Source organism: Mesorhizobium sp. B2-8-9 (assembly GCF_006439475.1).
Classification (GTDB): domain Bacteria; phylum Pseudomonadota; class Alphaproteobacteria; order Rhizobiales; family Rhizobiaceae; genus Mesorhizobium.
Genome location: NZ_VFTQ01000002.1, coordinates 170,198 through 227,121, shown reverse-complemented (window position 1 = coordinate 227,121; position 56,924 = coordinate 170,198). Strand labels below are relative to the sequence as shown.

Genomic DNA, 56,924 nt, shown 5'->3' with positions numbered 1-56,924 from the left:
TCTTGAGGTCGACGTGCTGGACCTGGTGCAGCTTCATTGTCCGATGACAGAAGTCTTCTATCAGCCCGAGACCTTCGATGCGCTGGAGAAGCTGGTCGAGGAAGGCAAGATCCGTCACTACGGCGTCAGCGTCGAGAAGGTCGAGGAAGGCATCAAGGCGCTGCAATATCCCGGCGTCGTCAGCGTCCAGATCATCTACAACATTTTCCGGCAGCGGCCCGCGGAACTGTTCTTCGACATGGCGCGCCAGAAGGACGTTGCCATCATCGTCAGGGTGCCGCTGGCCAGCGGGCTCCTGTCCGGCAAGTTCAAGAGCGATTCCAGCTTCAGCGCCAAGGACCACCGCAGCTACAACCGGCAGGGCGAGGCCTTCGACGTCGGCGAGACATTCGCCGGCGTGAATTACGAGGAAGGCCTGCAAGCGGTCGAGGAATTGCGGGCGCTGCTGCCGCCAGGCGCCACCATGGCGCAATGGGCGCTGCGCTGGATCCTGATGAACCCGGCGGTGACGGTCACCATTCCGGGCGCCAAGTCGGTCAGGCAGGCGCAAGAGAACGCCGCCGCGTCCGACCTGCCGGCGTTGTCGCCGCAATTGATGGAGCGCATCGCCGACATCTATGAGCGGCGCATCAAGGCCTCCGTCCACCAGCGCTGGTGAGCGCCATGACAGCCGGTCGGCCCCTGGTTGCTGGTAAGCAACTGATCATCGATGGGCATCAGCATTTCTGGGATCCGGCGGATGGATCCTGCGGCTGGATGACGGAGGACTACGCCGCCATACGTCGCGTGTTTGAGCCCGACGACCTCAGACCGGCGCTTGCCGCAGCCGGCGTGGACAGGACCATCCTGGTCCAGACATGGCATTCGCTCGACGAGACACGCGCATTCCTTGAGACGGCCAGCCGGACCGATTTCGTCGCTGGCGTCGTGGGATGGGTGGACCTCGCCGATCCCGAGGTGGCGGCCACGCTGTCCGAGCTGAAGGCGCGGCCAGATGGCCGTTACCTGGTCGGCATCCGTCACCTCGTGCACAACGAGGCGGATCCGAACTGGCTCTTGCGCGCCGATGTCCAGCGCGGGCTGGCGGCTGTCGCCGAAGCAGGGCTCGCCTATGACCTGCTGTTGAAGGAGCCGCAGATTCCGGCTGCCCTGGAGACGGTGGCGCGGCATCGCAATTTACGTTTCGTGGTCGACCACGTCGCAAAACCGCGCATTGCGCAGCACGCGATGGAGCCGTGGGCCGGATTGATGCAGGGCTTCAGGGCGCATCGCGACCATGTCTGGTGCAAGCTGTCCGGGATGGTCACGGAAGCCGACTGGCGGCACTGGAAGCAACAGGATCTGCAGCCCTATGTGGACGAGGTCCTTTCCATTTTCGGCCCGTCGCGATGCCTGTTCGGCTCGGATTGGCCGGTCTGCCTGGTCGCAGCCGACTATCAGACGGTCAAACGCACCCTTGGCGAGTGTCTTGCCGGGCTGGCCGAAGAGGAACGTTCGCAGATTTTCGGCGCTTCCGCCGTCGAGGCCTACCGCTTGTCGCTGTGACGGTGGCAAGGCTCTGAGCCCTCCCGCCTTGCGCGTTGCCGGGCCACATTCATCATCACATGATCGCTGCGCATGTCTCTGCGTTGGGCATCTTTGTCCAGCGCCTCGCACCGACTGCAATGAACTTCCTCGCCCAAGCTGAGATCAGATAGGGAAGAACCAAAGGCGCGACACGCAACTTGGCCGCTCGCTTCGAGGCCGAGGTCGTGTTGACACCAGTGTTACATGGTAATAGGGTTGTATGACAAGTTGGCCATGTAACGGGAGGAACATGCATGAGACAGCTAGGACTTGGATTGACCATGGCGGCCGCGGGGCTCGCCATGGCTTTGCAGACGGCCCGCGCCGACGAGGAGCTGCCCATCGGCGTCATCGCCGCGCAGTCGGGCTCGTTCGTTTCGGCCGGCAACACCATCGTCGGCGCCGCGAACCTGGCGGCGCAGCAGATCAACGACGCCGGCGGCATCAAGGTCGGCGACAAGACCTACAAGATCAAGCTCTATATCCGCGACAACCGCACGGATGTGAACGTCACCATCGCGGCCGCGCGCGAGCTGGTCAACGACATCGGCGTCAAGGCGATCTGGGGCACCGAGACGCATGACTTCTCGGTATCCATGGCCAAGATCACCGGCCCGGCCAAGGTCCTGCAGTTTTCCGGCAACAGCTCGCTCGGCGCCGTGCTCGACGACAAGGCCGTCGCCGAGGATGGCTGGCTCCACTACACGTTCCAGAGCGAGCCGCAGGAATGGCAGCGCAGCGGCAGCACCGCCAAGGGCGTGCTCTCGCTTCTGACGCTGCAGCTGAAGTCGCCGCCGAAGCATTCGGTGGTGTTCGTCGGCAATGACGCGACCGGGCAGTATCTGTCGTCGCACTATGTCAAGGCGCTCGAGGCGGAAGGCCAGAAAGTCGACCTGGTGCAGTATCCGCCGGACACGACCGACTTCTCGCCGCTGCTTACCCGCATCAAGGGCATGAAGCCCGACATCGTGCATTTCTGGTACAATGGCGATTCAACGCTCACCGCTTTCCCGCAGGCCCTCAAGCTCGGCGTGGCGCCGTCCTATTTCCTGTTCGGCGTCGATCCGGGCATCTATCAGGAGCGCAGCCTGAAGGCTGATGTGCCGGTGACGCTGAGCTGCGTGCCGGTCTGCTGGGGTTCATCGCCATACCCCGAAGTGAAGCAGTATTTCGACAAGTATTTCGGCCTCGGCGCCGCCAAGGGCCCGCAGTCCTCGGTCTCGCTGCTCTATTACGATTACTTCTTCTGGTACGCCAAGGCGCTGGAGAAGGTCGGCAAGATCGACGATCCGGACGCGGTGGTCGCGGAGCTCCTGAAGTCGGACTACAAGGGCGTCGTGTCGCCGGTGCCTCTTGTGTTCAACAAGCACCACCAGGTCACCTTCGCGACCGAGGTTTGCATGGTCGAGCCCAACACATCCGACCAGTTCAAATGCGCGGTCGAGCAGCCGCCGGCCGCTCCGCCGCCCGGCGACAACGGCGGCTGAGCCGGCCCGCGACAAAATCCGACATCGGGATGGGCGGCGAGGTTCCGTCCATCCTCCCCTTGCAGGCTCGCCACCCGGATTTGACGATGGACATTTTTGTGCAGCAACTGGTGAACAGCCTCTCGGTTGCCAGCGTCACCATTCTCATCGGCATCGGCATCACGCTGATCTTCGGTCTCGCCGGCATCGTCAATTTCGCACATGGCGAGTTCCTGATGGTCGGCGGCATGGCGACCTGGTTTATGGTCGGCGCCGGCATGAACTTCTTCGTGGCCCTTGTGCTCGCCGGGCTGCTGGTCGGCGCGCTCGGCTTTGCCGCCGAAAGATGCCTGTTCCGCTTCACGCTCAACCGGCCGATGAACGGCTTCATCATGTCGATCGGCCTCAGCGTCATCCTGCAGCATGCGGTCATCCGCGTGTTCAACGAATTCCAGAAAAGCATCACCGACCCGGTCGGCCTGGTCTGGACGATCGGCGGCGTCGACATCATCGCCATGCGCGCGATCGTCGTCGCGATAACGGCCATCATCGTGGCGATCACCTATTTCGGCATCTCGCGCAGCCGCTATGGGATGGCGTTGCGGGCGAGCGTTGCGGACCGCGACACCGCCGAGCTGATGGGCATTCCGGTGCGCCGCTACGTCACCGGCGTCTTCATTTATGGCAGCCTGCTTGCCGGAATAGGCGGCGCCTTGATGATCTCGCTGTTTCCGATCACACCGTTTACCGGCAGCGTCATCATCATCCGTGGTTTCGCCGTCTCGCTGATCGGCGGCCTCGGCAATGTCGGCGGCGCGGTCGTCGGCGGCCTGGTGCTCGGCTTGGTCGACGGTCTCAGCGCCGGCTACGGCTATCCGGAATGGACCGACGCCTATTCGCTGGTCGTGATGATCCTGATCCTGGTGCTGCGGCCGCAGGGCCTGCTCGGCGGCACGCTCGGCCCCAAGGCATCGTGAGATGTCGATGCCAGTGACCGACAACAGCGCCGGCAAGACAGGCGCCGCGCCAGAAGGCGCCAGAGCACGGGATCGCCTGGCGCTTCTGACGGCGGACAACGCCGCCGTTCCCCTGCCGGCCGGCGTCCAGGCGATCACGGCCATCCTTTTGGCAGTGCTGCTCATCGCCTTGCCCTGGCTCGGCCTCGGCTACCGCTTCCTGTCGATCGCCATCACCACGCTCTATACGGCGATCGGGCTCTACGGCCTCGGCCTGCAGTTCGGCCAGGCCGGCATCATGTCGGTCGGCCATGCGGCGCTGATGGGCGTCGGCGCCTATGCCTCGGCGATCCTGTCGGTGCAGCTCGGCCTGGGTTTGTGGGCATCGCTGCCCTTCGCCATGGCGCTGTCGGCGATCGTCGGCGGCGTCATCGGCCTGCCGACGCTGAGGGTCGGCGGCCAGCATTACATCATCATCACCTTCTGCTTCTGCGCGCTGTTCGTCATCGTGCTGACCAATGGCGGCACCTTCACCGGATCGGCGACCGGCCTCGACGTCGGCTTGGTGACACCCTTGCCTGGCATCAATTTCGACAAGCTCTCCAACAATTACTACCTGGTCCTGGCGGCGCTGTTCCTGGCGGTTGTGGCAACCTATCTCATCGGCAATTCGCGCTACGGGCGGACGTTGCGGGCCATCCGCGAGAACGAGCAACTGGCGCGTTCGGTCGGCATCAATGTCGACCTGCACAAGCTCGGCGTGCTGATGGTCTCGGGCCTGTTCGCGGGCCTCGCCGGGGTGCTGCAGCTCTACTATCTGCGCCACATCTCGCCGACCCTGTTCGGCGCCTTTCCCAGCCTCTACCTCGCGCTGATGGTCATGCTGGGCGGCGCCCGCTATCTCTACGGGCCGCTGATCGGCGCGCTCGTCGTCAATTTCCTGCCCGAGGTGCTGAACCTCGATCCGGTCGATTCCCGCATCGCCTACGGCGTCAGTCTGCTCCTGGTGATCCTGCTGCTGCCGGGCGGCGTCGGCGCCGGCATCAAGAACATCTACTGCGCGATTACCGGCGGCTTCGAGACGCAAAAGCAAAGAGGTTCGAATGGCCGCGCTTGAGGTGAGGGGCCTGCGCAAGCAGTTCGGCGGCGTCGTCGCGCTCAACGGCATCGATCTCGACATCGACACCGACCGTGTCGTCGGTATCGTTGGCCCTAACGGCTCCGGCAAGACAACTTTGTTCAACGTCGTCACCGGCGTCCATCCGGCGACCGGCGGCACGGTGTTCTGGCATGGGCAGGACATCACCAATATCGGCGCGCATCGCATCGCGCGAAAGCGGCTGGTGCGGACGTTCCAGCAGGCGATGTCGTTTCCGGGCCTGACCGTCGACGAGAACGTCCGGATCGCCTGGGAGCAGGGCAGGAGGGGAGACGGCCGCTGGGCGTCACCGGGCATGATCCTCGAGTTTGTCGGCCTGGCGCCGCTTAGCAAGGCGATTGCGGGATCGCTGCCCTTCGGCAGCCTGAGACGCCTTGGGCTGGCCGTCGCGCTCGGTGTGTCGCCCGAACTCCTGCTCCTGGATGAGCCCGGCGCCGGGCTGAACGACAGCGAAGCCCAGGCCTTCGCGGCGGTCATCGCGCAGCTGCCGCCGCAAGGCATCGGCGTGTGCCTGATCGACCATGACATGGACATGATGGCCGACCTCTGCGACCGGCTTGTCGTGCTCGACTTCGGCACCAAGATCGCCGAAGGTCCGCCGGGCGAGGTGCTCGCCGACCCCAAGGTCCGCGAGGTCTATCTCGGTCCCGACAAGAAGGCGGCCGCGTCATGAGCCTGCTTGCCGTCGAGCATGTCGACACCGGCTACGGGCCCGTCGCCGTCAATCGCGACGTCTCGCTCGCGGTCGGCCAAAACGGGATCGTCACCATTTTGGGACCCAACGGCGCCGGCAAGACGACGCTGCTGCGTTGCATCGCCGGCCTGGTGAAGCCGCGGCGCGGCACGGTGACCTTCGAGAGCCGCGACGTCACCAAGCTTCACGCCGACGAAAAAGCAACGCTCGGCATCGTGATGGTGCCGGAAGGCCGCCGCGTGTTCGCCGACATGAGTGTGCGCGAGAACCTTTTGCTCGGCGCCTACTGCCGCAAGGACCGGGATGCTATCGAAGCCGACATCGCCTTGATGGAAAGCTATTTCACCATCCTTGCCAAGAAGCGCGGCGCCAAGGCCGGGACGCTCAGCGGAGGCCAGCAGCAGATGCTGGCCATCGCGCGCGGCCTTATGGCCAGGCCACGCATCCTGTTGCTCGACGAGCCGTCGCTCGGGCTATCGCCATTGCTGGTCTCGGAGCTGCAGGGCATCATCATCGACGTGCGCGAGAAGTTCCGCGCCGCGGTGCTGCTCGTCGAGCAGAACGCCGGACTGGCACTCTCGGTGGCCGAGCAAGGCTATCTCATGAATTCCGGGCGCATCGTAGCTTCAGGCGGCATCGAAGAGTTGCAACAGTCTTCGGTCATGCAGGAGCTCTATCTCGGCAAGAGGGCGCGGCAGAACCAAAGTTCCTCGCAGGCTTAATATTCGCAGTGTCTAACGGCGACAGCCCGAAGTGGGCGCGTGAAATAAAAGCAAATCACAATCCGGCAGCGACCTCTTGGATGAAGTCCAGAAACGCTCTGACCTTTGCAGGGGGTAGATGGCGCGAGGGATGGTAGGCATAGAGTGGATAAAGCTCCTCCGACCAATCCGGCAAAATCCGCACCAATTCGCCGCGTGCCATGAAGGGCGCGAGACCCACGGCAAGGCTCTGGAACACCCCTTGACCCGCCACGCAGGCGGAGACCGCGACGGAAGGATCGTCGAGCACCAGGCGGCTTGTGACCTTGACCTCAACGATCTCGCCGCCGCGATAGAATTCCCACGGAAACGGCAGTCCCGTCTGAGGATCGCGGAAGAGCAAAGCCTCGTGATGGACGAGGTCATGAGGCGAGCGCGGCTCGCCATGACGATCGAGATATACCGGCGCGGCGACCGTCAGGATCGGCGTTTCGAGGAGTTTTTGTACGATGAGCGTTGAATCGTCCGGGGGGCCGAAGCGTACCGCGACGTCTATCCCCGCCATCATCTCCTCGCGATAGTTGCTTGTGGATAGGTCGAGTTGCAGCATTGGATAGCGTGCCAGGAACTGCCTAAGCGTCGGCGCGAGCACCATGCGCGCGAACCAGGGATCGACTGATACGCGCAGCCTGCCGCGCACGACCGCAGCGGCACCTGCCACCTCGGCTGCCGCCTCGTCGAGGCCGGCAAGCAATGGCATTACCTGCGCATGGAAGCGCCGCCCTTCTTCGGTGAGGCTTACCTCGCGCGGATTGCGGTCGAAGAGGCGGACGCCGACCCTCGCTTCCAGGCGCGCCACCGCCCGGCTCACGCCCGAGGGCGTTACGCCGAGCATTTCGGCCGCCCGGGCGAAATTCCCGGCCTCCGTCACCGCCGCAAGGACGCCGACGCCGGTGAGGAGCCGCGTGTCGAAAACCATTCCTTCTCCTTACCGTCCACTAACGGACGCCACCTCGAAAACGCAATGATTTTGAGTCACCGTAGCACTGATCTTAATGCGCGTGAATCACGTTATATCTCGGCATACACACGGCTCCATTGTCGGGTGAGCAGCCATCGGCCGCCCTCCTGAGAACCTTCAAAGGAGCCAGTCATGAACCAGTTGACACGCAGAACCATTCTCCAGCGCGGAGGCCTGCTCGGTGCCATTCTGGCGCTCGACACCGTGAGCCCCGCTCTGGCTGCAACGAAGCCCGTCGCATCCCTTCTGAGCGCGAGCGCAATCGACGCCGCCTTGCGCGCCGGCGTCTCCCGTGACGACGTCTCCGGCGTCGTCGCCATGGCAGCCACCCGCAATGGCCTCGTTTACGAAGGCAGCTTCGGCAGGTCGAACGTTGCGACCGGCGCGCCGATGACGGCCGACACGGTGTTCTGGCTGCTCTCCATGACCAAGGCCTTCACGGCCACCGCCTGCATGCAGTTGATCGAACAGGGCCGCATCGACCTCGATGACGACGCGGCCAAGTATCTGCCCGAACTTACCGCGCCCCAGGTCCTTGAAGGCTTCGCCGCCGACGGTGCGCCGCGCCTGCGCCCCGCCAAACGCGCCATCAAGGTGCGGCATCTGCTTACCCACACCTCCGGCTTCACCTATTCGATCTGGAGCGAGGCGCTGAGCCGCTACGAGCAGGTCACCGGCATGCCCGACATCGCCACCTGCAAGAATGCCGCCTTCACGGCGCCGCTCGAATTCGATCCCGGCGAACGCTGGGAATACGGCATCAGCATGGATTGGGTCGGCAAGCTGGTGGAAGCCGTCTCGGACCAGTCGCTGGAAGTCTATTTCCGCGAAAACATCTTCGCGCCGCTCGGCATGCGGAACTCCGGTTTCCTGATCGGGAGCGAACAGAAGAAGCATGTCGCCACCTTCCAGAACCGGCGCGCAGATGGCGGGTTGGAGCCGGCGCCGTTTGAGATGCCGCAGCGGCCGGAATTCTTCATGGGCGGCGGCGGCGCCTTCTCGACCCCGCGCGACTACATGACGTTCCTGCAGGCCCTGTTGAACGGCGGCACGCTAAATGGCGCGCGTATCCTCCGTCCGGAGACGGTCTCGCTGATGATGCAGAACCAGATCAGCGAACTGAACGTCCACGAGATGCGCTCGGCGCATCCGTCCTATTCGCGCAGCTTCGACCAATTCCCCGGCCAGCCGCACAAATGGGGCCTCTCCTTCGACATCAACACGCAGCCTGGGCCGAACGGCCGCTCTGCGGGCAGCATCTCATGGGCGGGCCTGCTCAACTGCTATTTCTGGCTCGATCCGGTCAAGCATGTCACCGGCGCGCTCTTCACACAGATCCTGCCCTTTTACGACGAGCGGGTCGTCGCCCTCTACGGTGCCTTCGAGCGCGAGCTCTATGCCGGACTCGGCTGAGTCGGCGCGATCCCAACCAAAGGAGAACCGATATGTTTGCAATCACCGGAATCACCGGCAAAGTCGGCGGCGCCTTGGCGCGCACTTTGCTTGCCGACGGGCTTTCCGTCCGCGCCGTCTTGCGCGACGAGGCTAAGTCTGGGCCATGGATCAGACAGGGCTGTGAGGTCGCCCTTGCCGAGATGAATGATGCGGAGGGCCTCGCAGCCGCCTTCCGCAGTGTCGAGGGCGTCTTCATCCTGCCGCCGTCGGAATTCGATCCCGAGCCAGGCTTTCCCGAGGCGCGGCGCGTGATCGCGGCGCTGGTGGCGGCCCTCATCGCGGCCCGTCCCGGCAAGGTGGTGTGCCTGTCGACCATCGGCGCCGACGCTGCGCACGAGAACCTGCTGACCCAGCGCACCCTGCTTGAGGAAGCGCTCGGCGAGCTCGACTTGCCGGTAACCTTCCTTCGGCCCGCCTGGTTCATGGAGAATGCGCTGTGGGACGTTGCCGCCGCGCGTTATGAAAGCGTGCTGCGCAGCTGCCTGCAGCCAGCCGACAAGGCCTTCCCGATGGTCGCGACGCAGGATGTCGGGCGCACCGCAGCTGCGCTCTTGCGCGAGGACTGGACCGGAACGCAGATCGTCGAGCTGGAAGGGCCTCAGCGCGTGTCGCCAAACGACCTCGCCCATGCCTTCGCCAAGGCGCTGGACCATCCGGTGCGGGTCGAGATCGTGACGCGCGACAGTTGGGAAGCGCTCTTCCGCGGGCAAGGCACGCGCAATCCGCTGCCCCGAATTCGCATGATCGACGGCTTCAACGAGGGTTGGATCGCGTTCCGCGACGACGGCAGGTCGGCGATGAAAGGTACCGTGACACTCGAAGACGTGGTCACGGACCTCGTCGGCCAGAACTGCTCCGAGGCGGCTGGCTGAGGTCGATAGCCTGCGGGCACGAAACACCGGCGGGGCAGCGTCCCCCCGAAGCATCAACTCAGAAAAGCGAGTTCATGGACACCATCATCACAAGGGGCGTCGCAATCCCTCGGCTCGGCTTCGGTACTTTCCGCGTGCCGGGGCAGACGCCCAGCCGGTCGTCGAGAGCGTCTCCTTCTCGGGCGGCCCGTCGGTGACAATCAAGTCGCACCACAATGTCGGCGGCCTGCATGGACGTCGGCCCCCGATCGTTGAAGCCGACGAGGGCGCCAACGTCGAGCTTGGGCGAAGCAGACACCCGACTTGCGTTGTCGGGTGCAAAGCCGTAAGACCTGCACGTCGCGAAAAACGACGCCCGCATCACTGGGCTTCGCGCATACGCCGACCGTTTCGCGGTCGGCCAGCGGCTCCAACAGCACGAGCCTGACGACAGATTGGGCTCCCGATTTCGTGCTCCGTCGGCACGGATCGCAAGACATGGAGCGCGCTATGCGGTATCCCATCACGATTGTGGGCGCAGGTTTGGGTGGCCTCACCCTGGCCCGCATTCTCAATCTCAATGGCATCGCCGCCGTGATCTACGAGGCAGAGGCATCGCCCAGCGCCCGCGTGCAGGGCGGGCTGCTCGACATGCATGAAGCTACCGGCCAGCATGCTCTGAGGGTGGCCGGTCTGTTCGAGCAGTTCGAGCGGCTGGTGCGTCCCAGCGAGGACGCGAAGCGTGTCGTTGATCGAGATGGCACAGTGCTGCTCGACAAGCCCGGTAATCCCTTCAGCAAGCGCCCGGAGGTGGACCGCGGTGAGCTGCGGAAGATGCTGATCGATGCCCTGCCGCAGGGCACGATCCATTGGGGACACAAGGTCGCGTCCGTGTCGTCGAGAGGCGACGGCCGAAACGAGCTCCGATTCGTCGACGGCACTGGCACGACGACGTCGCTGCTCGTAGGCGCCGATGGCGCATGGTCGAGGGTGCGGCCGCTCTTGTCCCAGACGAAGCCTGAATATTCCGGGACCTGCTTCATCGAGACGCATCTGTCGGCGGACGATCCGCGCAGCGTCGCAAACGCTGAGATCATCGGCACAGGCACGCTGATGGCAGTGGCGCCGGGTAAGGGCATTCTTGCCCATCGCAACGCGGACGGCAGTGTTCACGTCTATGTTGCGATCAACAAGCCGGAAAGCTGGGCATCAAGCATCGACTTCACGGAGGCGCGCGCCGGTCTCGCTCGGGTCGCCGAGCAGTTCGACGGTTGGGCCGCACCGCTGGTCGCGCTGATCACAAACACCGATATCTCGCCCGTGATACGGCCGATCTACGCGCTGCCGGTCGACCATCGCTGGCGCCACGTGCCAGGCGCGACGCTGCTCGGCGATGCCGCGCACCTAATGTCTCCCTTCGCTGGTGAAGGCGCCAACTTGGCGATGTATGACGCCGCTGAGCTGGCTGTTGCGATCGCCGTCAAAAACGACTACGAAGCCGCCATCGCCGAATACGAACAGCGTCTGTTCCCTCGCAGCACCAGCGTTGCGCAAACCAGCGCGCAGAACCTCACTCGGTTCTTCGGACCCGAGGCTCCTCAGAGCGTCGCCGACCTCTTCAGCGCCTTGGGCTGAGAGATACGGCCCAAAACGAGGGCTCGACCCCCCTTGATCGCCGCTTCGGAAGTTTGGTCGGCACAGCACCTTCGAGACAAATAGGCTGTTTCGGTCTTTCCAGCGAATTTCGAGGAGCTGATGTTGGAGCGCGACCTGTCACGAGCGTCTTGATGGTCAATTGGTCTTCAATTGACCGACACGGTTCTCCGCAATCCAGCGGGCAGCCAGCACCAGCGCGCCCATGCTGAAATCCTTACCGTGCTTGGCGACCATTTCTTCCGACAGTTTGGCGAGCCGTTCGAAGAATTCATCCTTGCTCTTGTCCTCAGGGGTAAGTTCGGTCTGCATCCTTCTTCTCCTGTCGCTTGCGGCCCGTATTGGCCTATTTGAACATCTGGGCGGGAAAGGTGATGATCGCGGCGGTACCGTCGACGGCGCCTAACGCCAGGTGCCGTCCGTCGCCGGACCAAGCAAGCGCGGTCACCGCGCTGCCCAGTGGTCTGACGAGGAGTTCGTCCCGCGTTCCGATCTGGGCGATGGTGATCCGACCGTTGGCATAGCCGGCCGCAATCAGTTTCTTCTGCGGATGGGCGGCCACGGCCTCGACCGGAACCAACCCGGCGCGGCCAGTCTCCAGAGCGCCGGAGGTTTCGCCGTCAAGTGGCGGCGCGGTCATCGACCAGCCGGCAATCCGGAATGCGCCCGACGCAAACAGCGCGTCCCCCGGCGCGCTCCAGCATACCGTCCGGACTGACGATGGAAATCCCGCCACGATTGCAGTTCGGTCATCACTTGCGCTGACCAGAGCAAGGCCTCCGGTTTCGAGCCCACAGGCCAGCCAGGCGCCGTCGCCACTCCAGCAAATTGACATCGGGTGCGCTGAAAAGGCGAAATCGCGCATCGGGGTGGGCTCGCCTTCGACTATCCAGGTCGACAACCCGTGCTCCTGACCACAGGCAAGCCTCCTCCCGGCTGGTGAGAAGGCAAGCGCGTCCGTGGATGGTGGCGCGTCGCGTTGCAGCCTCACTGGCTCGATCCCGCCGCGCGCCAAAAAGATGTCCTGCCCGCTGCTGACGGCCACCATGCCCGTCCGAGGACTATAGTCGATTGCGACGGCAGGTCCGGCGATCTTGACCAGCGTCTCCATCACAGAGCCGTCCGCGTTCAGCCGGGCCACATCGCCGGCCGCCGTCCCGACGAGAAAGTCGGACCCAAGGTAGCTTGCGAGCGGAACATCGCCATCAGCCAGAACGGCGGTCGCTACCAGTGGCACCGGCGGCTTTTCCCTTGGGCGGATCGTCGTTTGGCCGAGATCGCCGCTCACCCTGATCCGCTGCTCCGGCGGTTCCTGGTCCGCGACTGCCGCTATGGCAACCGTTCCGTCGATGCACGTGAAGGCGACGGTCGAGCCATCGGCGCTGAAGCGCAGATCGGCGATCGCCGATGGACGGCACCAGCTTCTCGCCAGCAGGTCGAACAAGGTGAGGTTCTGTATCGCGTGCTGGTTCATGGCCACTCCCTTCGTCAGTTCACGGTCTTCGCCAGGCGACGGTCGACATCGTCAATGTCACCTTCGGCGGCCGCGATACGTTCCTCGCACGCCGTGCATGCGTTCCTGAATGCCGCGGCACTCTCCTCGGCTTCATGCAAGTCCTGCACCAGTTGCGCGTTCGTGCCGCGTCTGCCGATCTCGAGTTCCAGGCGCAGCACATCCATCTCGACGCCGGCAAGTTTCTGGTTGAGACGCTGCGCCTCGGCGGTGAGCGCGCAGACGCTCGCGACGAGATCGAGGCGGCGGGCGAGCAGCGCGTCACGGCTTTCGGTTTGCCCCATCGGACCCTCCTGTCACTTTTCGTTTCCAGGCACCGGACCTGGCGGTTGCTCGAATGCCGCCAGCAGCCCGGGCAGTGTGCCGGCCTGTGACTGGAACTGCTTTTCGGCCGTCTCGATGTGGCTCTTGAGTTGGTCCCAGATGTCGACGCGCATCATCGCAGTCGTGTCCCCGGTGAGGCGCTCGATTTCTTCGACGCGGAACTGGCGCGACAGCGAAACGCCGGAAAATACGAAGTCGCGCAGCAGGATGGCGTGGCTCTCGATGAACAGATGGATCATCGGATGCGTTTCGGCGGTGACGCCGCCGGCCGCAAGTTCGGCCCGGATGAAGCTCTGGAAGTGGCTCTGCAGGCGCAATTGGCTCTCGCCCATGAAACGCATGACAAACACCAGATCACGGGGCATCAGCCTTACCAGATCGCCGGCAACGACGTCGGACAGATCGGATGTTGGCGGCGGACGGCTCCGGTTGTCCCTGTCGTTCGGCATAGCCTCTCTCCTGCTGAGCCGCATGGGCCGTCACGTTGAAATAATAGAGAGACCAGAAGAATTGAATAGATGGCGTGTATTTTTCTGCATGCTGCAGGTGCTAAGTAAATATATTGCGATTGCGAATAGAAGAAAATCATTACAGCCGTAAGTTACAATTGTAAAATAACGTTACAGTTGATGGCGATCTCTGCCGTCGAAATGCGCGTGGGTTGTTTCCAGCGGCCGGATGCGCCCTTATTTCCAAACTGGCACGGTGCTTGCTTTGTCTATTTCCATAAGAAGCCCATCGCGCTCTCGTCGCGGTGCTAAAAGAACGAAGGAACGGAGGAAGCAGGTCCGCTTCGATACGCCATCGCAAGTGCGGTTGGCGTAGCGAGCCGCGCCAGACCCCTCACAAACCTTTGCCGCGATCCACTTGAACAGCCGGCCGTTGGTCGCGCCTGAATGCGCAACCCTTTGTCGTGCCGTTCGCACTCTCACTGGCGGCGCTGTTTGCCGTCTCACGCCCGGATCAAGGGATCCGCGGCTCAAACCTGGTGGAGGCTTATGACGATGTCGTCTTTGACGCTCAACAAGATTACCTCGCAACGCGGCATTTCCGTAGGCGAGGCGACGAAGAAGATTTCCGACCTCGGTTGGAACCCGACCTATGTCCAGGAAGCGATGACGTTTCCGACCGACTACAAGATCGCCAAGGCGCCGCGCGATCCGATGAAGCAGGTGCTGCGCTCTTACTTCCCCATGCAGGAGGAGAAGGACAATCGCGTCTATGGCGCGCTCGATGCCGCTCTTCGCGGCGACATGTTCCGCAATGTCGAGCCGCGCTGGGTGGAATGGATGAAGCTCTTCCTCGCCATCATTCCCTTCCCGGAAATCTCCGCCGCCCGTTCGATGGCGATGGTGGCGCGGCTGGCACCGGGCGAGGATCTCAGGACCGGCTTCACCATGCAGATGGTCGACGAGTTCCGCCACTCCACGATCCAGATGAACCTGAAGAAGTGGTACATGGAGAACTACATCGATCCGGCGGGCTTCGACATCACCGAGGAAGCCTTCGGCAAGTGCTATGCGACGACCATCGGCCGCCAGTTCGGCGAAGGCTTCATCACCGGCGACACGATGACGGCCGCGTGCATGTACCTGACCGTCGTGGCCGAGACGGCGTTCACCAACACGCTCTTCGTCGCCATGCCCTCGGAGGCCGCCCGCAACGGCGATTACGCGCTGCCGACCGTGTTCCTTTCGGTGCAGTCCGACGAGAGCCGGCACATCGGCAACGGCCACTCGCTGCTGATGGCCGCGCTGAAAGAGCCTGAGAACCACCTGCTGCTCGAGCGCGACGTGCGCTACGCCTTCTGGCAGAACCACGCCATCGTCGATGCCGCAATCGGCACCTTCATCGAATACGGCACCACCAATCGCGACAAGTCGAAGGAATCCTATGCGGAGATGTGGCACCGCTGGATCTACGAAGACTACTATCGCACCTACATGCTGCCGCTCGAGAAGTACGGCATCAAGATCCACCATGACGATGTCCAGGCAGCCTGGGAGCGCATCACCAAGAAGAACTACGTCCACAAGGTCGGCCAGTTCTTCGCGGTCGGCTGGCCGGTCAACTTCTGGCGCATCGAGGCTCAGACCGACAAGGACTTCGAGTGGTTCGAGCACAAATATCCGGGCTGGTACGCCGAGTTCGGCGACTTCTGGAAATGGTATGCCAAGCTCAGCCACAAGGGCGAGAAGGTGCTCTTGTTCAACAGCGATGTCGGTTACGTCTATCCGCACCGCTGCTGGTCCTGCCTGGTACCTTGCCTGATCCGAGAGGACATCGTGGTCGACGAGATCGACGGGCAGCTGCATACCTTCGCCCACGAGCTCGACCGCTGGACCGCTGTCGAAGCCTTTGCCGACGAGTATCAAGGCCGTCCGACGCCCGCGATGGGCCGCTTCAGCGGGAAGCGCGAGTGGGAGACGCTCTATGACGGCTGGGATCTCGCCGATGCGATCAAGGACCTCAACTTCGTCCGTTCCGACGGCAAGACGCTGATCCCGCAGCCGCATTTGCGCTTCGGCGCCGACGAGCAGTGGACGCTCGACGATGTGCGCGGCAACATCCTCGGATCGCCGCTCAAGGCGCTTCGCGGCATGTCGCCGGCCGATCGTGAAAAGCACCTGGCCGAGTATCGGGCCGGCTTCACGATCACGCCCTTCAACTGACCATACGAGCGCGGGGGCCGGGTTCCGACCCCCGCGACATTCCAGAGGAAGGCCATCTCCTGTCCTGCGGACGGGCCGGAGAGGAATTGGGAGGTTATCGATGACTGGTGCTCACACCGTGCGCCTGGAGCCGGTCGGCGTCGAGTTCGAGGTCGAAAACGGCGAGACGGTCCTGAACGCGGCATTCCGCCAAGGCATTGCGCTGCCGCATGGCTGCAAGGAAGGGCAATGCTCGGCCTGCAAATGCGTGCTGCTCGAAGGCGAGGTCGACATGCTGAAATACTCGACCTTCGCCCTCAACGACACGGAGAAGGATACCGGGCACATCCTGTTGTGCCGGTCCATCGCCTATTCCGACATGCATGTCGAGCTTCTCAACTACGACGAGGAGGTGCTGGCGAAATCAATCGCGGTGAAGACATTCAAAGGCCGGATCTCAAAATTCGAACATCTGACCCACGACATCCGCGGCATCGAGATCGAGCTCGGCTCGCCGATAAAATTCTGGGCTGGGCAATATGTCGACATCACGGTCACCACGCAAAAAGGGGAGACGATTACGCGCTCGTTCTCCATGGCAAATACGCCGGACCAAACCCAAAAGCTTTCCTTCATCATCAAGAAATATCCCGAAGGAAAGTTCTCCGGAGAGCTTGATTCCGGAGGCATCCGCGTCGGAGCCGAAGTCACTGTCGCCGGACCCTATGGAACCTGCTTCCGGCGGGAGGAACGGCAAGGTCCCCTGATCCTGGTCGGCGCCGGCTCCGGCATGTCGCCGGTTTGGTCGATCCTCAACGATCACCTGAAGAGCGGCGAGAAGCGGGACGTGTTCTTCTTCTACGGCGCGCGGACCCCCACCGACCTGTTCTATCTCGACAGGATCGCCGAGCTTGCCGGCCGCCACCCGGAGCTGAACTTCATCCCGGTGCTGTCGCATGTGAATGGCGAGGCGTGGGACGGCGAGCGCGGCTTCGTCCACCAGAGCGTCGATGCCAAGCTCAAGCAACTGGCGGTCGACGGGCAGGGCGACGTCTACGCCTGCGGTCCGCCGCCCATGATCGATGCGCTGCAGCCGGTCCTGTTCATGAACGGCTTCGAGAGCGAACGCATCTTCTTCGACCGGTTCACCACGTCGTCCAGCGCCACCCCGAGCCATTGAGACGGCCCGGAGCCAGCGACACCAAAGCAACTGCAACAAGGGAGTGAAGACAATGGTAGCAACGTCGAGTTCAGTCGGATCGGGAGCCGCGGGAGCCGCGATCTTCGCCGATTCCGACAGCCGCAAATATCGGTATTTCGATCCGAAAGGCCAGCGCGCCACCCATTACGAGGATGTCACGGTCGACGTGCAGCCCGACCCCGAGCGCTACCTGATCCAGGACTGGATCATCTCCTTCTCGAACGGCAAGGGCGCCTACATCAAGGACAATACGGCTGCCAAGAGCTCGAACTGGCATGCCTTCCGGGCTCCCGACCAGGAGTGGGAGCGCACGCATTATCAGCGCCAGTCGAAAATCGAGACGATGGTGCAGAGCGTGATCACCAATGCCCGCCGCGCCGGCGCGCCGAAGACCTTCGACAAGGTTTGGGCCAAGCTCCTGCAGGCGCATCTCGGAGCGTGGAAACATGCCGAGTTCGGCCTAGGCACTTCGCTGATGCAGGCGCAGCGCTACGGCTACACGCAGATGATCAACAACGCCACGCTGACCAATTCGTCCTACAAGCTGAGGCTCGCCCAGGACATCACGCTCTATCTCGCTGAGATCGGCATGGACATCGCCGGCTGGGACGACGAACTCGGCAAGAAGCACTGGCTGGAGGACGGTGTCTGGCAGGGCACCCGCGAGGCGATCGAGACCATCATGGGCACGACCGACTACCTGGAGCAGTACTTCGCCATCAACATCGTGTTCGAACCGCTGGTCGGCGAACTGTTCCGATCCGGCTTCCTGATGCAGGCCGCGGCCGCCAACCACGACTTCATCACACCGCCGGTGATCTCGGCGGCCGAAGCCGACTACGAGCGCAACCTCGCCAACACCATCGACCTGGCCTACCTGCTTGCCAATGACGAGAAGCATGGCGCGGCGAACAGGAAGCTCTTCCAGGGCTGGGTGAACAAGCACGGCGCGCTTGCCGACAAGGCAGCCACCGGCCTTCAGCCGATCTGGTCGATGCCGCATTCCAAGCCGATTTCCTTCACCGACGTTCGCGCCCAATCCGAGGAACGGATCGGCCAGATCCTCGGCGAACTCGGCCTCAAGCGCTGAACAGGGAGAAGACCAACATGTCAGTAGCAGCACGCGACGCCTCGCAGTCCAACATCTTCAAATCGATGAAGGACATCACCTTTGAGCAGACGATTTCGCACCAGTGCGGCGTCACCATGAACGACTCGGTCGAGGCGCGCGCCATCGCCGAATTCATGGGCAAGAAGCCGGGGGTCATCGTCACTTACCAGCCGGCCATGATCCGCATCGACGGCAACGGCAAGCTGATCTTCAAGATGGACGAGATCAGCGAATATCTCGGCCGCGACATGACCGCCGAGATCTTCGAGGTCAACACCTCTACCCACTACGGCCGCATGGTGCGCGTCGACGACAACACCGTGATCCTGTTCGGAAACATGGACGAGGTCTTCGAATACATCTGAGGAAGCCGGGCACCGGCGCGCCGCCCGATCGCGGCGCGCCCACTCTATCAACAGGACGGCATCAACGCGACGATTGCGGAGGCAAGAATGTACAGGACACCTGAAGGCAAAGACATTTTCGTGGTCGATGGCCACACCCATTTCTGGGACGGCAGCCCGGAGAATCAGAGGAACATCCACGGCAAGCAGTTCATCGACTGCTTCTACGCCTATCATACGGGGCTGAGCCCGAAGGAGCAGCTTTGGGAGAAGGGCAAGTTCGAGAAATACAGCGCCGACGATCTCTATCGCGACCTGTTCATAGACGGTCCGGACGACGTGGCGATCGTCCAGTCGACCTATCTGAAGGATTTCTACAAGAACGGGTTCAACACGATCGAGCGCAACGCGGAGGTCGCCAAGCGCTACCCGGAGCGCTTCATCATCAATGGGTCCTTCGATCCGCGCGACGGCGAGAAGGCGCTGGAATACATCCACTTCATGAAGGAGACTTATGACGTCAAGGGCGTGAAGATGTACACGGCCGAGTGGAATGGCGCCTCCAAGGGCTGGAAGCTCACCGATCCCGATGCCTACAGGTGCTTCGAGCTCTGTGAAAAACTCGGCATCAAAAACATTCACGTCCACAAGGGCCCGACAATCATCCCGCTCAGCAAGGACGCGTTCGACGTGCATGACGTCGACCACGCAGCGACGGATTTCCAGGGCTTGAACTGGATCATCGAGCATTGCGGGCTGCCGCGCCTCGACGATTTCTGCTGGATCGCGACGCAGGAAACCAATGTCTATGGCGGCCTTGCCGTGGCGCTGCCCTTCATCCATTCGCGCCCGCGCTATTTCGGCGAGGTCATTGCCGAGCTGCTGTTCTGGATCGGGCCGGAAAAGATCCTGTTCGGCTCCGACTATGCGATCTGGACGCCGCGCTGGCTCGTCGAGAAATTCTGGGCGTATCAGATCCCCGAGGATATCGCCGCGGAACGCGGCGTGCAGCTGACCGACGAGATCAAGGAGAAGATCCTCGGGCTGAATGCCGCGCGCCTCTACGAGATCGACGTCGAAGCGAAGAAGAAGGCGTTCGCAAGTTCGCCCTTCAGCATCGCGGCGGAGTAGGGCCATGGCAACCGCCAGCGTTTCCGACAGCCGCGAGAAGGAACTCTGGCGGCGCCTTGGCGAGGTCAATGACCCGGAACTCGACGAGCCGATCACCGAGATGGGTTTCGTCGAGCGCGCCGAGATGACGGGCGACGGCAGCGTGGAGGTCGATTTCCGCCTGCCGACCTACTGGTGCTCGCCCAACTTCGCTTTCCTCATGCTCGACGGCGTCCGCAAGGCGCTCGACCAGCTTTCCTGGTCGCCCGCCTATCGCGTGAAACTGCACGATCATATGTTCGCGGAGGAGGTCAATCGCGGCATCGAAGCCGGCAAGGCATTCGGCGACATATTCGCCGAGTTAGCCGCAGACGCGGATCTCGGCGCCGTGCGCGAAACCTTCAGGATGAAGGCATTCAAGCGCCGCCAGGAATCGGTTCTGCGCGGTCTGCGCCAGCACGGCCTGACGGATGTCGAAATCCTCGGCATGGACCTGCCGGCATACGATGCCGCCAGCTTCGAGCCGGGCGAGGCGGCCATGCAGAAGCCACGTTACCGGGCAGCGCTGCTGCAGCGGTTTCCCGATCGCCGTATGGACGATCCCGTCTTCGTCACCTGGGAAGGGCGGCAAATTCCGCCTGCCGCGCTCAGTGCCCATCTCGCCGAGTTACGCGGCGTGCGTGTCAACATGGAGTTCAACGGTGCGCTTTGCCGTGGGCTCAAGCAGACAAGATACAAGGAACTGAGCGTGGTCGAAGGCGAGCCGACGCTGGTCGACTTCATCATGGATCGCGTGCCGGCGCGAAACGCGCCGGCCGTCTAAGCAGCGTCGAAAGCAACGGCCTCCCTCGCACGAGGCCCCCAACCAACAACCCGCCCGTAAGGCGGAAGGAGGAATCATGCCTAAAATTATGCTTCACAATTCCGAGGCCCGCCGGGCCCTTGCCCGTGGCGTGTTCAGGCTGGCGGCGGCGGTCGAACCGACGCTCGGTCCCAAAGGCATGAACGCCATGATCGACCGACCGATCGGAACGCCGATGGTGACCCGCGACGGCGTCAGCATCGCTTCCGAAATCGAGCTGCATGACCGTTTCGAGAACATGGGCGCTCAGGTCGTCCGCGAGGTGTCGATGCAGACCAACGAGGTCGCCGGCGACGGCACGACGACCGCCATCGTGCTCGCCAACGCGCTGATCCAGGGTGGCATCGAGGCCAATGAGCGCGGCGCCAAATCAGTCGATCTCTGCAAGGGCATCAACCTTGCCGTGGCGGCGGTCGTGACGGCCCTCAAGGCATCGGCCAAGCCCGCCAAGGGCAATGGCGTCCTCGCCTCGGTTGCCAACATCGCCGCAACCGACGCCAAGCTTGGCGCGCTGGTGGCCCAAGCGCATGAGCGCGTCGGCGCGGAAGGTGTCATTACCACCGATTTCAGCGTGACCACCGAGACCACGCTGGACGTGGTCGAGGGCATGTCCTTCGACCGCGGCTACCTCTCGCATCACATGGTGACGGACCAGGAGAAGATGGAGGCCGTGCTCGAGCGGCCCTTCATCCTGATGACCGATCTCAAGATCAAGGAGCCCACGGCGCTCGAGACTGCGCGCCGTATCGCCGACGAGGCGGGGCGCCCGTTGCTGATCGTGTCCGAGGAAGTGTCGCCGGAAGTTGTGGTCACACTGCTGGGCAAGCAGGGGCCAGGCAAATACCTCGTCGTCCATCCGCCGGAATATGGCCATTGGCGAAAGGCCATGATGGAGGACCTGGCGATCATCACCGGCGGTAGGGTGATAGCCCGCGACCTCGGCGGCCGGCTGGAGGACATCACAGTCGACGATCTTGGGACCGCTGACCGGGTCAAAACCAGCTCATCCTACACCTCGATCATTCGCGGCGGCGGCGACCATGACGCGATCGCGGCGCGCCGCGCCCAGGTGCAGCGGCAGTATGAGGCCGCGCCGCCGAACATCGAGCAGGACAAGCTGCGCGAGCGCCTGGCCAAGCTCTCCGGCGGCACCGCGATCCTCTATGCCGGCGGCGTCACGCCGGTCGAGCAGAAGCGGACCATCCAGCTGATCGAGGATTCCCTGAATGCGGTGCGCGCGGCGTCCGAGGAGGGCGTGGTTGCCGGCGGCGGCTCGGCGTTGGCCCAGATCGCGCCGCTGCTCGACAAGGTGGCGACCGGTGTCGACGGCGATGTCGCAGAAGGCGTGCGCCTGGTCCGGTCGGTGCTGACACGGCCGCTCTGGCGCATCGCCGCCAATGCCGGCGCCGATCCCGAAGCCGTGGTAGCCGAGGTGACGCGCATCAACGGCGGCTACGGCTATAACGCATCCGCCGGCAGCTACCAGAACATGTTCGAAGCCGGGATCATCGATCCTGTCCGCGTCACCTACACCGCGCTGGCCAATGCCGCCTCCGTGGCGACGCTGATCCTGACCACCGAGACACTGATCGGCGATCTTGCCGAGGATGAGGACCCGACGGCCGGGCCGGCGCTCGGCGGCGGCGCGGAAAAGCTTGGCCGCGCCTGAAACAATTCCGGACCTGAAAGGACACGACGATGAAAGCCGCAAGACTTTACGAATACGACCCGCACATGAACGTCAAGCTCAAGATCGAGGAGGTCAAGGCGCCGACGATCACGGCCCCGGACGAGGTCATCGTGCGGGTAGGTGCCGCCGGCCTCTGCCGCACCGACCTCCATATCATTGAAGGTGTGTGGAAACCGACCATGGACCCCGACGGCAGCCTTCTGCCTTACATCATGGGTCATGAGAACGCCGGCTGGGTCGAGGAGGTCGGCAGCGGCGTCAGATCGGTCAAGCGCGGCGATGCCGTGATCTGCCATCCGTTCCGCTCTTGCGGCATCTGCCTCAACTGCCGGCACGGCGAGGATATGTACTGCGACAATGGCCAGTTCCCTGGGCTCGGCATGAATGGCGGCTTCGCCGAATATTTCATCACCAGTGAACGTTCGCTGATCAAGCTCAATGCCAATGTCACGCCGATCGAAGTGGCGCCGCTGGCAGATGCTGGCATCACCGCTTATCGCGCCGCCAAACGGGCGGCGAAGCTTTTGCGGCCGGGGAGCTACTGCGTCCTGCTCGGCATCGGCGGGCTCGGACACATCGCGCTGCAGTCGCTGCATGCGATTTCAGGCTGCCGGATAATCGCCGTCGATCGTGAGCCTGCCGCGCGCGTGCTGGCCAAGGATCTCGGTGCCGACTTCGTCCTCGATGGCGGGCCGAACGTCGTCGAAGAAGTAAAGGCGATCACCGGCGGCGGCGCCCATGTGGTCATCGATTTCGTCGGCGAGCTTGGCGTGGAAAACATCTGCTGGAAGATGGTGCGCAAGGGCGGCCAGCTGTTCGTGGTAGGCTATGGCGGCGCCGTCAACGTGCCGACCGCGCATCTGGTCATCGAGGAAATCAACATCGGCGGCAGCCTGGTCGGCAATTTCACCGAGCTCGTCGAGCTGATGGAGCTCAACGCCGACGGCAAGGTCAAGATGCACTACACCGAATACAATCTCGCCAGCATCAACACCGCGCTCGATGACTTCAAGAACCGGCGCTTCACCGGCCGCGGCGTCATCGTTCCCTGAAAGCCTTGGGCCCGGATGGCGCGCGGAAAGCCGCGGTATCCGGTCCAGGCGTCACAATCCGGAGAGGAAAAAATGAACAAATACATCTGTGAATTCGTCGGAACCTTCGCGCTGGTCTTCTTCGGCTGCGCGACGGTTCTGTTCATGCGTTCCGAGGTCGGACTGCTCGGTGTTGCAATGGCCTTCGGCCTGTCGGTGATTGCGATGGCCTATTCGATCGGGCCGATTTCCGGCGCGCATCTCAACCCGGCGGTAAGCCTTGGCGTCTTCATTTCCGGCCGGATGAAGTCCAACGATCTCGCCGGCTACGTGGTCGCGCAATGTCTGGGGGCGATCGCTGCCTCGGCGGTGCTCTACGTGATGGCGCAAGGCAAAGGCGGCGGCTATGACGTCGCGGCGAATGGTTTTGCCCAGAACGGCTGGTCGGCCTATTCGGCGACTTCGGCGTTCTTGTTCGAGGCAGTCGCCACATTCCTCTTTCTGCTCGTCATTTTGCGTGCCACCGCGGAGGACGGCGCGGGTGCTCTGGCCGGCCTGGCGATCGGTTTGACGCTGGTCATGATCCACCTCGCCGGCATTGCCGTGTCAGGGTCTTCGGTCAATCCGGCCCGCTCGCTAGGGCCTGCGTTGTTTGCCGGCGGAAGCGCGCTGTCGCAGCTATGGCTCTATATCGTGGCGCCTTGCCTTGGCGCTGCCGCGGCCGGACTGGTGCTGCGCACCGGGATGATCGGCGCCAGCGAACCGGCACCGCAGCTCGCCTGAACGGCCGCTGCCTTTTTGTCGGTAAGATTCCCAAGCCCATGGCGGAACGCCATGGGTTTCTTTTTTGCTGCGTGTTCAGACGAAGCCGCGCCGGATGCCATATTGCTCGAGCTTGCGGTAGAGCGTTGGCCTGGAAATGCCCAGCCGCTGCGCCACCCGGCTGAGATTTCCGCCCTCCGCGGTCAGCGCATTCTTCAACGCCTGGTGTTCCGCCTCGGCTAGCGTGCCAGCGGGCTCTTCGGGGGAAACGGCCGTGTTGCTGCCCGGCTGCGGCTCGGAACTGCCATCCGTGATTTCCTCGGGAAGGTCGTGCAGTCCGATACCGCGGCCGCGCGCCAGGACGTGCAGCCGTCCGACGAGGTTCTTCAGCTCACGCACATTGCCCGGCCACCGATAGGCGAGCAATGCGGCGACAGCTTCCTGCGAGAATTCCAGCGGCTCGTCGCCTGATGCAGCGGCGATCTTCCGGTTGAAATGTTCGATCAGCAGCAGCACGTCCTCGCCGCGATCGCGCAGCGGCGGCACAGTGATCGAGACGGCGCCGATCCGATAATAGAGGTCGCGGCGGAAACGACCCGCAGCGACTTCCTGCTTGAGGTCTCGATTGGTCGAGGCGACGAGCCGGACGTCGACTGGCCGGCCTCGGTTGTCGCCGATACGGTGGACCACGCGCTCTTCCAGGACACGCAACAGAAACGGCTGGATCTCGAGCGGCATCTCGCCGATCTCGTCGAGGCTGAGCACGCCGCCATTGGCAAGCTCGAAGACACCCGGTTTGCCGTCGCGTGATGCGCCGGTGAAGGCGCCGGCGACATGGCCGAACAGCTCGCTGCCGAACAAGTCCTTTGTGATAGCGCCGCAATTCATCGCGATGAACGGGTCGTTGTCCGTACGCCGGCTGCCGGCATGGACGAGCCGCGCGAACAGCTCCTTGCCGACGCCGGTCTCGCCTTCGACCAGCAGCGAGGCGACGCTTTTCGATCGCGCGACGCGGCAGGCGACATCGACTGCGGCAAGCAGTGCCTCGCTCTCGCCGACTATCATTGCGGCTGCGTCTTGAAGATGCTTGTCCGCCTCCCGCTTGATCACGGTCGAAACTGTCGGCGCCGACGGGAACACCAGCGCAGCGCCGCGCAAGTCGCCATCGAGCTTGAGCGGTGTGATGTGGCAGGAACGCAGATGAGCCGGCAGAGCCCTGGCGATATCGGCCTCCGAACCGGACGACGGAAGGTTCATCAGCCAGCGGCCGCGACCCGCGTCTATCGGGCCGCTGGTCATTTCGGCGGCTTCGCCGTCGGGCAGGTTGTTTCGGTAGATCGCGCGCCCGCGATGATCGACGATCACCAGTCCATCTTTTCGGCGATAGCCGGGAGCCGAGGAAATGAAAGCTTCGAGCAGGCGTGTGCGCTGCTCCTGTTGCTGCTCTGCCAATGCTTTTTCGATCTGGCGGGCCGTGGCGGCGACAAGCGCGGTGTTGTGGGGTCGGAAGATCGGCGAGTAGCCTGACAAGTCGACGACCCCGACTATCTTGCCGTCCAGCGGATCGCGGATCGGCGCCCCGGCGCAGGTCCAGGACTTGATGCCGGCGCAGAAGTGCTCCGCCGCATGGACGAAAGTCGGTTCCCCGGTCCACAGCGCCGTGCCGATGCCGTTGGTCCCGACGGCGCCCTCATTCCATTTGCCGCCGATGGCCAGATGAATATCCATGCCGTCATGCAGGGTCTTCTTGTCGCCGATGGCATCGATCAGCACGCCGTCGCTGTCGGCAAGAACCAGCATCGCGCCGGTGCCCTCCAGCAACTGACCGATGGAAGCGAAGGATCGGCGCGCCGCCGAGAGCAGTTCGGCATTGGCCCGGGTCAGGTACTCGATTTCGTCGCGATCGCTGCTCAGCGGCGCTTCGATCCCCTGAGCGTTGATGCCGCCGGTGGCGCTGCGATACCAGGAGTCGTGAATGAGGGAGCGGACGTGGCTTGGGCGGATCGGATCGCGGACACATTTGGGCTCGTCCGCCAGAAAATCTTCCCAAGCGCGCATGGTGGCGCGCTCGTCATAGTCGATGCTGCCCAGAGCGATTTGATTGCTGGCCAACGACGCACGCGTCGGAAGAGCATCGATCTTCATCTGATTAGGCCCAGGATCGCGTTTCATTCAGTCATTACGGAACCTTCGAGGCATGCCAATGCTGTATGCTGTCTTGGATCGGACGTGCCGAAGCCGGTCCAATCGCTTACCGGTCAATTGATGCCTAGTTTCGCGCCGATGTCGGTGGCGAGCTGTTCTTCGGAGTAGGTGGCGGTGAGGCGACGCCCGTCCATTTCGGCAAGCTTCGCGGCGACGGCTTCGTCGACCGGCGCGAAGTAGCCGTTCTGCTTGGTGGCCAATACGAAAATGTGCTCGCCGCCGCGATCGCGGATATCGCCGATATGATGAAGCTGACGGCCTGTGTTTTGATCCTTCGAGATCACACGCCCATTGATGCTGACATGCACGGACGGGTTGGCCTCGGCCACAGATCCGGTTGCGCCGCCAACATGAAAGATAAGGCCTTGACCCTTCGATTTCTGACGTGGCTGTTTCGAAGCTGAATAACCGCCGGCGCTGAGCTGGTCGGCAAGGCGCACGATGGTTGAGCGGTTCTGCTCAATCAGCCTTTTGACTTGAGCATCCTCGCGCCGCGGGCCATCCCGCTTGGAGATGATTTCGACCATGAATCCTCCCAGATTCGTCGGCAGTGCCGGTATGGCAATTTTTCTTGCTTGCAGCGGACCTTACACTGCCACAGTCGGGTCCGCCATTCATATTAGTTAGTGCCGAAATGGATGTCGTTGGTAGCAGGTGGCTGCTACACCGGGGTATTCGTAGGTTGAGCAATGCCCGTGTCATGCCGCCTTGCTCTTTGATTCCGAGGGCTCGCTGTTGAATGAGTGTGCTGTTGCAGGAGACATTCTATTTCCCGTATCGCTGCTCCAGCGCTTCGGCAATATGCTCGCAAAGCAACTCCCCGGTGACGATGGTGACGTGGAGACGGATGCGTGCGCCCCGCGGATCGACCATCGTGACCACCGCGCCGCGGTCGGAGTATTCGAACGTGTCCAGAACCTTGTGAATGACAAAGTCAGCTACATTGGGTGCCGAGCCGGCGTGATTTTCCACGGCTTTCCTCCATCCCGAAATCAGCGGGTCCCTTTGGCAGCAGTCGCGTGCCTAGGCGGTCTCCTTCGACAGCTGCCCGATCGTTAAATATGTAGCGGATTACCTCAACGTCCAGAAGAGTATTGACCCGCCATCCCTGTTGAGCGGCGAATATCTCTTTGTTCACAAGCGCAAAGGATAAGTGCCCCGGTCGTCATATCGTTGAAGCAGACAACGACGAAGTGCAGATTACGCTAAACGCCATCTTAAGTCAGCCTTAATACATTTCAGCGCGAGATTGGCGAGGCGCTTCCAATCAGTCCCGCTATTGGCGCCTGCGGGCGGGACTGACCTTATCAGGTCAGCGTAACATGAAACGGTTCAAGGACATAAGTGTCGGCAGCAAGCTCACGCTGGGCTTTGGATTGGCACTGCTTTGCACCGTGACGGTCGGGGTATTTGGGGTCGCACAGCTGCGGTCGCTCAATAAGGTCACGAGCGAGATCACCGGAGTTTGGTTGCCCCAGGTGCAGATCGTCGACGAGATGAAGCGCAACCTTGCGGAGCACCGGCTCTACGCGACGCTGCGTATGCGTGCCGAAAACTCTCAGCAAATCGCTGACATCGACAAGGAGATGGCGAGAGAGAGCGAAGAAATGCTCCAAGATCGGCGCGCCTACCGCAGGAGCGCCGGATCACCCGCCGAGCAGGAGCTGTTCGATCAATTCGTCAACCTCTGGACGGCGTATCAAGATTCTCTGTCGTCGATCATTCCACTTCTCGATACCGCGGAGCGAACGAAGGCAGCTAACGAGTTCGAGTCGGTGTCGCTCCCCACGATTGCGGCGGCGGCTCAGCGGCTGGATGGCCTCTTGGCACTCACCAATCAGCGCAGCAAGGCTGCCGCAGCCATCGCGGACCGCACCTACACCATCGCGCAGCGGCTCGTTTGGGCCGCGATCGCCTTTGCTGCCGTGTGCCTTGGCGTGCTTGTCGCCTGGATTCGCCATAATGTCAGCAAGCCGATCCTGGCCGTGAGCGAAGCGATGCACCGGTTGACGCGAGGGGAACACCGCTCGACGCTGGTTGCGCTCAGAAAGGATCGGCGCGACGAGGTCGGAATATTGTTCACGGCCTTTGCCGGTTACCGTGCCAGCCTGGAGCGCAGCATCGCCCTGGCTCGTGATGCCGAGTTGGAGCGGCAGAATCTGGCTGCCGCTGCCGCGAACATGCCTGTGGGCCTGTGTATGTTCGATGCCGGCCGACGGCTGGTTTTCTGCAATCAGGCCTATGCCGACTTCTATCGCCTGCCGGAGGCCCTGACCCACCCTGGTTCCCGGTGGGACGATTTGATGCGTTTCCGGATTGCGGCGGGACTTTATGTAGGCCAGGACCCGGACAGATATCTGGAAGAGCTCTCGGCGACCATCGACCGCGCCGAGCGCGTCGTGAGCCTGGTGGAGCTCAGGGACGGGCGCACCATCGACCTCATTCATCAGCCGCTGCCGGGCGGCGGATGGCTCGCCACGCATCACGACGTGACCGACTTGCGACGCAGCGAGGCTCGCATATCGCACATGGCCCGCCATGACGGGCTTACCGATCTTCCAAACCGGATATTGTTTCGCGAACGCGCCGAGGACGCCTTGGCCGAGATGGCTCGCAGAGATGGCAAGGTCGCCTTCCTTTGCCTCGATCTCGATCATTTCAAGACTGTCAACGACACGCTAGGGCATCCGGTCGGCGACGCCTTGCTCAAGGAGGTCGCCGCAAGGCTGAAGCAGATCGTGCGTGAGGACGACACTGTTGCCAGACTAGGTGGCGACGAGTTCGTGATCATTCAAAATGGGGTCGATCAGCCGGTCGAGGCCACCGCCCTTGCGCAACGCGTCATTGATGCGCTGAGCGCGCCTTATATCGCCGACGGCCATGGCGTCACCGTCAGCGCCAGCGTCGGCATCTCGATTGCGCCTGACGACGGCACAAACGCCGACCAGTTGCTCAAGAACGGCGACATGGCGCTCTATCGGGCAAAGGCGGAGGGTCGCAGAACATACAGGTTCTTCGAGCCGGACATGGATGCCCGCATGCAGGCGCGGCGGGTTCTCGAACTCGATCTGCGCGACGCGTTGGGACGGCAGCAGTTCGAGATCTACTACCAGCCGCTCCTCAATCTCGAAAGCGGCGAGGTCAGCTGTTTCGAGGCGCTGTTGCGCTGGCATCACCCGACGCGGGGTATCGTTTCGCCGTCCGAGTTCATCCCCTTGGCTGAAGAGATCGGCTTGATTGTTCCGATTGGGGAATGGGTGATCAAGCAAGCCTGTCTCGACGCAGCAAGCTGGCCCGAAGGCATCAGGGTTGCCGTCAACCTGTCGCCGACGCAGTTTCGCAATGCCCGCTTGCTCTCGACGATTGTCGCAGCGTTGGATGCCTCGGGCTTGCTCGCGAGCCGTCTCGAGCTTGAAATCACCGAGACCGTGCTGCTGGCGAACACCCAGGCCACTCTCGCGATGCTGCAACAGATCCACTTGCTGGGTGTCCATATCGCGATGGACGACTTCGGGACCGGATATTCGAGTTTGAGCTATCTGCGCTCGTTTCCGTTCGACAAGATCAAGATTGACCAGTCCTTCGTAAAGGACGCCGAGGATATCGACAGCTCCGTCGCCATCATCCGGGCTGTCACCAGCCTTGGCAACAGCCTTGGGATGCAGACCACCGCCGAAGGGATAGAGACGGCCGAGCAACTGGAACGGGTGCGAAGAGAAGGCTGCACGGAAGCGCAAGGCTTCCTGTTCAGTCGGCCACTACCGGCTCGGGAGATCCCCGCGATGCTGGAGCGCACACGTTCCGTCGTGGCCGGCGACATCAGCGAGCTTGCGCCCGAAACGACAGGCGAGCGGAAGAAAGAACGGGTCTCCGCTGGCCGGCTTGGCAGGAGTGCGTCTGCCCGGGGTTGACTGAAGTCGGCAAGATGACCCGCGCAGAGAACAAACCTGCTCGCGGTACTTGCATAGCCAACGCACTGGCTCATATCGGCGGGTCCTAATGAACGCGCCGGCGCGGCCGTGAGGTCGAAGCCGACGGTGTCATCCGGAATAGGCTCTGACGGGCCGCGGTTCGCAGGTCAGAGGGAAACCGATAGTCCGCCGTCAACCGCCAGCACATGTCCATTGACGTAACCGGCAGCGTCAGAGGCGAGAAACACCACGGCTCCGCCGAGTTCCTCAGGCTTGGCCCAGCGGCCTGCAGGGGTTCGTGCCTCGACCCATTTGGTGAAAGCCTCATCGTTGATAAGCGCGGTATTGAGCTCGGTGGCGAAATAGCCGGGGGCGATCGCGTTGATTGTTATGCCGTGACGGCCCATCTCGGCGGCGGCGGAGCGCGTCAGTCCATGCAGGCCCGCCTTTGCCGCCACATAGGCGTGAATGGTGGGACGGCCAAGGATCGCCGCAACCGATCCAGTGTTTATGATGCGGCCGAATTTGTTCGGCAGCATCAGACGCACTGCATCACGCATCATGCGAAAGCAGGCCGACAGATTGACGGCAATCACACGGTCGAAATCCTCGTCCTCCCATTCGACCAAAGGCCTGCGATGCTGGATGCCGGCGTTGTTGATCAGAATATCGAGGCGGCCGTGGCGTTCGACGATTGCTTGGAGCGCCGCCCTTGCGATCGCCGCGTTGGTAACGTCGAACGGCAGGGCTTCGGCCCCGATGCTGTCGGCCGCCGCGGAGAGGGCGTTCATGCCGCGGGCATTGACGATTACCGTCGCACCATTTTCCGCAAGTGCTTTGGCCATGGCGAAGCCGAGGCCGCGCGAAGCACCCGTGACCAATGCGACACGGCCCTTGAGCGAGAACAATTCCGACATTGAAGCCTCTGGAGCGAGATGAGAATGCTTCAATCTAGCCGCATCTCGCTTCAACGAACGGGCGGGAGTTACCTCCCGCCCAAAAACCCTATTTGGCGACGCAGGTATCCGCCGTCTGCGGAGTGCAGACGTCGAGGCCGGTGTAGGTCGGGTCAGCCGGCGGAGCCTTGCCGTCCTTCATGTCCTTCAATGCCATCATCGTCTTGTAGCCCATTTCGAACGGCCGCTGGCCGACCTGGCCAAGGGAGAGACCTTCCTTCATTTGATCGATCTGGACGGGAAGCGTGTCGGCGACGACAAGGGCCAGGGCCTTCGAGGCGATCTTGTCCTTGTACGGGGCTACCGCAGCTCGGTTGGCATCTGGGATGAACTGCGGGAAGCCACCCGTTGGGATGAATGCGTCGAGGTTCGGGTTTTTCCCCATGATGTCCTCGAATTGCTGCACCGAAAGCGGGAAATCATCGTTGGTATAGAGAGGACAGCCTTCGATTTCGGTCCAGCCATTCTGGCCCGTCAGCCGGTCCCCGGGCGAGGCTGCCGACTTGGTGCCCGAAAGCGTATCGCGAATGCCCTGCATGCGCTCATTGTGGTTGGCCGCCGCCGCGCCGCCCGACTGGATACAGATCGTGCCGCCCTTGGGCTTAATCTGCATGGCAAGCTTGGCAAGGTTCACGCCGATCTCATAATTGTGGGTCCCGATATAGGCGGCGCGAAGATCCTTGTTCTCGGGCAGGAGGTCGGAATCCCAGGTGAGGACCGGGATGCCGGCTTCCTTGGCGGCCTGCAGCGCGACTGCCATCGCCGCGGCATTCGATGGCGACACGGCGATGCCGTCCACCTTCTTGGCAACGAGGTCCTGCACGATCTGTACCTGCTCGTCGCCGCCGCCATGCTCTCCGGGGCCAATATACATGCACTCCAGGGCCCCATTCGATTCGGCTTCGGCTTTCTTGCAGCCGTCGCGTGCCTGGTCGAAGAAAGGATTGTTCATATTCTTCGGCACCAGGGCGAAGGTGTATTTCGCCTGGGCGCCGGAAACGGCGAGCACCATTGCGCCAAGCGCCACGGCCGCCGTCAACAGATGTTTTTTCATGGGACGTTCTCCTCCTTGGTGTGATCCCGCAGGCCTCCCGCCGGCGGGTTTCTAACGGCTTCGTTTGGGCATCAAGGCTGCCAGCGACGCTGCGAGCATCGATCTGCCGCCGGTTTGCATGCCCAAAAGAACCGCAAGAACGATGAAGGCGCCCACGAAGGCACCCTGCCAATTTGAATCGATGCCGGCCATCAGCAGTGCATTCCTGATCACCTCGAGGAAGGCCGAACCGATTATCGCGCCGAACGCCGTGCCGGCGCCGCCCATGAGGCTGGCTCCGCCAATGACTGTCGCGGCGATCACGCGCAGCTCATAACCTTGGCCCATGGCGTTGATGGCCGAGCCGTTGTAACCAAGCAGCAGCAGCGAGGCGAGCGAGGCGGTGAAAGCCGAGAAGACATAGGCCTGGAATTTGATCCAGTCGACCGGCACGCCGGTAAGCCGGGCGGCCTCCTCGTTACCACCGATGGCGAAGAGATGTCGGGCCCAGGCGGTGAAATTGAACACGAAGCCGACGATCAGGGCCAGAATCACCATAGTCCAAAACTGCGATGACAGTCCCGGTATCCAGTGGGGTGCCCAGTCCTGCGGCCCATGCAGGGGCCATCTCGCCTGACCGATCGCCTTCACGATCGGAGCATCGGGCCCGAACTGGTAGAGCATCTGGTTGGCCGAGAACACGACCGCCAGCGAACGCGCCACGGACAGCATCCCGAGGGTGACCACGAAGGACGGCATTCCGACATAAGCAACAAAGAACCCGTTGACCGCGCCGCAGGCCAGACCGGAGAAAAGGCCGATGGCGAAGGCGACGTACCAAGGATAGTGCCAGGTCAGGAACAAGCCGGCGACGATGGCCACCAGGCCCATGATCGAGCCGACCGACAGATCGATGCCACCGGTGATGATCACCACCGTCATGCCGAGCGCCATGAGGCCGAAAGGTGCGAAGTTGCGCGTGACGTTGGCGACGTTTTCGGAGGTGCCGAAGCTCGGCTCGATGGCTGTCATCAACATGACGAGAGCAATGAGCGCGATTGTCACCCAGAATGGCTGACTTGAAACCACACGCTGCAGTGCCGTCTTCTCCTTGGTCGGGATGAAGTCCGCCATGGCCGGACGGCTGGTTTCCACGAGCGACTCCCTGACGCTAACCGACTGCCGAGCACTATTCGCCACGGATGGCCCCCGTTATTAGTCCGGTGATTTCCTCGGGCGAGGTGTTGTCGACCTGCTTGTCGGCAACCTTCGAACCTCGCCTCAGCACGATGATACGATCTGCGACGGCGAAAACGTCAGGCATGCGGTGGCTGATCAACATGACCCCGACCCCTTGCGCCTTGAGGCGTCGGATCAGTTCGAGCACTTCCGCCACCTGGCGTACGGAGATTGCGGCGGTCGGCTCGTCCATCAACACCAGCTTGGCGTTCGAAAGCCGGGTTCGTGCGATGGCTACCGCTTGGCGCTGCCCACCCGACATCTTCCTGACCAGGTCGCGCGGTCGGGTTTCCGATTTGAGTTCTTCGAACAGCGCTGCCGAGCGGTCGATCATCGCCTGCTTATTGAGCACCCTGATCGGCCAGAAGCCCTTCTTGATCTCACGGCCAAGAAAGACGTTCTGCGCGGCCGTTAGATTGTCGGCGAGCGCCAGGTCCTGATAGACGACTTCGATTCCTTTGGCACGCGCCTGGACGGGTTTGTGGAATTGACAAACCTCGCCGTCCACTACGATTTCGCCGTCGTTCGGCGGGAAGTTCCCGGCCACTGTCTTGACTATCGTCGACTTGCCGGCGCCATTGTCCCCCATGAGACCCACGACTTCGCCCCGCTCTACCTGGAAGCTAACATCGGTCAGGGCCTGGATGGCTCCAAAGTTCTTGGAAACATGGCGAACTTCAAGCACCGGCATCGCGGTCCTCCCCGGACAACATTGCCAACCTTGTCCCGGACTTATGCAAGACAGCTAATCAGCGAAACGCATTCAACACAATCATTATTAGATCAGGATTTTGGCGGCGTTGGAGCAAAGGTGCGACTTGCGGCGCAATAGGATCTTTGATACCGCCGGCTCGACTCTGCTTTGTCCGCAACGAACGGACTCCGGGCGTGCACCGGCCAGCATGCCGTTGAGAATAGCGCAACCGACGGCAATCCGGCTTTCGGGCGACAAGGCGCGGACTCGTAGACGTCAGCCGATGTCCCTTATAGCGCCGAAGACGAGCACGTCTTCAATCTGCTCGCCTTTTCTTATCTCGAAGGTCGAAGGAGCAGTTTACAACGGCTGCCTGAGTTTGGCGCCCAGCTTTGCGCCTGATGCCGGCCATTCAAGCAGAGCTTTGCCTCCGCCCGGAAGCGGACATCGCAGGGTGACAATGCCGGATGTCGTCGTATTCCAGAGGCAGACGACGCGAAATCGAATCCGCCACCCTCAGTGCGCTTGGTTCGGCGCCTCCCTACTGGTGACGCGGAGACGGACGCGTGCGCTCTGCGGATCGACCCTCAGGACGGCTTGTCGTCAGGGTGGCCAAGCTCGCAGAACCAGCCTCCTAGATACTTCACCGACGGTTTGGTTGGATCGGGAACTGGTGTCTTCGCCTCGACGGCGGCACGAAATGGTTCGGCGCTGTCCTGCGGGATAAATCCCCAGGTGATTGGCGCCGCTGTTGTCGACCATCTTCAGCTTGTTGTCGGAAATGCCATAAGAGATGGTGTGGCCGACGCGCGGCGCGGTGAGCGATGCCTCGACCAGGCGCACGCAATCGGCGAAGGATAGGTACGACCACAGCATACGGCGGTCGGCCGGCTCAGGGAAGGACGAGAAGATGCGCAGGCATACCGTCTCGATGCCGAACTTGTCCCAGTAGAGCCGGCTGAGGCTTTCAACGAAATTCTTCGACACGCCGTAGAGACTATCCGGGCGCACCGGCGCCTCCACGCCGATATGCGCGTCGATCTCGTGATAGCCGATTGCATGCACCGATGAGGCATAGATGACACGCTTCACGCCGTGTTTCCGCGCGCCTTCGTAAATGTGGTACGAGCCCCGGATGCTGGAATCGAGGATCGTCTGCCACTCGCATTCGAGCGGCGCGCCGCCGAAATGCACGATCGCGTCGCAATCCTTGGTGGCCGCGATCGCGGCTTCCATGTCGGCGAGATCGAAAACCGCTTCCTCTTCGTGAGGCGCGAGATCGCCGAACGGGTGGCGCCCCGCCAGGCGAATCGTCTTGGCCAGCGGCACCAGCCCCTTGCGCAGCTCCGATCCAAGCCGGCCGGCGGCGCCGGTGATCAGGATATCTGCGTCGAGATGTTCCATCGGTGTGTCGCGTCAGGTCAGAGGGTACTCTGGGTCGACCTTCAGGCTTAGAAATCGTTCGATCAATCATGCATTCTTCTGTTGGGTCGCACTGTCAAAGTCGAGCCACCCCATCGTGTCCTCTAGCAGTCTCGCTACATGAGAAAAGGTCTTCGCCAGCGCTCGAGCCGGCAGGTCGATGACTACAGCTTTCGAAGCGAAGTTGAGCAACTCATCAGTAGACGAGTTGCCGGAACTGCGCCAACGGACACTGCCGTCCAAGTGAGTGGAACCTTCCGATCGATGCTGCCTTATCTTCATGTTTGAAGAAGCAGCGAGAGGAAGCAATTGAGCAGCATTGCCTGGCGGAGTCTGCTTTTACTACCGGTGCTTGCACTGGAGCTTGCCTCCTGCTCCTCATCTGAAACCGTCGAACAGCAATCGAAGCTTGCCGCCTCGACGGGGGAGGCGGCGGTATTGGTGATCAATGCCTGGCTTTCCGGCGCCGCACCGCCGCACTATGCATCTGCGGCCCTGCAATCCTTTGCTGGCACGCTTGGTGACGCCGACCGGCAAGTTCAATCGGCCCCCTCATCCGATATCGCAAAGCGGGACGCGCTGAAGTCGGCGGTCGGCCGGCTGACGATCGCAGCAGCCGCGGCCGAGCGCGCCGTTAAGGCTGAACAGCAGATCCAGGCCAGACAGGCGCGGCAAGATCTTCGCGCCGCGCAAGCGGATCTCGCCGCGGCCTATCGCCACTATTTTGCGCAGCAGCAATGAAGAAGCTGCTCGAAATTTCACTCGGTGTCGTGACCAGCGTCGGCGGCTTCCTGGAGGTCGGCTCGATGGCGACGGCGGCGCAGGCCGGTGCATTGTTCGGCTACCAGCTCATCTGGGCGATTGTACTTGGCACCGTCTGCATAGCCTTCCTGGTCGAGATGGCTGGCCGGTTTGCCGCCGTGAGCCATCACACCATTGCCGACGGTATTCGCGAACGTTTCGGCTTTCATGCTTTCATTTGGCCGCTGCTTACGGTCTTGCTGGTCAACTTCCTGGTGCTGTCCGCCGAGATAGGCGGCGTTGCCATTGCCGCCGAGCTTGCCACAGGAATCGGTTTCCAGTGGTGGGCCTTGCCGGTCGCTTTCCTTGCCTGGCTGCTGCTGTGGAAAGGCACGTTCGGCCTCATCGAGAAAGGGGTATCGATGCTTGGCCTGGTCACGCTCTGCTTCGTAGTCGGGGCGGTGATGCTCCGCCCCGACTGGAAAGAGGTGGCGGTCGGGGCCGTGCCCAGCCTGCCGCAGCACGACACGGCGACCTACTGGTTCATGGCCGTCAGCATTCTCGGCGCATCGATCTCGCCTTATCTTTTCATGTTCTATTCGTCGGGCGCGATCGAGGACCAATGGGACAAGAGTTACCTCGGCGCCAATCGAGTGATTGCTGGCCTTGGTATGGGCTTCGGAGGGACGATCTCGGTCGCCGTGCTGATCGTGGCCGCGCTTGTGCTCGGCGCCCATGGCGTGAACCAGGTGGATGACTATAACCAGCTTCCGCTGATGCTGATCCCGATCTTCGGCTTCTGGGGCTTCGTCCTTTTCGTTGCTTCGCTAGGCATTGCCTGTTTCGGAGCCGCTCTCGAAGTGGCGCTGCAGCAGGCCTATCTCGTCGCGCAGGGATTCGGCTGGACATGGGGTGAGGATCTGAAGCCGCGCGATGATCCCGGATTCAGCCTCGTCTACACATTGACGCTCTTCCTCGCCGCCGTCCCGATAGCGCTCGGTCTGGACCCGTTGAAGCTCACCATCTTCTCGATGGCGCTGACCGCGGCCAGCCTGCCGCTGACGGTCGTGCCGTTCCTTTTCCTGCTGAACGACGACCGCTATGTCGGCAAGCATCGCAACGGTGTCATTTCGAACGCGGCCGTGATCTTCGTGATCGCGCTCGGCTTCGTGCTGGCGGTGGTGACCATTCCGCTGCAGATATTCGGAGGCACATGATGCAGCTGCTGCGCGATATCCTGGACAAGCAGGTCGTCGATCGCGAGCAGGTCAAGATCGGCAAGGTTGATGGCCTGGTCGCCGAGCTGAGGCAAGGCAAGCCGCCCAGGGTCATTGCGATCGAGCTTGGCTCGATCGCGCTGGCGCGTCGGCTTGGCGCGCAGCCAGGCCGATGGACCGCGCGGCTCGCGGCAAAGCTTGGCGGCAAGCGCCAGGCAAGGCCGCATCGGATCGCATGGAACAAGGTGCGCGACATCGGCGTCGACATCGAATTCGATATCGACGTTCGCAGGACGAAGATCTTCGCCTGGCAGCACTGGTTGCGCGATCACGTCGTCGGCCGGATCCCGGGAGCCTGACGATGACGAATGTGAACCTCGAGCATCTGGCCGGCCGGCGCGTGTGCTCAGAAAGCGGCAAGAGCATCGGCTACATCGAGGAGATCATCGCCGAGCAGGATGGTGACGATCTCGTCGTCACCGAATTCCATATCGGCATCTTCGCGGCGTTCGAACGACTGTCCGCGTCGACCGTCGGCACCGCATTGCTCGATTTCTTCAGGCTGCGTCGCAGGTCGGGCCTCTATCGCATACCTTGGGACAAGCTCGACATTACCGATCCGGCGCACCCGCGGCTGCTCTGCTCGGATGACGAGCTTTCGGGATTCGAAGATATTGGCAATTCTCGCACAAGTCCCGCTCCCCTCCATCAGCGCGACAGTTGAGGCAGCGGTCTTCCGATGTCGTCCGAGACGCTTTGCACCGACCCGCGGCGCGCCGTCTGTCCAGATGAGCCCGGACTTGCCGACGCCAAGGCCGCTACTCTTGCCATATTGCATTTATGCCCAAGGAAACTCCTCCTATGCGGAACGATCGAGTCCAACTGCCGTTACCGTCAAAAAGACAGGAGCGAGCAATGACTGGACGCACCACCCACGATCAGCAGATACGTGTCATCGAGAAGCGTGAGAATACGAAGAACGCGCCCAAGGAATTCGAGGCCAAAGCGGAGCTGAAGCGGTCGGCGGCGGAGCGCGAGGCACGGCGGAAGGGGTCGAGCCTCAGGGGCGATACGCCTGACCTGGTCGATCCAGACGATCGCAATATCCTTCGCGGCAAGAATCAAGAAAGTGCCCATAACAAAAATCGAGGTTCCAAGTAGGACCGCCTTCCGCGGCAACCCAGGGCCTCCCGGCAGCAATCGGTGCCTTCTCGATAATCTGTGGCAGCAGTCTTTTGCGCAACTTGCCCGGATTCTCGACGAATAACTGTGATCGGCTTCGACGTGTTCGACTGGAAAAGGTCTCCAGGCTGAATCACCGCCTTCGCTAGCGGTTGACCACCAAAAGACCGCAGCCCCGGCGCCCGCGGGAATGGAACCTCGCCCATCCTGCAAAGTTAAAGCGCGGGAGCGGTTGTCATGTCAGCAAACGCCGGCCTTCTAGTAGGCTTCGCATTTTGGTTTCTTGCCTATGCCAGCAACTGGGTCGCAGCCGAGGAACTCGGGCATCAACAAGCGAAGGTCGTCAAACCTCCGATCGAGCCCGTGATTCCGGCTGCGCCGCAATTCTCGAACCTAACCGCATCCCAAGACCCGCCGGGCAGCGGGCTGTCGCTGTTCCTGAGCAACGGTTGTGGTGCATGCCATACCATAAGAGGCACCGAGGCCCGCGGGACGATTGGCCCGGACCTTTCCTATGTCGGATCGCGATCAGCGATCGGCGCCGGGGTCCTGCCTAACACCGAGGAAGCCATTGCACGTTTTGTCGCTCGCCCTGATTTGTTCAAGCCAGGCGTGAAAATGCCGGCGTTCGACATGCTGCCGCAAACCGAAATCCAGACGATCGCGCGATATTTGAAAGCCTTGCAATGACGTCTGGTTCTCGTAGCGAATTCGGGACAGCGTCGTCCAATGCTACTGCAGAAGAAGACGCCGTTCGCGTGGCGAACCAGCCGATGATGATGCGCGTGAAGCATGTCGTATTCGGCGCCATCGGTTTGCCTGTCGTTCTGTTGCTTGGGGCATGGATCGGCTTTTTCAACGTCGGCGCCAGCAGCGGCCATTGGAAGGTGACGGCCTGGTTTCTTCAACTCGCCATGCGCTCGGCCGTACGCACTTATGCATTGGCCGTGGACGCACCGAAAACGCTCGACCGGCGGGGGCTCCCGGCGGCAGCCGGACATTTCGCGCGAGGCTGCGCGATCTGCCACGGCGCGCCTGGCGAGCTCCGCTCGCCGGCGGTGCTGCGGATGCTTCCGCAACCGCCGGATCTTGCGCTCACGGTCGGAGATTGGACCGACGCCCAGCTTTTTCGGATCGTCAAGCATGGAATACGGTTCACCGGCATGCCCGCCTGGCCGGCCCGCGACCGCGATGACGAGGTCTGGGCAATGGTTGCTTTCCTGCGGGAACTCCCAAAACTCAATCCCAATGAATATCGGGCGCTTGCCTTCAATGGCAGCGATGCAACCAGCAGCGACCGGCAACCCGCCACCCCGGATGTTCTCTCCGACTGCACGCGCTGCCATGGAGGCGACGGGGAGGGCAGGGGTGACGCCGTGCCCGTGCTGGCCGGGCAGAAAGAAGCTTACCTGCTCGCCAGCCTTCAGGCCTATGCCAAAGGCGACCGCACGAGCGGCTTCATGGCTCTGCCGGTGACTGGCGTCGACCCCGCCGATCTGGCTGCGCTTGCCCGGTATTTCGCGGCGCAGCCACCGGTATCAGCGGACCGCGATCAAGTTTCGGCGGAGGTGATCAACAAGGGACAGCAAATCGCTGAGGCCGGAATTCCGGAGCGGAACGTGCCTGCCTGTTCCGGCTGCCATCTCGGCTCCGACAAAAATCCGGTTTATCCACGCCTTAACGGTCAGCATGCCGCTTACCTGGAGCGGCAGCTGAAGCTGTTCCGGTCCGAGGACCGAGGCGGCACGCCGTTCTGGCATATCATGGCTACCGCAGCCCAACGCCTCACGGACGACGACATACGGGCGGTATCGGCCTATTTTTCCAAACGGGCGGAAGATGCTCAGCAACCACCATAGTACGTCGCCGGAAGCGTTGCAGGGCCGAGAGCGCCTGCCAAGCAAGGCGCCTCGAAATCGGTTCAAGGAACTTTATCCCATCCTGCCAGTTCCAACAGCGCACAGACGGCCTGAGCAGACAGCCGGCTGAAGCATCCTTTGCGGGTGAACCAGGCTGAATGCACTTCCGGCGGCCTCACGAGACATGCAATTTCGGGACTGCAGCCTGTCCCGGCCCCCTGTCGCAGCTATGGCGCGTAGATGCCGCAGAACAGAAGAACGCCGCCGATCAGGCAGAAGGCGAGGAGTGTCGCAACGTAGAACCCGTGTTCGCGGAAAATCCTGATATCGCGTTTCAGACTCACGGCTCAGCCTCTCCGACACCCTACGAAGCCCACAACACGGAACGGGACCGGCGAGTTCCGGATGCTCTGTTTCCTCTGTTTCGAAGAGCCCCCAATTGGCGGGCGTTGGCCCGCCTCACGGCTGCCGCCGGCGGATCCGCTCTCGCCTCTGGCTGCACGGGTGTGCAGTCGGCCCTCGATCCGCACGGCGAGCAGGCCGACGCTCTGGCTGTTCTGTTCTGGATATTCACGGCCGTGCTCGGACTTGTCTGGCTGGTCACCATGGCCGGGTTGTTCTTCGCGCTAACACGCCGGCGAGACAGTCGCGGCGAACCGGCGCAAGCGCGTCCAGCCATCAAACGGCCGGTGCGTATCGCCTTTGCTGCGATGCTGGCATCGACCGTCATCATTCTCTCGGGCCTGACCGTGCTCAGCTCCGACGGACAAAGGATGGTTTTTAGGGATGGGGCCGGGGCGGCCGTAACAATATCCGTCATAGGGCATCAATGGTGGTGGCAGGTCCGCTACGAAGGAAAGAATGGTTTCGAGACGGCAAACGAGATTCGCATTCCGGTAGGCAGCGCGGTCGACATCAAGCTCACCACGGGTGACGTGATCCACTCGTTCTGGATACCGAGCCTTGCCGGCAAGCTCGATCTCATTCCAGGCAAAAGCAATGAACTCCGTATCCAAGCGGATAAGCCCGGCGTGTACCGCGGCCAATGTGCCGAATTCTGCGGTCAGCAGCATGCGCATATGGCGATCTTCGTGGTGGCACTGGAGCCGAGCGAATTCGAACGCTGGCGCGCAAAACAGGCCGCGCCGGCAAGGCCGATGGCTCATCTTACGAAGCAACAAAATGTCTTTGCTTCCGCTGCATCGTCTCCATCCCCCGCCCTTTCGGAGCACTCGCGATGAGCCAGGCGGTCGAAGAACGTCACGAAACCCGTGACACCGATCTGGGTGACGAGGAGCTGCGCGCAAGGCTGAGCAAGACCTGGGGCACGGCGCGTGGTCTGATAGGCATTCTTTCGACAGTCGATCACAAGATCATCGGCATCCGCTATGCCGTCACTGCCTTCGTCTTCCTGTTGGCCGGCGGCATCATGGCGATCATCATGCGGCTGCAGCTCGCACGGCCGGACAGCCACTTCGTCGACGCCGAGCTCTACAACCAGCTTTTCACCATGCATGGCACAACGATGATGTTCCTGTTCGGGGTGCCGGTCGGCGAGGCGTTCGCCGTCTATCTGGTGCCGCTCATGGTCGGCACCCGCAACATCGCCTTTCCGCGTCTCAATGCCTTCTCCTACTACGTCTATCTGTTCGGCGGCCTGATGTTGTGGGGCGGTTTCGCGTTGAGCATCCGCCCTGATGTCGGCTGGTTCTCCTATGTGCCCCTCGCAAATCTGAATTTCACTCCAGGCAAGGGGCCGGACTACTGGGCGCAGATGATCACTTTTACCGAAGTCGCAGCGCTCGCAGTCTCGGTGGAGATCGTCGTCACAGTCCTGAAGCAGCGCGCGCCGGGCATGACGCTTGACCGCATTCCACTCTTCGTGTGGACGATGCTTGTCCATTCCTTCATCATCATCTTCGCCATGCCGGCGATCATGCTCGCCTCGTCTATGCTGATCATGGAGCGGCTGGTCGGCACGCAGTTTTTCAATCCGGACGCGGGCGGCGATCCGCTGCTTTGGCAGCACCTTTTCTGGTTCTTTGGTCACCCCGAAGTCTACATCATCTTCCTGCCTGGAACCGCTTTCGTGTCGGCGATCGTGGCGACATTCTCCCGGCGGCCGGTCTTCGGCTATTTGCCGATGGTGCTGTCGCTGATCGCGATCGGCTTTTTGTCCTTTGGCTTGTGGGTTCACCACATGTTCGTGACGGGCCTGCCTGAAGTCGGCGCCGCATTCTTCACCGCCTCCAGCATGGCTATAGCCATTCCAAACGGGGTCCAGATATTCTGCTGGATCGCGACGCTGTGGGACGGCAAGCCGGTGCTCAAGACGCCGTTGATCTTCGTGCTCGGTTTCTTCTTCATCTTTGTCGCCGGCGGGCTCTCCGGCGTGATGCTGGCGTCGGTGCCAATCGATACGCAGGTGCACGACACCTATTTCGTCGTCGCTCATTTCCATTACGTGCTTATAGGCGGCACCGTCTTTCCGCTTGTCGCGGCCGTCTACTACTGGTTCCCGAAAGTGACGGGCCGGCTCATGGATGAGCGGCTTGGCAGATGGCAGTTCGCCCTCGCCTTCACTGGTTTCAACGTCACGTTTTTTCCGATGCACCTGCTCGGCCTGCATGGCATGCCGCGCAGGGTTTACACTTACCCTGCGGAGATGGGCTGGGGCGGGCTCAACCTGCTCGCCAGCGCCGGCGCGCTGCTGTTCTTCGCAAGCTTTCTACTCATGCTCTATAACATGATTGCCAGCGCCCGCTCGGGCGCCCTTGCCGGCGACAATCCTTGGGGCGCCGACACGTTGGAGTGGGCGACCAGCTCGCCGCCCCAGCCGCAGAACTTCGATCGCATTCCCTGCGTCACAAGCGGCTCGCCGCTATGGGATCAGGGCGACGACAAGGCGGTGGTCGGCGGCCTCAAGGTTGACGAGCGCGAACTGCTCGTGACGAGCGTCACGGAGGCCCGGCCTGACATTCGCGAGGAATCGCCGGCGCCCTCGATCTGGCCCTTTCTGGCGGCGTTTGCCACAGCCGTCGCGTTCATCGGCTCGATCTACACGCCCTGGGCGGTTACTTGGGGTTCGCCCGTCGTCGCCATCGTGCTGGTCGCCTGGTTCTGGCCGAAAACCATCGAGGAGAATGTCTAGATGGCCCGCAGCGTCATCGATGTCTCGGGTTTGCCGACCTATGCCTTCGGTTCGCGTGTCACCCCCTGGTGGGGGACCTTCTCGTTCTGCCTGCTGGAGGGAACTGGCTTCGCCCTCGGCATCGGAGGCTATCTCTACCTGGCCGTTACCAACACGGACTGGGCGAAGGACGCGGTGCCTTTGAGCCTGCTCTGGTCGGCGCTCTTCACGCTCGTCCTTGTCGTCAGCGCACTGCCGAATTTCCTGATCAAGCGAGCAGCGATGTGGGAGAGCTTGCGCTCGGTCCGTCTGCTGCTGCTGATCATGAGCGCGATTGGGCTGGTGCTTATCGGGCTGCGCATCATGGAATTCTCGGCCTTGCCGGTACGCTGGAGCGACAATGCGTATGGCTCCTTTGTCTGGCTCCTTCTCGGCCTGCATGGCGTGCACGTCCTCACTGACGTCGCCGACACGTTGGTCCTGGCCGTGCTGATGTTTACGCGGCACGGAACGGGCAAACGCTTCAGCGATGCCGAGGACAATGCTTTTTACTGGTATTTCGTCGTGCTCTCATGGCTGCCCCTCTACGCCGTGCTCTATTGGCTGCCGAGGTTGTGATACGGCCGGGATCGCGCAGTTCCTCCGACGCCACGCAGGACGCCTGATGACCGTCTACCACCAGCGCTTCGCGCAACAAGTCGAGACCGTCGACATGGAGACGTTTCTCTCGGCCTGGACCTGAAGCTATGCGACGATCCTCACCGGCACCGACTTCGCCGCCGGGACGTGCGCTTTATGAGCCCTGTGCCACAGCGGAATCAAAGGATTGAGTTCGGGATAATAGCCAGCGCAGTTGCCGCTTGGTATGGAGTAAGGCGTGACCCGCAGGCCTCCCACCCGCCGCTCGACGCCATCATCGGCATGCGCCTCGAGAGCGACTTCCTGCCCGGCGCTGAGCCCCATCCGTCGGATGTCTTCCTCGTTCATCAGCAGGACCATTCGCGTTCCGATGATGCCGCGCAACCGATCGCGATAACCATACACGGTCGTGTTGAACTGGTCGTTCGACCGTACTGTGATCAGCGTCAGTACGTCCTCGCCCGACACATCGATGTCGGGGTCGGTTTCCAGCGTGGTGGGCAGCTTGAAATTCGCCTTTTTGTTCGGCGTTTGCCAGACACGCTTCGACGCCTTGATGTCGCGATGGAATCCACCCGGCGTGAGGAAGCGTTTGTTGAAATCCTTGAAATGTGCCGGGAAGCAGCGCTCGATCTCGTCGCGGATGCGGGAATAGTCAGCGACCCAGTCGTCCCAGGGAATCGAACTCATGCCGGCGACGGTCGCCTTGGCGAGTTCCGCCACAATGCTCGGCTCGGACATGAGATGCTCGCTCGGTTTTGGCCGCGACCCGAAGGAACCGTGAATGCAGGCGGTCGAATCCTCCATCGAGACCCATTGCGGCCCGCTGGCCTGAATGTCCTTCTCCAGCCGAGATAGGCATGGCAGCAGATACGTGACTTTCCCGGCGATCAAATGGCTGCGGTTGAGCTTGGTCGCGATCTCGACGTGCAGGTCGAGGTTCCGCCAGGCCTTCTCGACCAGTCCGGTTTCTGGAACGGCCCGCACGAAATTACCGCCGAGTCCGACGAAACCGCGAACCCGCCCGTCGATCACGCCCTCGCACGTCTCGACGGTATCGAGCCCCTTATCCCGCGGCGGCTCGAAGCCGTAGAAGTCGCGAAATTTGTCGAGCGGGACGAGCTCCGGCTTTTCGGAAATGCCGACCGTTCGCTGTCCCTGCACGTTGGAGTGTCCGCGCAACGGCGATATGCCGGCTCCGGGCTTGCCGATATTGCCGCGCATGAGCAGCAGGTTGCACAGCATCTGCACATTCTCGGTGCCGTGGCGATGCTGAGTGAGCCCCATGCCGTAATTGCCGATGACCGCATTGGCCGAACTGTATATTTCAGCGACATGTTCGAGATCAGCCCGCGAGATGCCGGAACGTCGAACGATGTCTTCCCAACCGGTCGCGCGCAGATAGGCTTCGAAGTCGGCAAAGCCGTATGTATGCTCCTCGATGAAAGCGGTATCGAGGACGCGTTTTCCGCCTCGCTCTCGGGCTGCGTCATCGAGCGCCAGTACAGCCTTGGCGATACCAGTCATGGCCGCAATATCCCCGCCCGCCCGGATCTGGAAGAAATCGCTCGACATTTTCGTTCCTGGCCCTGGCGACAGCATCTCGACCGGGTTCTGCGGGTTCTTGAATCTCACCAAGCCCCGCTCCCGCAGAGGGTTGAAGGTGATCACCGGGACACCGCGCTGGCGAGCGTCCTCGATGGGGTGTAACAGGCGCGGCGCGGTGACACCGGTATTGTGGCCGAAGAAGAACATCATGTCGGATTTGGCGAAGTCCTCCAATTGCACCGTGCCGACAGGAGAGCCGATCGATTCCGGTAGGCCGACCGACGTCGACTCGTGACACATGTTCGAGGAATCGGGCAGGTTCGAAGAGCCGTAGATTCGGGCGAAGAGCTGATACATGAACGAGGCCTCGAGCGAGGCGCGTCCGGACGTGTAGAAGACCACGGACTTCGGGTCGAGGCGCCTGAGTTGAGCGCCAATATCGCCGAACGCGTCCGGCCACGCCACCGGCTCGTATTTGTCGGTGGCGCGGTTATAGCGCATCGGCTCCGTCAGGCGTCCCTGTTTCTCAAGATCGTGATCCGGCCAATCCAGGAGTTCGGTCACGCCATGGGTGGCAAAGAAGGACGGCTCGCAGCGCCTGCTGGTCTGCTCCCACATCGTTGCCTTGGCGCCGTTCTCGCAGAACTCGAAAGGCCGCGGCTCGGCCGGCTTCGCCCATGAGCAGGAGACGCACATGTAGCCGTCCGCCTTGTTCTGCTTCAGCAACGTGCTCCATATGTCGGACAGCAGCAGCCCCTGGTCCCGCGCGTTGCGGATCAGAGACTTGAGCGAGCCCCATCCGCCGGTCGGATGATTGTATTTCTTGATCTCGACGCGATCGGTGACAGCAGGTTCCATGTGAGTCGTCCAAAAAAGAGGAAAGCAAAGAGAAAACCAAAGCGGGCCTCAGTTGTTCCAGCTTGCCTCGTCAGTCACTCATCGTAGGCCGCCAGTGCTCAGGCTCGCTAACGGTACCGCACGGTCGTGTCGGATGGCTCAATTGTGTCCAAGGAGGCGCTGCCGATCTCCACCAAGAGGGCCGAAGGGCGATGCCGGACAGCCTTGAACCGAGCGGACGATTGAGGTGGTGCCCGTCTATCATCAGCTTCGCGCTGCCCAGGGCAACCGTGGACGTCCGGCCGCCGCTGCGCTGCGCTCGTTGATAGGAGAGATCGTGCTCACGCCCGGCGACAAGCGCGGCGAGGTCCATGCCGAGCTATGCGGCGAGCTGCTCGGCATTCTCAAACTCGTCAACCCTTCATGCGCCAGGGGTATGGTGCGACCTGAGCTCAGATGTCGGGTTATAGCGCCCGGGCGGCGAGCGACACTATGGTTCGAAAGGCTCTCCCAGCGAAGCCACGCCGTTGAGCTTGAGCAGACGCCGGTTCGAAGAAATGATGCCCAGCACGACGATTGTCACGAGATAAGGTAGGCTCGATAGAAGTTGCGAGGAAACGTCGAGCCCAGTTGTCTGGGCCGCGAGGCTTGCGAGGGACACGGCGCCGAAGAGGCAAGCACCAAGGAAGATACGGCTGGCAAGCCAAGTGCCGAAGACGACGAGCGCGATCGCTATCCAGCCGCGCCCGGCGATCATGCCATCGGCCCAGAGCGGAGTGTAGACCACGGCCGCGTAGGCACCGGCAAAACCCGCCAACGCGCCGCCGAAAGCGACCGCGGCGAAGCGCACGGCGATTACCGGATAGCCGAGCGCACGGGCCGCCTTGGGATTCTCGCCGACGGCGCGGATGACGAGGCCGGTCTTGGTGTAGGCGAACACCGCCCAAATGGCGACGGTCGCAGCGAGCGAAAGCCACACGACAATGTCTTGGCTGAACAGGCCGCCGACGACCGGGATATCTGAAAGCCAGGGCAATGAGAGCTTCGGAAGCCCTTTGACCGTGAGGCTCTCAAAACTCTTGCCGAACAGCGCCGACAGGCCCTGGCCGAGGATGCCTATGGCGAGGCCCGTCGCAACCTGGTTCGCCCGGAATCCCAGCGCCACGACCGCAAAGACAAAGGAAAGAGCGGCGCTGGCGAGACCAGCGGCCAGGAAACCCAGGAGATGCCCGCCGCCTTGATAGACGATGATGAAGGCAATGACTGCGCCGAGGGCCATCAGGCCCTCCACACCGAGATTGAGGACCCCGGCGCGCTCTGCCACCAGTTCGCCGAGCGCCGCCAGAAGGAACGGCGTAGCCGCCGCCAACATCCCGGCGATGATGAACTCCACGGCGTTCATGGCGTGCTTGCGTGGGCGGCATGGCGCCATTCGAGCCGATAGCGGACGAAGGCGATGGCGACAAGATAGGCAAGCAGCAAGCTGCCCTGGAAGACCCTGACCGCAGCGACCGGCAGATTTGCCGAGACCATGGCGTTATCGCCACCGATATAGAGGGCCGCCATGAGCAACGCGGAAAAGACGATACCGACCGGGTGAAGGCCTCCGAGATAGGCAACGATGATGGCGGCATAGCCGTAGCCGGTCGAGATGGAGCGCTGCAACTGTCCGAGCGGCCCGGCGACCTCGGCCGCTCCGGCGAGGCCTGCCGCGAAGCCACCGACGAGGAGCGAAAGCCAGATCGCGCGTCCTTCGTTGAAGCCAGCGTATCCGGCGGCGCGCGGCGCGAGGCCGCCGACCTGCAGCTTGTACCCCGCGAAACTCCTCTGCATGAACACCCAGGCGCCGAGGGAGAAGGCGCAGGCGACAAGCAGCGAGACGTTGACGCGGGTGCCGGGGATCAGGATCGGCACCATCGCGTCGTACTGGAACATCACCGATTGCGGGAAGTTGAAGCCATTCGGATCCTTCCAGGGGCCGAGAAGCAGATAATTGAGCAATTGCGCGGCAACGAGCGCCAGCATGAGCGACACGAGAATCTCGTTTGCGTTGAGCTTCACGCGCCAGAAAGCCGTTAGCGACGCCCACAGCGCGCCGCCCAGCGCGCCGATGACCAGCATCGATGGCCAGATCCACTGGCCCGTTGCCTGCGGGAACCAGACGGGAATGGCGGATGCGAAGATCGCGCCGAGGATGAACTGGCCCTCGGCGCCGATGTTGAAGACCTTCGCGCGAAAGCCGATCGCAAGCCCCTGCGCGATCAGCAGGAGCGGCCCCGTCTTCAGCAGAACTTCCGAGAACGAGGCCCAGGACAGGAAAGGCTCCAGAAGCATCGCGTGGAAAATAGCGGCCGGATCGCGGCCCATCAGGAGGTAGAGGCCGAGATTAAGCAGCGTCGCCAGGGCGAGCGCCATGGGCGGGGCGACCAGCTTCACGGTAAGCGAGGCATGCTCCCGGCGAACCAGACCCGGAAGGAACGGCCTGGAAAGAGCGCTCATGCCGGGACCTTCGTGGCCATCGAATGCGCGCCGATCATGTAGCGGCCGATCTCCTCGGGTCTGGTGTCGCGCGTCACCAGCGGCGGGCTCAGCCGGCCCTGATGGATCACCTGGATCGAATCGCAGAGTTCGAACAGTTCCTCCAACTCCTCCGAGATGACGAGGATGCCCATGCCCTCGTTGCGCAGGGCGACAAGGCGCCGGCGGATGGCGGAGGCCGCGCCGATGTCCACGCCCCAGGTGGGTTGCGCCACGAACAGCAATTTCGGGGACAGCATGATCTCGCGGCCGACGATGAACTTTTGCAGATTGCCCCCCGAAAGCGCGCCGGCCTCCGCTTCGGAACCGGGCGTGCGCACGTCGTATTGCCGGATGCAGTCCTCGGTGAAAGCCTTCGCCCGGGCTGTGTCGACAAGGCCGCGTTTCAGCAGACCGAATGGATGGGCGGTCAGAAGGCTGTTGAGGACGAGCGACATTTCCGGCACCGCGCCGCGGCCGAGCCGTTCCTCCGGAACGAAAGCGAAGCCCAGCCGGCGGCGGGCGGCCGTATCGAGCGCGCCGACATCCTTTCCCATCATGTAGATGCAATCGGACTTTTGGCGCGGCAGCACCGTTTCGCCCGAGATCAGCGCCGCGAGTTCGCTCTGCCCGTTGCCCGATATGCCCGCTATGCCGAGGATCTCACCGGCACGCACCGTCAGATTGACGTCGCAAAGCGGCACGGCGAAGGGATCATCGGGCTGATGGTCCAGGCCCACGATTTCGAGGCGCTTTTCGCCGCCGGAATGCGCCAACGCCGGCATGGGCTGCGGCATGTCGCGGCCGATCATCATGCGGGCGAGGTCGTGCGCGTCATGGTCGCGCGGGTCCACGTGGCCGGTGACGCGCCCGCCGCGCAGGATGGTCGCTAGATCGCAGACCGCCCGGATCTCCTCCAGCTTGTGCGAGATGAACAGGATCGAAACGCCGCCGTCGCGCAGCCGCCGCAAAGTCTCGAACAGCTTGTCCACCGATTGCGGCGGCAGGACGGAGGTCGGTTCGTCGAGGATCAGGAGCTGGGGTTCGGTCATCAGGCAGCGAATGATCTCCACCCGCTGCCGTTCTCCCACCGAGAGCGCGTGCACATGGGCAAGCGGATCGACCTCTAGTCCGAAATCGCGGCCGAGCATGCGAATGCGCTCGGCAAGGTCCGATTTGCCTTTGGGCACGACCAGCCGGATGTTCTCCACCACCGTCAGCGTCTCGAACAGGGAGAAATGCTGGAAGACCATGCCGATCCCCTTGCGCCTCGCATCCGCAGGGGAAGCGAGGGCCAGGGGGTCTCCTTTCCAGGTCGCCATTCCGGCGTCCGGCTGCTCGACGCCGTAGATCAGCTTCATCAGCGTCGACTTGCCCGCTCCGTTTTCCCCGAGGATCGCATGGATCGAGCGTGGAGCCACATCCAGATCGATGTCTCGATTGGCATGGATCTGGCCGTAGCTCTTGGAGATGCCGCGCAGCGACAGGAGCGGGACGGTCACGGTCACTTGGGCAGCGGCGTGGTGACACCCTTGACGTGCCAGTCCATGGCAACGATCTCGGCTCCGGTCATCGTCTTGCCGGCGGGCACGCCCTCGCTGCCGTCGGCCTTGACGATCGGACCGGTAAAGGGCGAGAAGCTGCCGTCGGCGATCTTGGCTTCAACATCCTTTATCCTGGCCATCATGTCGGCCGGGATACCCGGGTTCCAGTCAACGACCTCGACCACCTTGTCGCCGACACCCAGGAAAGCGTTTGCGCCCTTGAAGGTGCCGGCGATGTGGGCATCGACCGAGGCCTTGAAGAAGGGTGACCAGTCGGTCGCCACGCAGCCGAGATAGGTTTTGGGCGCGTATTTCTTCATCGACGAGTTGAGGTTGAAGGCGGGGATGCCGGCTTCCTCGCAGGCCGAGACGACGGAGGGTGTGTCCTGCGCGTTGGAGAAGATCACGTCGCATTTCTGCGCCAGCAGCGCCTTGGCGGCCTCCTGCTCCTTGGCCGGATCGAACCAGGAGTTCACCCATACGACCGAAACCTCTACATCGGGCTTTACCGCCTGCGCTCCCAGCGTGAAAGCGTTGATGGAGGTGATCAGCTCGGGAATGGCGAAGGCAGAGACCGAGCCGAGCTTGCCAGTCTTCGAAAGCGCGGCTGCCGCCATGCCCATAAGGTAGGTACCCTGGGAATATTGGGCCGCGAAGGGCGAGAAGTTCGGCGCCACCTGGAAACCGGAAGCGTGCAGCACGGTTACATCGGGATTGCGGCGCGCGATCTGCAGGGCGCCGTTCTGATAGCCGAAGGAGCCGGCGACCAGGAACTTGTTCCCGTCGGCGACCGCCTTGTTCATGATCCGGTCGGCATCGGGTCCTTCCTGTATGTTCTCGATGATGGTCACCTTCACCTTGTCGCCGTAGGCTGCCTTCACAGGCTCAAGCCCGTCGGCGAGCGCACGGCCCCAGCCCACATCGCCGACCGGCGACGGGACCACGAGCACGATGCCCAGAGGTTCGTCGGCGGCAAGCGCGCGGCCGCCCACCGCCACGACGAGCCCAGAGGCGGCCGCGCCTTTCATCAATGTTCTGCGGGTAAGATTTGTCAGCATGTCGGTTCCCCTTGTTTTGGTTTCTAAAATTCCACCGTCGCAAGCGCCGCCTCGGCTTGCGCGAACAGCCTGGCCTCGTCGAGCCCCGGGAATTCGCCTTTGGCCCAGACGATGCGGCCGTTGATCATGGTCATGTCCGTCGGCGCGCCGATGCCCACCTTGGCCAGCAGGCTCAGCGGATCGTGCCGTGTGCCGACATAGTCCATGCGCCGCGTGTCGATGGCGAAAAGGTCGGCGGCCATGCGGGGCGCCAGCCTGCCGATGTCGCCGCGTCCGAGCAATGCCGCGCCTCCGGTCGTCGCATAACCGAGAAAATCGGCCGGCGGCGGCACCGGATGGTCGCGCGTCGACGCCGACAGGCACTGCAGCATGTAGGCGGAATGGATGCAGTGCATCAGGTTGGAATTGTCGTTTGAGGCGGCCCCGTCGCAGCCCAGACCCACACGGAGGCCGAAGGCCGACATCGCCGGAATGTCGGTGATTTCGGCGCCGACGAGATAGACCGGTTCCGGGCAGTGGGCGACGCCGGTGCCGCTCGCGGCCATCTTGCGCAGCTCGTCGTGGGTCAGTTCCCAGCAATGGGCATAGAAGGTATCCGGCCCGCAGAAGCCGATGTCCGCGCAATAGTCCACCGTGCGCATGCCGTGACGGGCCTCGATTACCGGGCTTTCGCCCTCGCCGACATGGGTATGCATGCGCACCCCGCGGTCGCGCGCCAGCGCCACCGATTCCACGAAGGTGTCGCGATAGCAGTTGACTGGCTGGCAAGGCGCGACGACGACCTGCCGCATGCCGAAGGGACCGGCATCATGGTAGGCGTCGATCAGCCGGGCGCAGTCGGCGATGAATTCGTCGGTCGTTTCCAGCATGGCGTCGGGGATGGTCGAGCCTTCCGATTTGGGCAGCGTGTTGCCGCCACGTCCTGCATGGAAGCGCATGCCGAGCAGTTCGGCTGCTTGGAACTGCCGGTCGATCAGTCGCTTGCCCGCCTGCCGCGGAAAGCAATACTGATGGTCGAATGCCGTCGTGCAGCCGTGCTTTATCAGCTCGGCCATCGCCGTGACCGATGCGTGGTAGAAGCATTCCTCAGTCAGCCGCGAAAAAATGGGATAGATGCGGTCGAGCCATTCGATGACCGACAGCTTCGTCCAGTCCAGATCGGCGCGGTTGCGCACGAAGCATTGAAAGAAGTGGTGGTGGGTGTTGACGAGGCCGGGATAGACGAACCAGCCAGCGGCGTCCTGCGTAATTGTTCCAACCGGCAGCTCTGCCTTGTCGAGGTCTGCGCCGATGGCTCGTATTGCCGGGCCGTCGGTCAAGACATCGACATTGCGTCGGATGTCCGGACCGTTGCCCTCGTCCACGATGACCGCAGCGCAGCCCTTCAGCAAATAGCCCGCCACGTCAGGCCTCGCCGACTTCGAGGACGGGCGCGGATGTCAGTTCGTGCAGCCGGTGGATGCCCGGCATCTCGATAAAACCCTCGAGACTGCGGACCGCCCGTGACCAGAGCCGGATCGCGGGATAGGGGTCGAGCGAAACGCCGCCGTCGGGCGCCAGCGCAACATAGGGAAAGCAGGCAATGTCGGCGATCGTCGGTCGATCCGACGCGAGGAAGCGCTGGCCGCGGATATGCTGTTCGACGAGGCCCGCTTCCAGCTCCCGCAGGGCCGCTATTCCCTGCTCCCGAAGGGCGGCGATATTGCCCGGACGCAGCAGCATCTCGTGCAAGCGCGCCGCCCCAAGGCTCGCGGTCAGCCGGTGCGAGAAGGACAGCCATTGCTGGACGCGCGCCGTCCGCCCGACCGTATCATTGCCCAGCCATTGGGGTGCCGCCTTCGCGGCGAGATAGACCAGCATGGCCGAGGATTCGGTCAGCACGAGGTCGCCATCCTCCAAGATCGGGATCGAACCGGCCGGATTGAGCGCCATGAGCTCAGGACCGCGATGCTCGCGACCGGGATGGAAGTCGACAGGACGGATGTCGAGCGTCACCCCGATCAGCGCAGCCATGAGGCGCACCTTGTAGCAGCTCGGCGACAGCACGTAGTCGTAGAGCTTCATTGCGCCACCAGTTGCGCGCCGTAGGTGTAGCCGTGGCGTTTCAGCCAGCGCCGGTAGGCAACCGAGGTAAGGTCGGCGCGCGTGGGAATCTCCATGCCGGGATCGAGCGGGAGCAGCGTCGGAATTTGGTTTTCGAGGATCGATCGGTCCTGAACGAAGATCGTCTGCTGGAAATGGATCAGGTCGGCCATCGGTGTTTCGTCGTCGAACAGCGCCATCCATGGCCAGACGTCGCATAGGTCTTCGGCAAGTGGCTGCACGAAAAGTGTGATGACGTCCCATTCCGCCGGGCGAGGCGGGCAGGTCTTGTAGAGCACCGAGCAGGTCGGCGCGGGCACGCGGTACATGTATTCCGTGGTGATGCCACCTTCCGCCGACTTGGCGGCCTGCGGCTGGTAGAACTTCACCTGAGTGGCCCAAACCTCGTCTTCGTCCTCTCGGATCTCGACCTTGTAGTTCTGCACCTCCGTATGCGGCTCGGCCCCCAGTATGTCGGTATGCACGAAAGGAAAATGCGCGATGTCCAGGAAATTCTCCACCGCACGCAATGGCGAGCAGCGCACGCGCACCACCCCGACATCGACGAGCCGGCGGCCCGGCTGATCGGCCTCGGGGATCGCAAACAGCGGCTTTTGTGGATCACCGAGCGATGACCAGACATGGCCATAGCGGATGCAGGCCGGCAGGTCACGTCCGTTGCCGCCCGTGACCTTCGCGTTTCCATCTTCGCCGCGCCTCACCGCGATCGGCTCGCCCATCAGGGCCGTCCTGCGCCCATGCGCATCGAGCTGGCTAGCAAGGCCGACAGGGTACCATCCGTCGATCATCGTGTTGCGGGTCATCGGGCGATCCCGGCGCGTGCAATATCCTCGGCCGCCCGCCGCAGCGCCTCGGCGGCCCTCGACGCGGCGATACGCTCGTCCGGATTGCTGTCCTCGTCCACCAAAACATGCATCAACGTGCGCGCCTGCCCATCGGGAGCAAGCAGCAGCCGGACGGTCCGGTCATCATAGGTGTAGTCGAGCAGGTCTCCAGCGGCCGTCGTGCCCGCGGCCGCCTCCAGCGCCACGATGCCCGCTTCCACCACCATGGAGCGGAGCGGCGCAAGGCCCTCGAACCGCGGCGGCCCGGCGGCGGGTTCGCCAACGGAAATCCACATGATGCCGCCTCCATCCTCGACGTGCTGCGTTGCGACACGAATCGTGTCCGGCGGCGTCAATGCCGGATGGGCCGGAATGCGCTGGCAGTTTCCCGCCTTGGCGTAGCTCCAGCCGTGATAGATGCAGGCCAGGGTCTCACCGCGTACGAAGCCGTGGGAAAGGCGCATGCCGCGATGAGGGCATCTGTCGGCGAAGGCCGCCGCACGGCCGGAGCGGGTTCGCCAAAGGGCAACCGGTCCGGCCGGGGATTGCGCCGGCATAACGGTTCCCGCCGGCAAGTCCGCGGAGAGGGCAACAGGCATCCATGAGCCGGTGGGATAAGACGGCATGCATCAACTTTCAAAACGGCACCAGCATCTTCCCGAGCGAAGCTTCGCGGTCAAGGATATGCTAATACGCCGGGTTACGTTTGCACAACATTTCCTCACTGGCAATAATGCCTAAAAAAAGTGCATCACACCTCCGCAGGCAGAGGGCCGCAGGCCCAGAAACTTAGCCCGATTCGCTCTCGATCGGCGCCCGGCGGATGGTCTCGACCCAGACATCGATTGGTCCAAGAGAGCACCCCATCTCCATCATGTCGATGAGTTCGACCGGACCGGCAATGTCGAGTTCAATGCGGTCGGGACCGGCAACGCATATTGCATGCGCGAGCCCCAGCTTGGCGGCATGACGCTCGATCCACGGAAGAAAGGATGCCACCTCGACATCGCCGAGGATCGTCATACGCTCCCGCCAGGAACATCGATTTTGCTCGTTCATAGAAAACCTCGGCAATGAAGCTGATATTCTATCTATCTAGATCGTGCTCAATCGCTGAAACATCTGCTTTGAGAGCGTCGTCAGGCCAGACCTGAAGGCGAAGACTGCTATGTGCGAGTTGATCCTCAAGATCGACAGACAGGTTTCGGTCCAACTAGTCGCGCTCACGACCTGGTTGATATGCCTTCGACGACGCGCTACGGGATTGAGGGATCGTATAGGCCGCTGGCTTCCCAGCGCGACCTATCCTGGCGGATGGAGGGCGCCGACGGTCGCGAAACACTCAAGAAGCTTTTCACGATTTCTCCCTAGGGGTCCAAGGAGCAGCGCGTGCTCAACCGCCTCTGGACCCAGATCAAGACCGGAAGCTAAACGGAATATGGCGGCTCAAACCTTTTTCGAGCGGCGCCGCGGCGTGGAGGCCTGCCGCCGCGTCGTAGCCATGCGACAGAGGAATGGCAGAGGGACATGGCGAAATCTCTGGGGTCGGTAAAGAGCAAATTCACGCTCAGGGCCGACCAGAATGACTCCCGCGATCTCCAGCACGCCGCTGCCAAGGGGCGCTTTCTCGCGCCGGCTGGATATGGTCGGGCGCCCGTGACGGGCGCAAGTCGGTGGCGATCTGGCCAATTGCCAGTTCCGCCGCGTTAACGAACTGGCTGAGTCTGATGCTACCGGCCTCGCGATCGTTTGAGCCTTTCCGACTCGATCGGATCGAGCGTAGCTGCGATCACGTCCGCGTGGCCGCGTTTACAGGGCAGCAATGAATGCTCAAGCCCGCATGGCCTTCCACATTTTTCGGGCGCGCCATGGTATCCGCGCAGGCGGAGTTCATGGTTGCCGCGACCATGAAGACCGCCAGTCCCAATCTCTTCAGCATTTCAGTGCTCCTCATCAGGCTTGATCGCCGGGCGTCGGAGTTGGCCTCCTGCTTTGCAATGCCGAGAGACGGTTGAGCAGGTTGAGGGTGATCCTCCCCACGTCGTTCATTGCTTTGCCGGCAGGCAGCGCGCCGCACCAGGCGACCGAACTTGCTGAAAAGATCAGGCCGCCCGCAGCAAGATTTCGTAAGGTCATTTCGGCGC

General features: G+C 62.5%; 55 protein-coding genes and 2 pseudogenes (2 of these 57 running past the window's edge). 32 read left to right on the top strand and 25 right to left on the bottom strand.

Annotated features, from left to right (window positions below; all coding sequences use genetic code 11):
• The 7 genes from FJ423_RS03340 to FJ423_RS03310 form a co-directional block, all read left to right on the top strand.
• Window positions 1–658, top strand: partial view of an aldo/keto reductase gene (locus tag FJ423_RS03340; protein ID WP_140839181.1) — the 3' portion only. Its footprint begins 329 nt before the window's first position; only the last 658 of its 987 coding nucleotides appear in the window; its start codon lies off the left edge, out of view; its stop codon occupies window positions 656–658.
• A gap of 5 nt (window positions 659–663) precedes the next feature.
• Window positions 664–1,545, top strand: a complete 882-nt coding sequence (locus tag FJ423_RS03335) for an amidohydrolase family protein (RefSeq protein ID WP_095768600.1) — start codon at window positions 664–666, stop codon at window positions 1,543–1,545.
• Between the two features lie 275 nt (window positions 1,546–1,820).
• Window positions 1,821–3,053: an ABC transporter substrate-binding protein gene (locus tag FJ423_RS03330; protein WP_140839178.1), complete on the top strand. Its 1,233-nt coding sequence runs from the start codon at window positions 1,821–1,823 to the stop codon at window positions 3,051–3,053.
• Between the two features lie 86 nt (window positions 3,054–3,139).
• Window positions 3,140–4,009, top strand: coding sequence for a branched-chain amino acid ABC transporter permease (locus FJ423_RS03325; protein ID WP_095768602.1), 870 nt, complete (start codon window positions 3,140–3,142; stop codon window positions 4,007–4,009).
• A gap of 7 nt (window positions 4,010–4,016) precedes the next feature.
• Window positions 4,017–5,105 carry a branched-chain amino acid ABC transporter permease gene (locus FJ423_RS03320; RefSeq protein WP_181174705.1) on the top strand — a complete coding sequence of 363 codons (1,089 nt, stop codon included), beginning with the start codon at window positions 4,017–4,019 and terminating at the stop codon, window positions 5,103–5,105.
• Complete coding sequence (locus FJ423_RS03315; protein WP_140839174.1) at window positions 5,092–5,820, top strand: ABC transporter ATP-binding protein; 729 nt, start codon at window positions 5,092–5,094, stop codon at window positions 5,818–5,820. The genes FJ423_RS03320 and FJ423_RS03315 overlap by 14 nt, the downstream gene beginning before the upstream one ends.
• The gene (locus tag FJ423_RS03310; RefSeq protein WP_140839172.1) at window positions 5,817–6,563 is read left to right on the top strand and encodes an ABC transporter ATP-binding protein; all 747 of its coding nucleotides are present in this window, start codon (window positions 5,817–5,819) and stop codon (window positions 6,561–6,563) included. Before FJ423_RS03315 ends, FJ423_RS03310 begins: the two co-directional genes overlap by 4 nt.
• A 55-nt stretch (window positions 6,564–6,618) precedes the next feature.
• On the opposite strand, the gene FJ423_RS03305 is transcribed toward FJ423_RS03310, so the two are convergent.
• Window positions 6,619–7,521 (bottom strand): LysR family transcriptional regulator, encoded by a 903-nt coding sequence (locus FJ423_RS03305; RefSeq protein ID WP_095768606.1) that lies wholly within the window; start codon window positions 7,519–7,521, stop codon window positions 6,619–6,621.
• A 174-nt stretch (window positions 7,522–7,695) separates the two neighbouring features.
• Between FJ423_RS03305 and FJ423_RS03300 the strand changes: the two genes are divergently transcribed.
• The 3 genes from FJ423_RS03300 (at window position 7,696) to FJ423_RS03290 (ending at window position 11,504) form a co-directional block, all read left to right on the top strand.
• Complete coding sequence (locus FJ423_RS03300) at window positions 7,696–8,976, top strand: serine hydrolase domain-containing protein (RefSeq protein ID WP_140839170.1); 1,281 nt, start codon at window positions 7,696–7,698, stop codon at window positions 8,974–8,976.
• A gap of 32 nt (window positions 8,977–9,008) precedes the next feature.
• The gene (locus FJ423_RS03295; protein WP_140839168.1) at window positions 9,009–9,890 is read left to right on the top strand and encodes an NmrA family NAD(P)-binding protein; all 882 of its coding nucleotides are present in this window, start codon (window positions 9,009–9,011) and stop codon (window positions 9,888–9,890) included.
• Between the two features lie 489 nt (window positions 9,891–10,379).
• Window positions 10,380–11,504 (top strand): NAD(P)/FAD-dependent oxidoreductase, encoded by a 1,125-nt coding sequence (locus FJ423_RS03290; RefSeq protein WP_140839166.1) that lies wholly within the window; start codon window positions 10,380–10,382, stop codon window positions 11,502–11,504.
• Window positions 11,505–11,660: 156 nt separating this feature from the next.
• On the opposite strand, the gene FJ423_RS33460 is transcribed toward FJ423_RS03290, so the two are convergent.
• The 4 genes from FJ423_RS33460 to FJ423_RS03275 are packed head-to-tail and all read right to left on the bottom strand — an operon-like array spanning window position 11,661 to window position 13,808.
• Window positions 11,661–11,834, bottom strand: coding sequence for a hypothetical protein (locus tag FJ423_RS33460; protein ID WP_181174704.1), 174 nt, complete (start codon window positions 11,832–11,834; stop codon window positions 11,661–11,663).
• Between the two features lie 34 nt (window positions 11,835–11,868).
• Entirely contained in the window at window positions 11,869–12,996 is a 1,128-nt protein-coding gene (locus FJ423_RS03285; RefSeq protein WP_140839164.1) for a WD40 repeat domain-containing protein, read from the bottom strand.
• A 14-nt stretch (window positions 12,997–13,010) separates the two neighbouring features.
• Window positions 13,011–13,319, bottom strand: a complete 309-nt coding sequence (locus FJ423_RS03280; protein ID WP_140839161.1) for a hypothetical protein — start codon at window positions 13,317–13,319, stop codon at window positions 13,011–13,013.
• A 12-nt stretch (window positions 13,320–13,331) separates the two neighbouring features.
• On the bottom strand, window positions 13,332–13,808 hold the full coding sequence (locus FJ423_RS03275) for a hypothetical protein (RefSeq protein ID WP_140839159.1): 477 nt from the start codon (window positions 13,806–13,808) through the stop codon (window positions 13,332–13,334).
• A gap of 549 nt (window positions 13,809–14,357) precedes the next feature.
• Between FJ423_RS03275 and FJ423_RS03270 the strand changes: the two genes are divergently transcribed.
• From FJ423_RS03270 to FJ423_RS03230, 9 genes are all read left to right on the top strand, one after another.
• A complete protein-coding gene (locus tag FJ423_RS03270) occupies window positions 14,358–16,031 on the top strand; it encodes an aromatic/alkene/methane monooxygenase hydroxylase/oxygenase subunit alpha (protein WP_210239539.1) in 1,674 nt (557 codons plus the stop codon).
• A gap of 100 nt (window positions 16,032–16,131) precedes the next feature.
• The gene (locus FJ423_RS03265; RefSeq protein ID WP_140839155.1) at window positions 16,132–17,190 is read left to right on the top strand and encodes a 2Fe-2S iron-sulfur cluster binding domain-containing protein; all 1,059 of its coding nucleotides are present in this window, start codon (window positions 16,132–16,134) and stop codon (window positions 17,188–17,190) included.
• Window positions 17,191–17,242: 52 nt separating this feature from the next.
• Window positions 17,243–18,301 (top strand): aromatic/alkene monooxygenase hydroxylase subunit beta, encoded by a 1,059-nt coding sequence (locus FJ423_RS03260; protein ID WP_140839153.1) that lies wholly within the window; start codon window positions 17,243–17,245, stop codon window positions 18,299–18,301.
• A 17-nt stretch (window positions 18,302–18,318) separates the two neighbouring features.
• Window positions 18,319–18,687 carry an MmoB/DmpM family protein gene (locus FJ423_RS03255; protein ID WP_112097527.1) on the top strand — a complete coding sequence of 123 codons (369 nt, stop codon included), beginning with the start codon at window positions 18,319–18,321 and terminating at the stop codon, window positions 18,685–18,687.
• An 87-nt stretch (window positions 18,688–18,774) separates the two neighbouring features.
• Window positions 18,775–19,797: an amidohydrolase family protein gene (locus tag FJ423_RS03250; RefSeq protein ID WP_140839152.1), complete on the top strand. Its 1,023-nt coding sequence runs from the start codon at window positions 18,775–18,777 to the stop codon at window positions 19,795–19,797.
• Window positions 19,798–19,801: 4 nt separating this feature from the next.
• Window positions 19,802–20,599 carry an iron-sulfur cluster assembly protein gene (locus FJ423_RS03245; protein WP_140839150.1) on the top strand — a complete coding sequence of 266 codons (798 nt, stop codon included), beginning with the start codon at window positions 19,802–19,804 and terminating at the stop codon, window positions 20,597–20,599.
• A gap of 76 nt (window positions 20,600–20,675) precedes the next feature.
• Window positions 20,676–22,307, top strand: a complete 1,632-nt coding sequence (locus FJ423_RS03240) for a molecular chaperone GroEL (protein ID WP_140839148.1) — start codon at window positions 20,676–20,678, stop codon at window positions 22,305–22,307.
• A 29-nt stretch (window positions 22,308–22,336) separates the two neighbouring features.
• A complete protein-coding gene (locus FJ423_RS03235; RefSeq protein WP_140535659.1) occupies window positions 22,337–23,380 on the top strand; it encodes an NAD(P)-dependent alcohol dehydrogenase in 1,044 nt (347 codons plus the stop codon).
• 72 nt (window positions 23,381–23,452) lie between these two features.
• On the top strand, window positions 23,453–24,142 hold the full coding sequence (locus tag FJ423_RS03230) for an aquaporin (protein WP_140839146.1): 690 nt from the start codon (window positions 23,453–23,455) through the stop codon (window positions 24,140–24,142).
• 75 nt (window positions 24,143–24,217) lie between these two features.
• On the opposite strand, the gene FJ423_RS03225 is transcribed toward FJ423_RS03230, so the two are convergent.
• The 3 genes from FJ423_RS03225 to FJ423_RS03215 form a co-directional block, all read right to left on the bottom strand.
• Window positions 24,218–26,233, bottom strand: a complete 2,016-nt coding sequence (locus FJ423_RS03225; RefSeq protein ID WP_246680073.1) for a sigma-54-dependent Fis family transcriptional regulator — start codon at window positions 26,231–26,233, stop codon at window positions 24,218–24,220.
• A 146-nt stretch (window positions 26,234–26,379) separates the two neighbouring features.
• Window positions 26,380–26,853, bottom strand: a complete 474-nt coding sequence (locus tag FJ423_RS03220) for a hypothetical protein (protein WP_140839142.1) — start codon at window positions 26,851–26,853, stop codon at window positions 26,380–26,382.
• A gap of 238 nt (window positions 26,854–27,091) precedes the next feature.
• Window positions 27,092–27,298, bottom strand: a complete 207-nt coding sequence (locus FJ423_RS03215; protein WP_140839140.1) for a hypothetical protein — start codon at window positions 27,296–27,298, stop codon at window positions 27,092–27,094.
• Window positions 27,299–27,648: 350 nt separating this feature from the next.
• Here FJ423_RS03215 and FJ423_RS03210 point away from each other — a divergent pair, with 350 nt between their 5' ends.
• On the top strand, window positions 27,649–30,237 hold the full coding sequence (locus FJ423_RS03210) for an EAL domain-containing protein (RefSeq protein WP_140839138.1): 2,589 nt from the start codon (window positions 27,649–27,651) through the stop codon (window positions 30,235–30,237).
• A gap of 167 nt (window positions 30,238–30,404) precedes the next feature.
• On the opposite strand, the gene FJ423_RS03205 is transcribed toward FJ423_RS03210, so the two are convergent.
• From FJ423_RS03205 to FJ423_RS03195, 3 genes are all read right to left on the bottom strand, one after another.
• Entirely contained in the window at window positions 30,405–31,154 is a 750-nt protein-coding gene (locus FJ423_RS03205; RefSeq protein WP_140839136.1) for a glucose 1-dehydrogenase, read from the bottom strand.
• An 88-nt stretch (window positions 31,155–31,242) separates the two neighbouring features.
• The gene (locus tag FJ423_RS03200; protein WP_140839134.1) at window positions 31,243–32,247 is read right to left on the bottom strand and encodes a sugar-binding protein; all 1,005 of its coding nucleotides are present in this window, start codon (window positions 32,245–32,247) and stop codon (window positions 31,243–31,245) included.
• Between the two features lie 51 nt (window positions 32,248–32,298).
• The gene (locus FJ423_RS03195; protein WP_246680072.1) at window positions 32,299–33,168 is read right to left on the bottom strand and encodes an ABC transporter permease; all 870 of its coding nucleotides are present in this window, start codon (window positions 33,166–33,168) and stop codon (window positions 32,299–32,301) included.
• Here FJ423_RS03195 and FJ423_RS34025 point away from each other — a divergent pair.
• Window positions 33,152–33,304 (top strand): hypothetical protein, encoded by a 153-nt coding sequence (locus FJ423_RS34025; protein WP_224600999.1) that lies wholly within the window; start codon window positions 33,152–33,154, stop codon window positions 33,302–33,304. The genes FJ423_RS03195 and FJ423_RS34025 overlap by 17 nt on opposite strands.
• Before the next feature lie 111 nt (window positions 33,305–33,415).
• Here FJ423_RS34025 and FJ423_RS03190 read toward each other — a convergent pair whose 3' ends face one another.
• Complete coding sequence (locus FJ423_RS03190) at window positions 33,416–34,156, bottom strand: ATP-binding cassette domain-containing protein (RefSeq protein WP_140839132.1); 741 nt, start codon at window positions 34,154–34,156, stop codon at window positions 33,416–33,418.
• Between the two features lie 590 nt (window positions 34,157–34,746).
• A pseudogene (locus tag FJ423_RS03185) lies at window positions 34,747–35,563 on the bottom strand (NAD(P)-dependent oxidoreductase).
• A gap of 327 nt (window positions 35,564–35,890) precedes the next feature.
• Between FJ423_RS03185 and FJ423_RS03175 the strand changes: the two are divergent.
• From FJ423_RS03175 to FJ423_RS34020, 11 genes and pseudogenes are all read left to right on the top strand, one after another.
• A complete protein-coding gene (locus FJ423_RS03175; RefSeq protein WP_140839130.1) occupies window positions 35,891–36,322 on the top strand; it encodes a hypothetical protein in 432 nt (143 codons plus the stop codon).
• Window positions 36,319–37,539: a divalent metal cation transporter gene (locus tag FJ423_RS03170; RefSeq protein WP_140839128.1), complete on the top strand. Its 1,221-nt coding sequence runs from the start codon at window positions 36,319–36,321 to the stop codon at window positions 37,537–37,539. Before FJ423_RS03175 ends, FJ423_RS03170 begins: the two co-directional genes overlap by 4 nt.
• A complete protein-coding gene (locus FJ423_RS03165; RefSeq protein ID WP_140839517.1) occupies window positions 37,539–37,898 on the top strand; it encodes a hypothetical protein in 360 nt (119 codons plus the stop codon). Before FJ423_RS03170 ends, FJ423_RS03165 begins: the two co-directional genes overlap by 1 nt.
• A gap of 2 nt (window positions 37,899–37,900) precedes the next feature.
• Window positions 37,901–38,263: a hypothetical protein gene (locus FJ423_RS03160; protein ID WP_140839125.1), complete on the top strand. Its 363-nt coding sequence runs from the start codon at window positions 37,901–37,903 to the stop codon at window positions 38,261–38,263.
• Between the two features lie 191 nt (window positions 38,264–38,454).
• The gene (locus tag FJ423_RS03155; RefSeq protein WP_095768612.1) at window positions 38,455–38,700 is read left to right on the top strand and encodes a hypothetical protein; all 246 of its coding nucleotides are present in this window, start codon (window positions 38,455–38,457) and stop codon (window positions 38,698–38,700) included.
• A 258-nt stretch (window positions 38,701–38,958) separates the two neighbouring features.
• Window positions 38,959–39,411, top strand: a complete 453-nt coding sequence (locus FJ423_RS03150; protein ID WP_140839123.1) for a c-type cytochrome — start codon at window positions 38,959–38,961, stop codon at window positions 39,409–39,411.
• A gap of 68 nt (window positions 39,412–39,479) precedes the next feature.
• Window positions 39,480–40,580: a c-type cytochrome gene (locus FJ423_RS03145; RefSeq protein ID WP_246680071.1), complete on the top strand. Its 1,101-nt coding sequence runs from the start codon at window positions 39,480–39,482 to the stop codon at window positions 40,578–40,580.
• A 449-nt stretch (window positions 40,581–41,029) separates the two neighbouring features.
• On the top strand, window positions 41,030–41,821 hold the full coding sequence (gene coxB, locus FJ423_RS03140) for a cytochrome c oxidase subunit II (RefSeq protein WP_181174703.1): 792 nt from the start codon (window positions 41,030–41,032) through the stop codon (window positions 41,819–41,821).
• The gene (gene ctaD, locus FJ423_RS03135) at window positions 41,818–43,731 is read left to right on the top strand and encodes a cytochrome c oxidase subunit I (protein ID WP_140839117.1); all 1,914 of its coding nucleotides are present in this window, start codon (window positions 41,818–41,820) and stop codon (window positions 43,729–43,731) included. The genes coxB and ctaD overlap by 4 nt, the downstream gene beginning before the upstream one ends.
• The gene (locus FJ423_RS03130) at window positions 43,732–44,328 is read left to right on the top strand and encodes a cytochrome c oxidase subunit 3 (RefSeq protein ID WP_140839115.1); all 597 of its coding nucleotides are present in this window, start codon (window positions 43,732–43,734) and stop codon (window positions 44,326–44,328) included.
• Window positions 44,329–44,345: 17 nt separating this feature from the next.
• Window positions 44,346–44,452, top strand: a pseudogene (locus tag FJ423_RS34020) (cysteine hydrolase); the annotation flags it as partial.
• A 2-nt stretch (window positions 44,453–44,454) separates the two neighbouring features.
• Here the strand turns inward: FJ423_RS34020 and FJ423_RS03120 are convergent.
• The 12 genes from FJ423_RS03120 to FJ423_RS03065 form a co-directional block, all read right to left on the bottom strand.
• Window positions 44,455–46,755, bottom strand: coding sequence for an FdhF/YdeP family oxidoreductase (locus FJ423_RS03120; protein WP_140839113.1), 2,301 nt, complete (start codon window positions 46,753–46,755; stop codon window positions 44,455–44,457).
• A 469-nt stretch (window positions 46,756–47,224) separates the two neighbouring features.
• Entirely contained in the window at window positions 47,225–48,136 is a 912-nt protein-coding gene (locus FJ423_RS03110; protein ID WP_140839111.1) for an ABC transporter permease, read from the bottom strand.
• Window positions 48,133–49,233, bottom strand: coding sequence for an ABC transporter permease (locus FJ423_RS03105; RefSeq protein ID WP_140839109.1), 1,101 nt, complete (start codon window positions 49,231–49,233; stop codon window positions 48,133–48,135). Before FJ423_RS03105 ends, FJ423_RS03110 begins: the two co-directional genes overlap by 4 nt.
• The gene (locus tag FJ423_RS03100; RefSeq protein ID WP_140839515.1) at window positions 49,230–50,753 is read right to left on the bottom strand and encodes an ABC transporter ATP-binding protein; all 1,524 of its coding nucleotides are present in this window, start codon (window positions 50,751–50,753) and stop codon (window positions 49,230–49,232) included. Before FJ423_RS03100 ends, FJ423_RS03105 begins: the two co-directional genes overlap by 4 nt.
• 2 nt (window positions 50,754–50,755) lie before the next feature.
• Entirely contained in the window at window positions 50,756–51,850 is a 1,095-nt protein-coding gene (locus FJ423_RS03095) for a BMP family ABC transporter substrate-binding protein (protein WP_181174715.1), read from the bottom strand.
• A gap of 26 nt (window positions 51,851–51,876) precedes the next feature.
• Window positions 51,877–53,256, bottom strand: coding sequence for an amidohydrolase (locus tag FJ423_RS03090; protein ID WP_140839105.1), 1,380 nt, complete (start codon window positions 53,254–53,256; stop codon window positions 51,877–51,879).
• A 1-nt stretch (window position 53,257) separates the two neighbouring features.
• Entirely contained in the window at window positions 53,258–53,917 is a 660-nt protein-coding gene (locus tag FJ423_RS03085; protein WP_140839103.1) for a glutathione S-transferase family protein, read from the bottom strand.
• Window positions 53,914–54,759, bottom strand: coding sequence for an aromatic ring-hydroxylating dioxygenase subunit alpha (locus FJ423_RS03080; RefSeq protein ID WP_140839101.1), 846 nt, complete (start codon window positions 54,757–54,759; stop codon window positions 53,914–53,916). The genes FJ423_RS03085 and FJ423_RS03080 overlap by 4 nt, the downstream gene beginning before the upstream one ends.
• Complete coding sequence (locus FJ423_RS03075; protein WP_140839099.1) at window positions 54,756–55,406, bottom strand: Rieske 2Fe-2S domain-containing protein; 651 nt, start codon at window positions 55,404–55,406, stop codon at window positions 54,756–54,758. The genes FJ423_RS03080 and FJ423_RS03075 overlap by 4 nt, the downstream gene beginning before the upstream one ends.
• Before the next feature lie 163 nt (window positions 55,407–55,569).
• A complete protein-coding gene (locus tag FJ423_RS03070) occupies window positions 55,570–55,803 on the bottom strand; it encodes an acylphosphatase (RefSeq protein ID WP_245340561.1) in 234 nt (77 codons plus the stop codon).
• Window positions 55,804–56,569: 766 nt separating this feature from the next.
• A complete protein-coding gene (locus FJ423_RS33455) occupies window positions 56,570–56,719 on the bottom strand; it encodes a hypothetical protein (protein ID WP_176477099.1) in 150 nt (49 codons plus the stop codon).
• Window positions 56,720–56,733: 14 nt separating this feature from the next.
• A protein-coding gene (locus FJ423_RS03065; RefSeq protein WP_140839097.1) for a N,N-dimethylformamidase beta subunit family domain-containing protein crosses the window boundary here: on the bottom strand, window positions 56,734–56,924 show its end. It continues 1,885 nt past the right edge of the window; only the last 191 of its 2,076 coding nucleotides appear in the window; the start codon falls outside the window, past its right edge; its stop codon occupies window positions 56,734–56,736.

Coding starts and splice junctions, on each gene's coding strand:
- FJ423_RS03335 (WP_095768600.1), top strand. CDS start 664: ATGACAGCCGGTCGGCCCCTGGTTGCTGGTAAGCAACTGATCATCGAT.
- FJ423_RS03330 (WP_140839178.1), top strand. CDS start 1,821: ATGAGACAGCTAGGACTTGGATTGACCATGGCGGCCGCGGGGCTCGCC.
- FJ423_RS03325 (WP_095768602.1), top strand. CDS start 3,140: ATGGACATTTTTGTGCAGCAACTGGTGAACAGCCTCTCGGTTGCCAGC.
- FJ423_RS03320 (WP_181174705.1), top strand. CDS start 4,017: ATGCCAGTGACCGACAACAGCGCCGGCAAGACAGGCGCCGCGCCAGAA.
- FJ423_RS03315 (WP_140839174.1), top strand. CDS start 5,092: ATGGCCGCGCTTGAGGTGAGGGGCCTGCGCAAGCAGTTCGGCGGCGTC.
- FJ423_RS03310 (WP_140839172.1), top strand. CDS start 5,817: ATGAGCCTGCTTGCCGTCGAGCATGTCGACACCGGCTACGGGCCCGTC.
- FJ423_RS03305 (WP_095768606.1), bottom strand. CDS start 7,521: ATGGTTTTCGACACGCGGCTCCTCACCGGCGTCGGCGTCCTTGCGGCG.
- FJ423_RS03300 (WP_140839170.1), top strand. CDS start 7,696: ATGAACCAGTTGACACGCAGAACCATTCTCCAGCGCGGAGGCCTGCTC.
- FJ423_RS03295 (WP_140839168.1), top strand. CDS start 9,009: ATGTTTGCAATCACCGGAATCACCGGCAAAGTCGGCGGCGCCTTGGCG.
- FJ423_RS03290 (WP_140839166.1), top strand. CDS start 10,380: ATGCGGTATCCCATCACGATTGTGGGCGCAGGTTTGGGTGGCCTCACC.
- FJ423_RS33460 (WP_181174704.1), bottom strand. CDS start 11,834: ATGCAGACCGAACTTACCCCTGAGGACAAGAGCAAGGATGAATTCTTC.
- FJ423_RS03285 (WP_140839164.1), bottom strand. CDS start 12,996: ATGAACCAGCACGCGATACAGAACCTCACCTTGTTCGACCTGCTGGCG.
- FJ423_RS03280 (WP_140839161.1), bottom strand. CDS start 13,319: ATGGGGCAAACCGAAAGCCGTGACGCGCTGCTCGCCCGCCGCCTCGAT.
- FJ423_RS03275 (WP_140839159.1), bottom strand. CDS start 13,808: ATGCCGAACGACAGGGACAACCGGAGCCGTCCGCCGCCAACATCCGAT.
- FJ423_RS03270 (WP_210239539.1), top strand. CDS start 14,358: ATGACGATGTCGTCTTTGACGCTCAACAAGATTACCTCGCAACGCGGC.
- FJ423_RS03265 (WP_140839155.1), top strand. CDS start 16,132: ATGACTGGTGCTCACACCGTGCGCCTGGAGCCGGTCGGCGTCGAGTTC.
- FJ423_RS03260 (WP_140839153.1), top strand. CDS start 17,243: ATGGTAGCAACGTCGAGTTCAGTCGGATCGGGAGCCGCGGGAGCCGCG.
- FJ423_RS03255 (WP_112097527.1), top strand. CDS start 18,319: ATGTCAGTAGCAGCACGCGACGCCTCGCAGTCCAACATCTTCAAATCG.
- FJ423_RS03250 (WP_140839152.1), top strand. CDS start 18,775: ATGTACAGGACACCTGAAGGCAAAGACATTTTCGTGGTCGATGGCCAC.
- FJ423_RS03245 (WP_140839150.1), top strand. CDS start 19,802: ATGGCAACCGCCAGCGTTTCCGACAGCCGCGAGAAGGAACTCTGGCGG.
- FJ423_RS03240 (WP_140839148.1), top strand. CDS start 20,676: ATGCCTAAAATTATGCTTCACAATTCCGAGGCCCGCCGGGCCCTTGCC.
- FJ423_RS03235 (WP_140535659.1), top strand. CDS start 22,337: ATGAAAGCCGCAAGACTTTACGAATACGACCCGCACATGAACGTCAAG.
- FJ423_RS03230 (WP_140839146.1), top strand. CDS start 23,453: ATGAACAAATACATCTGTGAATTCGTCGGAACCTTCGCGCTGGTCTTC.
- FJ423_RS03220 (WP_140839142.1), bottom strand. CDS start 26,853: ATGGTCGAAATCATCTCCAAGCGGGATGGCCCGCGGCGCGAGGATGCT.
- FJ423_RS03210 (WP_140839138.1), top strand. CDS start 27,649: ATGAAACGGTTCAAGGACATAAGTGTCGGCAGCAAGCTCACGCTGGGC.
- FJ423_RS03205 (WP_140839136.1), bottom strand. CDS start 31,154: ATGTCGGAATTGTTCTCGCTCAAGGGCCGTGTCGCATTGGTCACGGGT.
- FJ423_RS03200 (WP_140839134.1), bottom strand. CDS start 32,247: ATGAAAAAACATCTGTTGACGGCGGCCGTGGCGCTTGGCGCAATGGTG.
- FJ423_RS34025 (WP_224600999.1), top strand. CDS start 33,152: ATGATCACCACCGTCATGCCGAGCGCCATGAGGCCGAAAGGTGCGAAG.
- FJ423_RS03195 (WP_246680072.1), bottom strand. CDS start 33,168: ATGACGGTGGTGATCATCACCGGTGGCATCGATCTGTCGGTCGGCTCG.
- FJ423_RS03190 (WP_140839132.1), bottom strand. CDS start 34,156: ATGCCGGTGCTTGAAGTTCGCCATGTTTCCAAGAACTTTGGAGCCATC.
- FJ423_RS03170 (WP_140839128.1), top strand. CDS start 36,319: ATGAAGAAGCTGCTCGAAATTTCACTCGGTGTCGTGACCAGCGTCGGC.
- FJ423_RS03165 (WP_140839517.1), top strand. CDS start 37,539: ATGCAGCTGCTGCGCGATATCCTGGACAAGCAGGTCGTCGATCGCGAG.
- FJ423_RS03160 (WP_140839125.1), top strand. CDS start 37,901: ATGACGAATGTGAACCTCGAGCATCTGGCCGGCCGGCGCGTGTGCTCA.
- FJ423_RS03155 (WP_095768612.1), top strand. CDS start 38,455: ATGACTGGACGCACCACCCACGATCAGCAGATACGTGTCATCGAGAAG.
- FJ423_RS03150 (WP_140839123.1), top strand. CDS start 38,959: ATGTCAGCAAACGCCGGCCTTCTAGTAGGCTTCGCATTTTGGTTTCTT.
- ctaD (WP_140839117.1), top strand. CDS start 41,818: ATGAGCCAGGCGGTCGAAGAACGTCACGAAACCCGTGACACCGATCTG.
- FJ423_RS03130 (WP_140839115.1), top strand. CDS start 43,732: ATGGCCCGCAGCGTCATCGATGTCTCGGGTTTGCCGACCTATGCCTTC.
- FJ423_RS03120 (WP_140839113.1), bottom strand. CDS start 46,755: ATGGAACCTGCTGTCACCGATCGCGTCGAGATCAAGAAATACAATCAT.
- FJ423_RS03110 (WP_140839111.1), bottom strand. CDS start 48,136: ATGAACGCCGTGGAGTTCATCATCGCCGGGATGTTGGCGGCGGCTACG.
- FJ423_RS03105 (WP_140839109.1), bottom strand. CDS start 49,233: ATGAGCGCTCTTTCCAGGCCGTTCCTTCCGGGTCTGGTTCGCCGGGAG.
- FJ423_RS03085 (WP_140839103.1), bottom strand. CDS start 53,917: ATGAAGCTCTACGACTACGTGCTGTCGCCGAGCTGCTACAAGGTGCGC.
- FJ423_RS03080 (WP_140839101.1), bottom strand. CDS start 54,759: ATGACCCGCAACACGATGATCGACGGATGGTACCCTGTCGGCCTTGCT.
- FJ423_RS03075 (WP_140839099.1), bottom strand. CDS start 55,406: ATGCCGTCTTATCCCACCGGCTCATGGATGCCTGTTGCCCTCTCCGCG.
- FJ423_RS03070 (WP_245340561.1), bottom strand. CDS start 55,803: ATGACGATCCTCGGCGATGTCGAGGTGGCATCCTTTCTTCCGTGGATC.
- FJ423_RS33455 (WP_176477099.1), bottom strand. CDS start 56,719: ATGCTGAAGAGATTGGGACTGGCGGTCTTCATGGTCGCGGCAACCATG.